Annotated in this window: 41 protein-coding genes and 2 pseudogenes; 13 read left to right on the plus strand and 30 right to left on the minus strand. The window is 60.6% G+C overall.

The features are described from left to right. Nucleotides 1-221: pseudogene (locus QQS38_RS24895) on the plus strand (hypothetical protein); the annotation flags it as partial. Nucleotides 222-453: 232 nt separating this feature from the next. Here QQS38_RS24895 and QQS38_RS24900 read toward each other — a convergent pair. Then, nucleotides 454-900, minus strand: coding sequence for a BBE domain-containing protein (locus QQS38_RS24900; RefSeq protein ID WP_479648013.1), 447 nt, complete (start codon nucleotides 898-900; stop codon nucleotides 454-456). A gap of 573 nt (nucleotides 901-1473) precedes the next feature. Between QQS38_RS24900 and QQS38_RS24905 the strand changes: the two genes are divergently transcribed. From QQS38_RS24905 to QQS38_RS24940, 8 genes are read left to right on the plus strand one after another with little or no spacing between them, the layout of a single operon-like run. Beyond that, complete coding sequence (locus QQS38_RS24905; RefSeq protein WP_479648014.1) at nucleotides 1474-3825, plus strand: bifunctional salicylyl-CoA 5-hydroxylase/oxidoreductase; 2352 nt, start codon at nucleotides 1474-1476, stop codon at nucleotides 3823-3825. Beyond that, the gene (locus tag QQS38_RS24910; protein WP_479648015.1) at nucleotides 3822-4622 is read left to right on the plus strand and encodes an SDR family NAD(P)-dependent oxidoreductase; all 801 of its coding nucleotides are present in this window, start codon (nucleotides 3822-3824) and stop codon (nucleotides 4620-4622) included. Before QQS38_RS24905 ends, QQS38_RS24910 begins: the two co-directional genes overlap by 4 nt. Continuing rightward, a complete protein-coding gene (locus QQS38_RS24915; RefSeq protein ID WP_479648016.1) occupies nucleotides 4619-5158 on the plus strand; it encodes a MarR family winged helix-turn-helix transcriptional regulator in 540 nt (179 codons plus the stop codon). Before QQS38_RS24910 ends, QQS38_RS24915 begins: the two co-directional genes overlap by 4 nt. A 46-nt stretch (nucleotides 5159-5204) precedes the next feature. Continuing rightward, complete coding sequence (locus QQS38_RS24920) at nucleotides 5205-6062, plus strand: enoyl-CoA hydratase family protein (RefSeq protein WP_479648017.1); 858 nt, start codon at nucleotides 5205-5207, stop codon at nucleotides 6060-6062. A gap of 1 nt (nucleotide 6063) precedes the next feature. After that, the gene (locus tag QQS38_RS24925; protein WP_479648018.1) at nucleotides 6064-7308 is read left to right on the plus strand and encodes an acyl-CoA dehydrogenase family protein; all 1245 of its coding nucleotides are present in this window, start codon (nucleotides 6064-6066) and stop codon (nucleotides 7306-7308) included. After that, nucleotides 7305-7763 carry an acyl-CoA thioesterase gene (locus tag QQS38_RS24930; RefSeq protein WP_479648019.1) on the plus strand — a complete coding sequence of 153 codons (459 nt, stop codon included), beginning with the start codon at nucleotides 7305-7307 and terminating at the stop codon, nucleotides 7761-7763. The genes QQS38_RS24925 and QQS38_RS24930 overlap by 4 nt, the downstream gene beginning before the upstream one ends. Beyond that, nucleotides 7760-8155, plus strand: a complete 396-nt coding sequence (locus QQS38_RS24935) for a RidA family protein (RefSeq protein ID WP_479648020.1) — start codon at nucleotides 7760-7762, stop codon at nucleotides 8153-8155. Before QQS38_RS24930 ends, QQS38_RS24935 begins: the two co-directional genes overlap by 4 nt. A gap of 13 nt (nucleotides 8156-8168) precedes the next feature. Then, nucleotides 8169-9806, plus strand: coding sequence for an AMP-binding protein (locus QQS38_RS24940; protein WP_479648021.1), 1638 nt, complete (start codon nucleotides 8169-8171; stop codon nucleotides 9804-9806). A 5-nt stretch (nucleotides 9807-9811) separates the two neighbouring features. Here the strand turns inward: QQS38_RS24940 and QQS38_RS24945 are convergent, their stop codons facing one another. The 7 genes from QQS38_RS24945 to QQS38_RS24975 form a co-directional block, all read right to left on the minus strand. Next, nucleotides 9812-10540 carry a LytR/AlgR family response regulator transcription factor gene (locus QQS38_RS24945; protein WP_479648022.1) on the minus strand — a complete coding sequence of 243 codons (729 nt, stop codon included), beginning with the start codon at nucleotides 10538-10540 and terminating at the stop codon, nucleotides 9812-9814. 13 nt (nucleotides 10541-10553) lie between these two features. Further along, entirely contained in the window at nucleotides 10554-11615 is a 1062-nt protein-coding gene (locus QQS38_RS24950; protein ID WP_479648050.1) for a sensor histidine kinase, read from the minus strand. Nucleotides 11616-11641: 26 nt separating this feature from the next. After that, entirely contained in the window at nucleotides 11642-12820 is a 1179-nt protein-coding gene (locus QQS38_RS24955; RefSeq protein ID WP_479648023.1) for an ABC transporter permease, read from the minus strand. After that, a complete protein-coding gene (locus tag QQS38_RS24960; RefSeq protein WP_479648024.1) occupies nucleotides 12817-13962 on the minus strand; it encodes an ABC transporter permease in 1146 nt (381 codons plus the stop codon). Before QQS38_RS24960 ends, QQS38_RS24955 begins: the two co-directional genes overlap by 4 nt. Nucleotides 13963-13978: 16 nt before the next feature. After that, nucleotides 13979-14674, minus strand: a complete 696-nt coding sequence (locus QQS38_RS24965) for an ABC transporter ATP-binding protein (protein WP_479648025.1) — start codon at nucleotides 14672-14674, stop codon at nucleotides 13979-13981. A gap of 59 nt (nucleotides 14675-14733) precedes the next feature. Beyond that, the gene (locus tag QQS38_RS24970; protein WP_479648026.1) at nucleotides 14734-15990 is read right to left on the minus strand and encodes an efflux RND transporter periplasmic adaptor subunit; all 1257 of its coding nucleotides are present in this window, start codon (nucleotides 15988-15990) and stop codon (nucleotides 14734-14736) included. A 61-nt stretch (nucleotides 15991-16051) separates the two neighbouring features. Further along, complete coding sequence (locus tag QQS38_RS24975; protein WP_479648027.1) at nucleotides 16052-17587, minus strand: efflux transporter outer membrane subunit; 1536 nt, start codon at nucleotides 17585-17587, stop codon at nucleotides 16052-16054. 416 nt (nucleotides 17588-18003) lie between these two features. On the opposite strand from QQS38_RS24975, the gene QQS38_RS24980 reads away from it, so the two are divergent. Further along, nucleotides 18004-18522: a hypothetical protein gene (locus tag QQS38_RS24980; protein ID WP_479648028.1), complete on the plus strand. Its 519-nt coding sequence runs from the start codon at nucleotides 18004-18006 to the stop codon at nucleotides 18520-18522. 348 nt (nucleotides 18523-18870) lie between these two features. Continuing rightward, nucleotides 18871-20262, plus strand: coding sequence for a hybrid sensor histidine kinase/response regulator (locus tag QQS38_RS24985; RefSeq protein ID WP_479648029.1), 1392 nt, complete (start codon nucleotides 18871-18873; stop codon nucleotides 20260-20262). 51 nt (nucleotides 20263-20313) lie between these two features. Here QQS38_RS24985 and QQS38_RS24990 read toward each other — a convergent pair whose 3' ends face one another. From QQS38_RS24990 to QQS38_RS25050, 13 genes are all read right to left on the minus strand, one after another. After that, the gene (locus QQS38_RS24990) at nucleotides 20314-20916 is read right to left on the minus strand and encodes a helix-turn-helix domain-containing protein (protein WP_479648051.1); all 603 of its coding nucleotides are present in this window, start codon (nucleotides 20914-20916) and stop codon (nucleotides 20314-20316) included. An 8-nt stretch (nucleotides 20917-20924) separates the two neighbouring features. Continuing rightward, nucleotides 20925-24092, minus strand: coding sequence for a multidrug efflux RND transporter permease subunit (locus QQS38_RS24995; protein WP_479648030.1), 3168 nt, complete (start codon nucleotides 24090-24092; stop codon nucleotides 20925-20927). A gap of 36 nt (nucleotides 24093-24128) precedes the next feature. Further along, the gene (locus QQS38_RS25000; protein ID WP_479648031.1) at nucleotides 24129-25766 is read right to left on the minus strand and encodes an ABC transporter ATP-binding protein; all 1638 of its coding nucleotides are present in this window, start codon (nucleotides 25764-25766) and stop codon (nucleotides 24129-24131) included. Beyond that, nucleotides 25766-26875, minus strand: a complete 1110-nt coding sequence (locus QQS38_RS25005; RefSeq protein ID WP_479648032.1) for an ABC transporter permease — start codon at nucleotides 26873-26875, stop codon at nucleotides 25766-25768. The genes QQS38_RS25000 and QQS38_RS25005 overlap by 1 nt, the downstream gene beginning before the upstream one ends. Then, nucleotides 26829-27887 carry a microcin C ABC transporter permease YejB gene (locus QQS38_RS25010; RefSeq protein WP_479648033.1) on the minus strand — a complete coding sequence of 353 codons (1059 nt, stop codon included), beginning with the start codon at nucleotides 27885-27887 and terminating at the stop codon, nucleotides 26829-26831. The genes QQS38_RS25005 and QQS38_RS25010 overlap by 47 nt, the downstream gene beginning before the upstream one ends. 31 nt (nucleotides 27888-27918) lie before the next feature. Then, nucleotides 27919-29781 (minus strand): extracellular solute-binding protein, encoded by a 1863-nt coding sequence (locus tag QQS38_RS25015; protein ID WP_479648034.1) that lies wholly within the window; start codon nucleotides 29779-29781, stop codon nucleotides 27919-27921. 137 nt (nucleotides 29782-29918) lie between these two features. Continuing rightward, the gene (locus QQS38_RS25020) at nucleotides 29919-31127 is read right to left on the minus strand and encodes a tetratricopeptide repeat protein (protein WP_479648035.1); all 1209 of its coding nucleotides are present in this window, start codon (nucleotides 31125-31127) and stop codon (nucleotides 29919-29921) included. A 10-nt stretch (nucleotides 31128-31137) separates the two neighbouring features. Next, nucleotides 31138-31569 carry an ExbD/TolR family protein gene (locus tag QQS38_RS25025; protein ID WP_479648036.1) on the minus strand — a complete coding sequence of 144 codons (432 nt, stop codon included), beginning with the start codon at nucleotides 31567-31569 and terminating at the stop codon, nucleotides 31138-31140. Nucleotides 31570-31596: 27 nt separating this feature from the next. Beyond that, on the minus strand, nucleotides 31597-32019 hold the full coding sequence (locus QQS38_RS25030; RefSeq protein WP_479648037.1) for an ExbD/TolR family protein: 423 nt from the start codon (nucleotides 32017-32019) through the stop codon (nucleotides 31597-31599). Nucleotides 32020-32046: 27 nt separating this feature from the next. After that, the gene (locus QQS38_RS25035) at nucleotides 32047-32958 is read right to left on the minus strand and encodes a MotA/TolQ/ExbB proton channel family protein (protein WP_479648038.1); all 912 of its coding nucleotides are present in this window, start codon (nucleotides 32956-32958) and stop codon (nucleotides 32047-32049) included. A 99-nt stretch (nucleotides 32959-33057) separates the two neighbouring features. Beyond that, entirely contained in the window at nucleotides 33058-33753 is a 696-nt protein-coding gene (locus QQS38_RS25040) for an energy transducer TonB (RefSeq protein WP_479648039.1), read from the minus strand. 216 nt (nucleotides 33754-33969) lie between these two features. Further along, the gene (locus QQS38_RS25045) at nucleotides 33970-36684 is read right to left on the minus strand and encodes a TonB-dependent receptor (RefSeq protein ID WP_479648040.1); all 2715 of its coding nucleotides are present in this window, start codon (nucleotides 36682-36684) and stop codon (nucleotides 33970-33972) included. Between the two features lie 361 nt (nucleotides 36685-37045). Next, nucleotides 37046-37621, minus strand: coding sequence for a cupin domain-containing protein (locus QQS38_RS25050; RefSeq protein WP_479648052.1), 576 nt, complete (start codon nucleotides 37619-37621; stop codon nucleotides 37046-37048). A 764-nt stretch (nucleotides 37622-38385) separates the two neighbouring features. Between QQS38_RS25050 and QQS38_RS25055 the strand changes: the two genes are divergently transcribed. Beyond that, on the plus strand, nucleotides 38386-39135 hold the full coding sequence (locus QQS38_RS25055) for a DNA/RNA non-specific endonuclease (RefSeq protein WP_479648053.1): 750 nt from the start codon (nucleotides 38386-38388) through the stop codon (nucleotides 39133-39135). Beyond that, nucleotides 39128-39394: a hypothetical protein gene (locus QQS38_RS25060; RefSeq protein ID WP_479648041.1), complete on the plus strand. Its 267-nt coding sequence runs from the start codon at nucleotides 39128-39130 to the stop codon at nucleotides 39392-39394. Before QQS38_RS25055 ends, QQS38_RS25060 begins: the two co-directional genes overlap by 8 nt. Nucleotides 39395-40170: 776 nt before the next feature. On the opposite strand, the gene QQS38_RS25065 is transcribed toward QQS38_RS25060, so the two are convergent. The 9 genes and pseudogenes from QQS38_RS25065 to QQS38_RS25105 all read right to left on the minus strand — a co-directional run. Continuing rightward, the gene (locus tag QQS38_RS25065) at nucleotides 40171-40581 is read right to left on the minus strand and encodes a hypothetical protein (RefSeq protein WP_479648042.1); all 411 of its coding nucleotides are present in this window, start codon (nucleotides 40579-40581) and stop codon (nucleotides 40171-40173) included. A 309-nt stretch (nucleotides 40582-40890) separates the two neighbouring features. Further along, a pseudogene (locus QQS38_RS25070) lies at nucleotides 40891-41012 on the minus strand (transposase); the annotation flags it as partial. Between the two features lie 6 nt (nucleotides 41013-41018). Continuing rightward, nucleotides 41019-41960: a hypothetical protein gene (locus QQS38_RS25075; RefSeq protein WP_479648043.1), complete on the minus strand. Its 942-nt coding sequence runs from the start codon at nucleotides 41958-41960 to the stop codon at nucleotides 41019-41021. Between the two features lie 59 nt (nucleotides 41961-42019). Continuing rightward, nucleotides 42020-42739, minus strand: a complete 720-nt coding sequence (locus QQS38_RS25080; protein WP_479648044.1) for a hypothetical protein — start codon at nucleotides 42737-42739, stop codon at nucleotides 42020-42022. A 177-nt stretch (nucleotides 42740-42916) separates the two neighbouring features. Beyond that, a complete protein-coding gene (locus QQS38_RS25085; protein WP_479648045.1) occupies nucleotides 42917-43621 on the minus strand; it encodes a hypothetical protein in 705 nt (234 codons plus the stop codon). Between the two features lie 270 nt (nucleotides 43622-43891). Next, entirely contained in the window at nucleotides 43892-44335 is a 444-nt protein-coding gene (locus tag QQS38_RS25090; protein WP_479648046.1) for a hypothetical protein, read from the minus strand. 294 nt (nucleotides 44336-44629) lie between these two features. Beyond that, nucleotides 44630-45397: a hypothetical protein gene (locus QQS38_RS25095; RefSeq protein WP_479648047.1), complete on the minus strand. Its 768-nt coding sequence runs from the start codon at nucleotides 45395-45397 to the stop codon at nucleotides 44630-44632. Continuing rightward, nucleotides 45394-46821 (minus strand): hypothetical protein, encoded by a 1428-nt coding sequence (locus tag QQS38_RS25100; protein ID WP_479648048.1) that lies wholly within the window; start codon nucleotides 46819-46821, stop codon nucleotides 45394-45396. The genes QQS38_RS25095 and QQS38_RS25100 overlap by 4 nt, the downstream gene beginning before the upstream one ends. Continuing rightward, nucleotides 46818-47169: DUF2345 domain-containing protein (locus QQS38_RS25105; RefSeq protein ID WP_479648049.1), on the minus strand; the 352-nt coding region annotated here is incomplete at its 5' end. The genes QQS38_RS25105 and QQS38_RS25100, both read right to left, overlap by 4 nt.

The following is a 47169-nucleotide window of genomic DNA, read 5'->3' on the forward strand; positions in this document are numbered from 1 at the left end:
TCGTTGCAGAACTTCATGTGTCGCGCGAAAACGGTGATCCAGATATGAAGGACGCGCTGAAACGTTGGATCGAAGACCCAACTTCATTGTGGACGAAACCCAGTGGCGAGCACCGCGTGGTTTTGTCCCACCCAGACGTCAAATTGCGTCTTCTCGACTTGGCCGATGATCAACAACCGCAGTTGCGTGCCCGGCTGCGAGAAGGGGGCATAGAGCTTTAGGTCTGGTTCCAGAGCGAATCTGTAACCCGGCGCAAGAAGGTCGGATTGTCAACGAACCAAGGGCTATTTGTTATTACCGAGTGGCTCATGATGGCCGAATCCAGTCTGGCGTAGAGCGGGCCGGGTGGTAGGCCACTGATCGGCCGTGTCGGGCAGAAGTCGACCCTCAGCCGTCTGCGGTCCGAATGGATGCCGCGCAACCGCTGTAACTCGTTGCACGAACATCCAAACGTCACGACTGCACCGGGGTGAAGCCGTCGGGACTCCAGTCCCCGCTCCCGACCCCGTGATGGACGAAAAGGAATCCCGCGGGGTCGTAGCGGCTCTTGATCGCTTTCAGCCGTGCATAATTCGCCCCCCAAAACGCTTCGCGCCAGTCTCCCCGGAAAAAATCTGTTTCCGAAAGATAGGAGCCGCTTTGCGGTGACAATGCTTTAATAACGCTCGCGGCTTTGGCCACACGCTCGGCTTGGCGATGAGCCTCTGTCATGTCAGGCAGTGTGATCGGGAGACCCGCAAACGGCGGCGGACCGCCCGCAGTCACGATCGCCAAGGCGAACGCGTCAGCAACTTTCGGATTCATCGCGCACTGACGTGCGCTTTCCTTCACCTCCGCGGGGGCGCCCGCGAGTCCCTTGTTGACATGCAGTTCCACGGCCTGAAATTGGGCGGCGGCCATGAGCGCTCCAGCAAATCGACTACGTTGGGTTGGTTCGAGAAGCGTCGCGCGCAGCCATTGCGACTCGTAGCTGTGCCAAAAGCAATCCCAACTTCGAAAGAGCCAAACAACTGCGAACAGATGCAGCAAGACGTGCATGTTCTGAACGGGTACGGGAGCCCGGTATATCACTGTCGAGCGACTAACTGCTTGGCTGTGCTCGACTCTCACCGGTAAGCAGCAACCCCGAAACCGAACGCGGTATATCGACCTCTTACAATGCCGTTCGCCCCGACCTTCCAGGCGTCTTGGATATGCACGCTGGGCCGATTCTGCGTTTCCCATCCACATGACAAACAGCGATGTGGCCGAGCCAAACGGCCGCGCCGGGCTCCCCCGTCTTCCTGCAACCTCCATGGTTAGCGCATATCCCAGCTTGCCAACGGTCAGTCCCCAAGACGAACTTTATTCTCCCAAGACGGACTTTATTACATAGGCTCACAGCAGCAACGCTCGTGAGCGACTCCCACCCGTTTACTTGACACCTAAACTATTTACACCTAAATTTCCCCCATCGACACGCGAGGAGGCACCATGCGCATCGTCTGCATCGGGGGCGGGCCCGCCGGGCTCTACTTCGGCTTATTGATGAAACTGCGCAATCCGGCGCACGAAGTCTCCGTCATCGAGCGGAATCGCCCCTACGACACCTTCGGCTGGGGCGTAGTCTTCTCCGACCAAACGCTAGAAAACCTGCGCACTGCCGACGCCGCGAGCGCCGAGATGGTCCTCGATGCGTTCAACCACTGGGACGACATCGACGTCCATTTCGGCGGACGCACCATTCGCTCCTCTGGCCACGGGTTCTGCGGCATCGGGCGCAAACGTCTGCTCAATATCCTGCAGGCACGCTGCGAAGCGCTGGGCGTCCAGCTCGTCTTCGAAACCAATGTGACGAATGACGAGGATTACGACGCCGATCTCATCATCGCCTGCGACGGCGCCAATAGCCCCATTCGCCAGAAATACGCCGCGACGTACCGCCCCGATGTCGACGTGCGCGATTGCCGTTTCGTCTGGCTAGGTACCCACAAGCTGTTCGATGCCTTCACCTTCGCCTTCGAAAAAACCGAGTGGGGCTGGTTTCAAGCGCACGCCTACCGTTTCGACCAAGACACCTCGACCTTCATCGTCGAAGCGCCCGAGCGCGTCTGGCGCGCGGCCGGCCTCGACGAAATGAGCAAAGAAGACGGCATCGCGTTCTGCGAACGACTATTCGCGAAGTACCTAGACGGACACCCGTTGATGTCGAACGCCGCGCACCTGCGCGGCTCCGCGCAATGGATTCGATTCCCGCGCGTGGTCAACCAACAGTGGGTGCATTACAGGCCGCGGGCGAACGGCGGCGCGACACCCGTCGTACTCATGGGCGACGCCGCCCATACGGCACATTTCTCGATCGGGTCCGGAACGAAGCTGGCGTTGGAAGATGCAATCGCACTCGCCGATAGCATCGATGCCCACCCTCACGATCTGCGCGCCGCCCTCGCCCACTATACGGAAACGCGCAGCGTCGACGTGCTGCGCATTCAAAACGCCGCGCGCAATTCGACGGAATGGTTCGAGCACGTCAGCCGCTACGCTTCGTTCGATCCGGAGCAGTTCGCCTACTCGCTGCTCACGCGCTCGCAACGCATCTCGCACGAAAACTTGCGTCAACGCGATCCGCACTATGTGCGCTCGTTTGAGCAATGGCTTGCTCAGAAAGCCGGCATCGAAGGGGCGCGCGATACGAAGCAATCCATTCCCCCCATGTTCACCCCGTTCTCGGTGCGCGACGTCAAGCTCAAGAATCGCGTCGTCGTTTCGCCAATGGCGCAATACTTGGCCGTGGGCGGCACGGTGGGCGATTACCACCTAACGCATCTCGGCGCGCGTGCGATGGGCGGGGCCGGACTCGTCATGACAGAAATGACCTGCGTTTCGCCGGAAGGGCGCATCACACCCGGCTGCCCCGGCATGTACACCGACGAGCATCTGCATGCTTGGCGCCGCATCGTCGAATTCGTCCATCGCATGAGCGATGCAAAAATCGGCATGCAACTGGGCCATGCCGGTGCGAAAGCATCGACGCGCGTCAGTTGGGAGGGCATCGATCAACCATTGCCCGATGGCAATTGGCCGATCGTTTCCGCTTCGCCGCAACAATATCTCGCCGGTATCAGCCAGTGGTCGCACGCGGCCACCCACGACGAGCTGCGCGAGATCGAAGCGCAATTCGTGCGCGCAGCCGAACGAGCCGAGGAAGCCGGCTTCGATTGGCTCGAACTGCACTGCGCGCATGGCTACTTTTTATCGGGCTTCATCTCGCCGCTCACGAACCACCGCACCGACGAATACGGCGGCTCGCTCGAAAACCGGCTGCGCTTTCCGCTACGAGTGTTCAACGCGATCCGGCAGGTTTGGCCTGAAGGCAAGCCGATCTCCGTGCGCATCTCGGCGAACGATTGGGTGGAGGGCGGAACGACGCCGGACGATGCCGTCGAAATCGCGCGCGCGTTCAAAGCAGCCGGCGCCGACATGATCGACGTGTCGTCAGGACAAGTCAGCAAAGCGGAAAAACCCGTCTACGGTCGCATGTTTCAGACGCCGTTCTCGGATCGTATCCGCAACGAAGCGGGCATCGCCACGATCGCGGTGGGCGCGATCTCCGAAGCCGATCACGTCAACAGCATCATCGCCGCAGGTCGCGCCGATCTTTGCGCCGTTGCCCGGCCCCACCTGGCCAATCCGGCCTGGACCCTCACCGAGGCCGCAAAAATCGGTTACTTCGATGTCGCGTGGCCGAAGCAATACGCGGCCGCAAAAGTCCAGCTCGAACGCAACTTCGAGCGCGAACGCGCGACCCAGGCCGCAGCTGCTACGCCTTCGGAGGTGGCCCAATGAATGCGAAAACGACGCTGCATTCGCTGGATGATCTACATGCAGTCGTCACGGGCGGCGGCAGCGGCATCGGCGCAGCAATCGCGCAAGCGCTCGTCGATGCGGGTGCACGCGTGACCCTCATGGGCCGGGATTCGGCGAAGCTCGAAGCACAACGCACGGCGCTCGGCGCACTCGGTGCATCGCGGGCGATCCACTGCGCCACCGTGGATGTCACGGACCCCGACGCCGTGGACGATGCCTTCACATCGGCGCGCAATGCACTCGGTCCGGTCGATGTGCTGGTCAACAATGCCGGGCAGGCGCAAGCTGCACCGTTCGCCAAGACCGACCTCGGGTTGTGGCAACGCATGCTCGAGGTCAACTTGACCGGCGTATTCCTCTGCACACGAGCCGCATTGCCCTCCATGATCGAGCACGGCTTCGGCCGAGTCGTGAATGTTGCGAGCACCGCGGGGCAAATCGGCTACCCCTACGTGACGGCCTATTGCGCCGCGAAGCACGGCGTCATCGGGTTCACCAAAGCGCTCGCACTCGAAACGGCCACGACGGGGGTCACCGTCAACGCCGTCTGCCCTGGCTACACCGAAACACCGTTGTTACAGACCTCGCTCGATCGGGTCGTCGCCAAAACCGGCCGAAGCGCAAGCGAAGCACGCACGGCGCTGCAACGCGCCAACCCGCAACGGCGCTTCATCGCTCCAGCCGAAGTCGCTCATGCGGTGCTGTGGCTCGTCATGCCCGAATCGTCCTCGGTGACGGGCCAATCGATTTCCATCTCTGGCGGAGAAGTAATGTGAGCGACGCCGTTCGCGCCTCGACAAAGAAGAAAGCCGCACCGCGCGAAGCGCGGGCGGTGAACGTCGTCGACCTCGAAATGAGCACAGGCGCCGACAGCCACACGAGCCTGCGGCTGTGGCTGCGCCTTTTGACGACGACCAACCTCGTGCAGACCGAATTGCGCCGCCGCTTGCGCACGGAATTCGACACGACGCTGCCGCGCTTCGACTTCATGGCGCAACTGGAACGCCACCCCGAAGGGCTGAAGATGAGCGAGATTTCCCGACGCCTGATGGTGACGGGCGGCAATGTGACAGGGCTGACCGATCAGTTGGAAAAGGAAGGCCTCGTCGCGCGCGACGCCGATCCCACCGATCGCCGCGCCTTCACGGTACGGCTCACGCCCGCGGGCCGCACGCTGTTCGACAAAATGGCCCAAGCGCACGAGCGTTGGGTTGTCGAATTGTTCGGCGGCCTGTCGATCGACGATAAATCGAAGATGCAGCAGCGTCTGGGCAAGCTGAAACAGCACCTGCTCGATTGCGTCAAGAGCTGAAGCGGGCGAGCCGCTGAGCGATGCCAAAGGATAGGAGAACTAAGCAATGACGGATGCCTCGATGAACGCCGATGCGCTGCGCGCTGGAAATCGCACGACACTTGCACAGTATCGCTCGCGTCACTTCGGTTGGCGCGTAACGGGCAGTGTCGGCACGGTCGTGCTCGATCGCCCGGAGCGCAAGAATCCGTTGACGTTCGATTCCTATGCAGAGCTGCGCGACCTGTTCCGCAGCCTCGCTTATGCAACGGACGTCAAAGCCGTCGTCATTCATGGTGCAGGCGAAAACTTCTGCTCGGGCGGCGACGTTCACGAAATCATCGGTCCGCTGATCGGCCTGCCGATGCCGGAGCTTTTGATGTTCACGCGCATGACGGGCGATCTCGTCAAAGCCATGCGCCACTGCCCGCAGCCGATCGTCGCCGCCGTCGACGGCGTCTGCGCGGGAGCCGGCGCGATCATTGCGATGGCCGCCGATATGCGGCTCGCCACGGCGCGCAGCAAGTTGGCGTTCTTGTTCACACGAGTCGGCCTAGCCGGATGCGACATGGGTGCATGCTCGATCCTGCCGCGCATCATCGGCCAGGGGCGCGCGTCCGAGTTGCTGTTCACGGGGCGCTCGGCCAGCGGCGAAGAAGGTTTCGCCTGGGGCTTCTATAACCGTCTGAGCGCACCTGACCAGCTGATAGCGGATGCCGAAGAACTCGCTCGATCGATTGCGTCGGGTCCGACATTCGCGCACGGCATCACGAAGAAGATGCTGCACCAAGAGTGGAACATGAGCGTGGACGAAGCGATCGAATCGGAAGCGCAGGCCCAAGCGATCTGCATGGCGACGCGGGACTTCGAGCGCGCGTATCGCGCGTTCTCGGCCAGGACGCGTCCCGTCTTCGAAGGAGACTGACATGGCAAGCGCCCAGTGGCCGGACATGCTCGATTGGCCTTTCTTCGAGGAACGGCATCGCAAGCTGGCCGTCGACCTGCAGGCATGGTGCGATGCGCACGGCTCGCTCCTGACGCACCGGGAGCCCATGCAAAGCGGCCCGAACGGCAGAGCGAACGTCGACGAATACTGCCGCCGCCTCGTGCGCAAGCTCGGAGAAGACGGTTGGCTGCGCTATGGCATAGGCGGCGCCGCATACGGCGGCCATGGCGATACGATCGATACGCGCGCCGTCTGTATCTTGCGCGAAACGCTAGCACGCCATTCGGGTCTGGCCGATTTTGCGCTTGCCATGCAGGGGCTCGGTTCGGGCGCCATCTCGCTCGCGGGCACCGACGAGCAAAAGCGCCGCTATTTGCCGCGCGTTGCGAGCGGGCAAGCCATTGCGGCATTTGCCCTGTCGGAGCCCGATGCCGGCTCGGACGTCGCGGCGCTTTCGCTCGCAGCGCGAGAGGACGGCGATCACTATGTGCTCGATGGCGAAAAGACGTGGATCTCGAACGGCGGCATCGCCAATTTCTATGTCGTCTTCGCACGCACCGGCGAGGCGCCGGGTGCGCGCGGCATCAGCGCATTCGTCGTCGATGCGGACACGCCCGGCTTCACGATCGCGGAGCGCATCGACGTCATCGCGCCGCATCCGTTGGCGCGGCTGCGCTTCGAGGGCGCGCGCGTGGCGAAAGCGCAGCGACTAGGGGCTGCCGGCGAAGGATTCAAGCTCGCGATGCGCACGCTCGACATCTTTCGCACGTCGGTGGCCGCCGCATCGCTCGGCTTCGCGCGGCATGCGCTGGCGCAGGGGCTGCATCGCGCAGCGACGCGCCGTATGTTCGGGCAGACGCTCGGCGATTTTCAGCTGACGCAAGCGAAGCTCGCGGAGATGGCGCTCACGATCGACTCCGCAGCCCTGCTCGTCTACCGCGCGGCATGGATGCGCGACCAAGGCAAACGCGTCACGCGCGAAGCCGCCATGGCGAAGTGGCACGCGAGCGAGGGCGCGCAGCGCGTGATCGACGCGGCCGTCCAATTGTGGGGCGGCCAAGGCGTTTGCAGCGGCACGCCCGTCGAGACGCTCTATCGCGAGATTCGTGCGCTGCGTATCTATGAAGGCGCAACGGAAGTGCAACAGTTGATCATCGGCCGCGACCTGCTCAAAGAGCATGCGCAAAGAGGGGACACGGCGCACGGTCATGGAGCGAGCCAATGAGCGAGCAAGCGCCCATCGTCTTCGAACGCCCCGTGCGCATCCGCTTCGCGCACTGCGACCCGGCGGGCATCGTTTTCTTTCCGCAGTATCTGACGCTGACGAACGCGCTCGTCGAAGACTGGTTCACCGATGCACTCGGCATCGACTACGCCGATATGATTGCGCGCCGCCGCGTGGGCCTACCCATCGTCAAACTCGAATGCGAATTTGCGCGGCCGAGCCGCATGGGCGAGACGGTTTCGCTCGAGCTTTCGTTGACTAAGCTCGGTCAGCGCTCGATAGGCATCGATATTGTCGGCCGAGGCAACGACGGCGTTCGATTCGTCGCGCACCAAGTGCTCGTCACGACGTCGCTCGACACCGGGCAATCGATCGACATGCCCAACGATATCCGCGCGGCGCTGCAACGAGCGGCCGCTTCTTCATCCCCGAACGCTCACGAGGCCCTTAGATGAAACGTCCCCTGTTACCGGCCGGTTGGTCCAAGCCGCGCGGTTATGCCAACGGCGTCGCCGCGCACGGCACGCAAGTGTTCGTCGCCGGACAAATCGGCTGGGACCACACGGAGCAATTCCGCTCCGATTCATTCGCCGAGCAAGCACGGCAAGCGCTCGAAAACATCGTCGCCATATTGAAAGAAGCAGGGGCACGGCCCGAGCACCTCGTACGCATGACCTGGTACGTGACCGATAAACGCGAATATCTCGCGGCGGCGCGCGAGGTCGGTCAAGCGTTTCGCGAGTTGATCGGCGATTACGACATCGCCATGAGCGCAGTGCAAGTGGCCGCGCTCATCGAAGAACGCGCCAAAGTGGAAATCGAAGCCACCGCCGTGATACCCGACTGACCCGGAGCGAGCCATGGAACCGTCAGCCCATGTCGATACGTTTGCGCGAGACCATTTGCCGCCGCAAGATCATTGGCCGGTCTTACTGCTCGACCACCCCGATCTCGCCTACCCCAAGCGTTTCAACTGCGCGACGGAGCTGCTCGACGCCACCATCGCGGCCGGGCACGCAGATCGCGTAGCGATCTGGTCGGAAGTCGACGATACGCCGCGCGGCACGACCTACCGCGAGCTCCGCGAGATGGTCGATCGTTGGGCGCATGTGCTCGTCGAGGAAATGTCGCTCGCGCCCGGCAACCGCGTGCTGCTGCGCGGACCCAATACGTTGCAGATGGCAGCCGCGTTCCTGGCGAGCTTGAAAGCGGGGTTGGTGGTCGTGCCGACGATGCCGCTGCTGCGAGCAAAGGAACTGAAGCAGATCGTCGACAAAGCGCAGATCCGCACAGCCCTTTGCGATGCGCGTTTGATAGAAGAGCTCGACCGATGCTGCGACGAGAATGACGAGTTCTATTGCGCCGATCTCGTCGACGTACGCGTGTTTCATAGCGATGCGCCTGGTTCCATCGAGTCGTTGGCCGCAACGAAACCCGCGCAGTTCACGGCGTGCGATACGGCGGCGGACGACGTCTGTCTGATCGCATTTACAAGCGGCACCACCGGAGCGCCGAAAGGCTGCATGCATTTCCATCGCGACGTGCTCGCGATGTGCGATCTGTTTCCGCGTCACATTCTCAAGCCGACTTGCGTCGATGTGTTTTGCGGGACGCCGCCGCTTGCTTTCACATTTGGTCTTGGCGGCTTGCTGTGCTTTCCGATGCGCGTGGGCGCATCGACCGTGCTGATCGAGCGGCTCACACCCGAAACGCTGCTGCGCACCGTCGAACGCTTTCATGCCACGACGATGTTCACCGCGCCGACGTTCTATCGGCAGATGGCGCCGCTCGTACCACGCTTCGATATCGCGAGCTTGAAGAAAACCGTATCGGCGGGCGAGGCGCTGCCCGACGCTACACGCTCGCTTTGGCGCAAGGCGACGGGGATCGAGATGATCGATGGCATCGGCGGCACGGAGATGATCCATATTTTCATTTCGTCGTCCGGCGACGAGGTGCGCCCCGGAGCCATCGGCAAAGCCGTGCCGGGCTATGTGATCGAGGTGGTCGACGACGAAATGCATCCCGTCCCCGCCGGCACGGTCGGCAAGCTCGCCGTGCGCGGGCCGACTGGTTGCCGCTATTTGGCCGACGAGCGCCAAAAGAAGTTCGTGCGTGACGGCTGGAATCTGCCCGGCGATGCGGTCTATGTCGATGCGGACGGCTACGTCTTCTATCAAGCGCGCGCCGACGACATGATCGTATCCGCGGGTTACAACATCTCGGGACCCGAGGTCGAAAGCGTCTTGATGCAGCATGAGGCCGTGGCCGAGTGCGGCGTGATCGGTGCGCCCGACGACGAGCGCGGGCAAATCGTGAAAGCGTTCGTGGTCGTCAAACCGGGCTACGTGGCCGACGATGCGCTCGTCGCCACCGTGCAGGCGTTCGTCAAACAGACGGTCGCGCCGTACAAGTACCCGCGCGTGATTCAGTTCATCGATGCATTGCCGCGCACGGAGACGGGCAAGCTCAAGCGGTTCGCGCTGCGCAGCCTGTGAGCGCTCTACATCTGCTTGAACAAACCCGCATACGCTCTACTGACGGGCAGCACTGCGTCATGATCGAGCAGGTGAATGCGTAGTCTGCCCAGCAAGTCACGTTCGATTCGATCGACCGCCGCATAGGCCACTATCACGCCGCGATGCACTTGGGCGAAGCGGTCGCCGTCCAAGCGCGGCAGTAGCTCTTTGAGCGGCGTGCGAATCAAATGCCGCCGATCGCGTGTGACCGCCTCGGTGTACTTATCGGTCGCCTGAAAGAACAAGACGTCTTCGATCGATACGAGCTTCGTGGTGTCTTTGACCCCGACCGTCAACCATCGAATCGGCGCCGCTTCCCTCGACTGCCCTAGCTCGTCGGCCGTTGCCCCGCGCTCCGGTGCGCCGCTGTGCTGCAAACGCGCGATACAGCGCAAGAGGCGCTCGTCCGTTACCGGCTTGAGCAAATAGTCCGTCGCGGCGGCGTCGAACGCTTCCACCGCATGGGCATCGAACGCGGTTACGAACACCACGCGCACAGGCGCGGCCAGTTGCGCGACCTTCAGGCCATCGATGCCCGGCATGCGAATATCGAGGAAGGCGAAGTCGGGGCGCTTCTCGTTCAACTGCGCCAGCGCCTCCACCCCGTCCCGCGGCATCGAGACGATCTGCAGTTCGGGCCAAAAGCGCGCTAGGCGCGCAGCGAGTTCGGCCGAAAGATTCGGCTCGTCGTCGGCAATCAGAGCGGACGGCATGAGCGACGGCCCCCTAGCGAAGCGGAGAAATCGGAATGCACAGGCTGGACGTGACACCGCGCGCGCCTCCGGTGTTCGCGACGACAGACACGCTCGCGCGCGGACCATACACGCTATTCAACCGAGCACGTACATTTGCGAGCCCTACGCCGCCATGCAACTTCGTGCCGTGTCCGAGCCCAACGCCTGTGTCGATGACATCGAGCGTCAACATATCGTGTTCGATTCGCCCTGCGATGCGAATCTCGCCCCCGTCGATCGACGGCTCGATTCCGTGCAGCAAGGCATTTTCCACGAGCGGCTGCATCAGCAACGGCGCGAGCGGCACTTGCCGCATCGGCTCGCCCACGTGGATCGAATAGCGCAACCGGTCGCCGAGGCGAATCGAGGCGATGTCGAGCAGCGCTTGCACGAGTTCGAGCTCGTCCTTGAGCGTCGAGGCCGCATCGCGTGTGCGTTTCAAGCTGGCACGCAAGTATCGATTGAGGCTATCGAGCATCGACGCCGCACGCTTCGGGTCACGCTCGATCAAACTCTGGACATTCGCCAGCGTATTGAACAGGAAATGCGGTTCGATCTGCGCTTGCAACAGGGCGAGTCGCGCCGCCGTCTCGGCTTGCCGCAATTCGGCTGCCTCGCGCCGTTGGGTTTCCAACGATGCGCGCATCCGCATCGCTTGCGCAGATACGGCGCCGAACGCACACGCTACGCCCGCAATGACGAACGACGTACCGTAGTGAAGCCACGCGTCGAGGCTCGAACGACCCAGCAAATGAGGCACGCCGCCGACCGTGTAGGCAGCGATTTCAACGCCCGCCACCACGCTCAACGGCGCAATCAGCAGCACCCTTGGTAAGAGGCCGAAGCGCCCCGCGCCGCGCGCGCCGGTCAACCTCCCAAGCGCCGAGGCGCTCAAGCCGATGCCATTTCCGACCACGAGATACCGCAGCAAGGGCTCGTCGCGATGCGCCGTCCAAAAACCCGCGCTGACGATGCTGCAAAACGCGACGAGCCATAAGAGCGAGACGACGCCGTGCGCGAGCGGCGCCGGACGGCGCGGACCGTCACCGAGCAGCCATAAGCGGCCAGGCAGAGAGCGCTTCAACTTGCCCGCAGCGCCGTTGCGATCGGCAATCGCGCCGCACGCACCGCCGGTAGCAAGCCCCCGAGCATACCGATCGTGCAGGCAACGAACACCCCCGAGACGAGCAACGAGGCGGTGACCGTCAAATGAAACACGACCTGGGTGAACCCCGCGCCGAGGGTGTTGACGGTGTTGCCGTTAAAGAACAGCCATGCCGCACCGGAGCCGATCGCACTGCCGATGATGGAAAGCAGCAGCGACTCGACCAACACCGAAATCACGATCGGCATGCCGGAGAAGCCGATCGCGCGCAGCGTCGCGATTTCACGGCTGCGTGTGGACACCGCCGTGTACATCGTGTTGAGCGCACCGAAGCACGCCCCTAGCGCCATGATGCCGCCCACGAAATACGCAAGCAGATTCAAAAGCTTCGACAAATTGCGCGATTGCGCCGCGTAATAATCGGCCTCGCGCTGGACGCCCACCTTGAGCGTCGGGTCGGTCGTCAACGCACTCTTGAATCGATCGAACGCAGCCGCCGAATCGAGCATGACCGTCACGGATTGGAACACATTGCGCCGATACGCGGAAAGCACGGTCTCGGCATCGCCGTGCAACTCCGACTCGTGTGCATCGCCGCCACTTTCGAAAATACCGACGACGGTCCATTCGGAGTCGCGAAAGGCGATGCGGCTGCCGAGATCGAGCCCCTTGAACTGCGCCACGGCCGATTTGCCGACGATCAATTCGCGCACGGCGGGGCGAAACATCCGTCCGGCAATCAAGTGCATTTCAGGCCGCAGCTTCGCCGCGTTTGCCCCGACCCCGCGCAACGTGACGTTCGCGTCGGCCCCATCCTTCTTTTGCGGCAAGGCGACGATCACGACCGCTTCGGCCGAAGCAACCGGCCGTCCGGCTTCGTCTTTGCGCGCACCGGGCGCATCCATGATCGTCTGCGCGTTTTCTCGATCGATGGTGCTCTCGAGCTCGGCCTGCGAGCCCGCGCGCAGCACGATGGCCCGGTCGGCGCGTGCCGTGCCCTTCAACGTGCGTTGAAAACCCGCGGCCATCGCCAATACCGAAACCATGACCGCCACAGTCACGGCAATACCGATCACGATGACCCACGCCGTACCGATGCGCTGCGGCAAACTGCGCAGGTTCATCGACGTCACGGCAACGATTTGCTTGATCATGAGCGCAGTGCCTCCACGATGACGAGCCGCTTGGCGCGCCAAGCCGGAACGATGCCTGTCGCCACAGCGAGCAGCGCGGCCATCAGCACGCCTTCGGCGATGACGGTCACGGGCATTTCGACCACGCCGAGCGTGCCGCGCAGCATCGGAAAGAGCAGATCGGCTATGGCAAGCCCGAGCAGCGCTGCAAAAACGCACAGCGCCAGCGATTGCACGAGAACGAGCACGAGCATGCGCGTATCGGAAAAGCCGAGTGTCTTGAGCACGGCCAATTCGGGCACTTGCTCACGCACGGCCTGCATGACGGTGCTTCCGACCGCGAACAACAGCGCGAAGAAAACGGCGAAGAGGATATAGGTGACGATGAGATTGATGTCGCCGATCTGCTTCATGAACGACTGTTGGAACTCCTTCTCCGTTTGCGTCTTGGTTTCGTCGGGCGAATTGGCGAAGCGGCGGTCGATCTCTGCCGCGATCTGCGCCGATTGGCTGGGGTCTTTCACCTGCACGATGTACCAGCCCACCTTGCCCTTCGCGAAGCTGCGCGCTTCGTCGAAGTACTTGTAGTTGAAGAACATGGCGTCTTCGCGCGAACGTTCGCTCGGCACTTCATAGATGCCGACGATCGTGAAATCCCAATCGGAATTACCGTCCGAGGCTTTCACCCAAATCGTGGAGTGCAGCGGAATGCGATCGCCGATCTTCCATCCGTACTTTTTCGCCAAGCCCGCGCCGATGATCGCGCCGTCGCGCGTGTGCTCGAGTGCGGAAAGTTGGTCCTTGGCGACGATCATCTCCGGGTGTGCCGGAAACTCGCGCTCGGGCTCGACCGGAAACGCGGCGATAAAGTTTTTCGGATCCTGGTAATAAGGCCCGAACCACGATTCGTGCGAGACGCGCTGCACGCCTGGGATCGTTTCGAGCTGGTTCATGTAGGCGTACGGCAGGCTTTCTGTGATCGAGATCTTGTTCGTCACCACGAGGCGATTGACGTTCGAACGTTCGATGGTTTGCTTGAACGCCGAGTTCACGCCTTGCAGCATGCCGAACAGCAGAAATGCGATCACGATGGAGAGCAGCGTCAGCGAAGTTCGCACCTTCTTGCGCCAAAGCATCGCCCATATCAGCGGGATGAATTTCATCGTCTACGCCCTCGCGTTAGGCTTCCGTCTTTTGCCGCTCTTCGACGAATCGGCCCTTGTCGAGATGCAGCGTATGCGTTGCATAGTCGGCCGCCTTTTGATCGTGCGTGACCATGACGATCGTCTTGCCGTACTCGCGGTTGAGCACCTGCAGCAAGTGCAAGATTTCGTCCGCCGTGGTGCGGTCGAGATCGCCCGTCGGCTCGTCGCATACGAGCAACTGCGGATCGGACACGAGCGCGCGGGCAATCGCCACGCGCTGCGCTTGCCCGCCCGACAACTCCGACGGTTTGTGCTTGGCGCGATCCTCCAAGCCGACGATCGCGAGCGCCGCATGCACGCGCTTGCCGCGCTCGCCTTTAGACAGCGAAGTGAGCAGCAACGGCAGTTCGACGTTGCGCTCTGCCGTGAGCATCGGCATCAAGTTGTAGAACTGAAACACGAAGCCGACGTTGTTCGAACGCCAACGCGCAAGGCCGCCGCCGCGCAATTGATCGATGCGCTCGCCCGCGACCACGATTTCCCCGCTCGTCGGCTGATCGATGCCCCCGATCAAATTGAGCACCGTTGTCTTGCCCGATCCGGACGGCCCCATCAGAGCGACGAAGTCGCCGTCGGCAATTTGCATGTCGAGATGGTGCAGCACTTCGACTGTTTGCTTGCCGCGCGTGTACGTCTTGACGACGTCCTTCAGAGACACCATGGCAGTCATTTCGCTTTGCTCCTTCGATCTCGATTCTGGATTCTGGGTTCGAGGGTTGCGTTGCCGATTTATCGATCGACGACCTTCACGTGCGCGCCGTCGGCCAATTTCGTGAAATCGCCTACCGCCACGCGCTCGCCCGCAGACAGCCCGGCGAGCACCGTTTGCGCCTCGGCGTCGCGCGCGCCCAGCTTCACTTCGCGGCGCTCCACCGTGTCGTCGTGCAACACATAGACCGTGCCGGTCGCCGAACCGGTGCTCGCCTGCACCGCATCGGCCGGCAACGTGACCGCGCCGGCGCTCGCCGCGCCGTTCGCGTCGTTTCGCGCACGGCTTAGGAACGAGACGCGCGCCCCCATCTCCGGCAAGATGCGTGGGTCGCGCGACTTGAAGCCCACGCGCACCTTGACCGTCGCCTTGCTGCGATCGGCCGTGGGCACCACCGCAATCACGTAGGCCGGGATGCTCCAGTCGGGATAGGCGTTCAGCTTGAGCGTCGCGGGTTCGTCCGCGCGCACGCGGCTGATGAAGTTTTCGCTGACGTCGACTTCGACCTCGAGCGAATCCATATCGACGAGCGTGCAAATGCCGCTACGTGTGAAACCGCCCCCCGCCGAAAGCGGCGAAACGATTTCCCCCGGTTGCGCGTTCTTGCTCGTCACGACACCCGTGAACGGCGCGCGTACGGTCGTATCGTCGAGATCGCGCTGCGCCACTTCGAGCGCCGCCCGGCGCACGGCCAGATTGCCTTCCGCGACGGCCACATCCGTCTGCTTCGCATCGTAATTCGCCTTGCTCTGATCGAGCGCGGTGGTGCTGATCACGCCCGCGGCGGCAAGCTTGCGATCGCGCGCGTAGATCGGCGCGATATCGGCCGCCGCGGCCTTCGCCTGCAGCAGCGTGCTTTGCGCCTGCGTCACGCCTGCCTTCGCTTGCAGCAGCGTGGCCGTTGCGTTGCGATCGTCGAGCTTGGCAACGACGTCGCCCTCTTTCACGTGCATGCCTTCCTCGATGAACAACTGTGAAAGCTTGCCCGTGATCTTCGCCGACACCGTAGCTTGACGACGCGCCACGACGTACCCCGACGCATCGAGAATCGATGCTCCGCCTTGCGCGCCGGAGCCCGTCGCTACGGGCCGAGCGACGGCCACTTTCACCGCCGGCGCGGCGGAATGCAAACCAAAGAAAGCAGCCGCCCCGAGCGCGATCAGCAAAGCGATCAGCGCCGCCAGCCACCACCACAGGCGCCGCGACGAGGTGCTCTCCGTGGGCCGTGCGTCGCGATCGATCCGCAACTGCCGCAACAACTCCGATTTATCGGTCATGTAATCGACTTCCGCGATATGTATTGGATGATCCTGCCACCGCTACCCTGCCCGCTGCCCGCTATCGATCGGCCTGCGCGCTTTCGCCCGCCCGCTTCCAATCGCCGCCCAATGCGAGGAACAGCGCAGCCGTGTCTTGGTAACGCGCCGCCAACGCCTGCACATAAGCGACGCGCGCGCGCTGATACTGCTGCTGCGCGATGAGCAGTTCGAGGTGATTCGCGCCACCGAGGCCAAAACGCTGTTCGATCAAATGCAAGCTGTCGGCCGCGGCCGTTTGCGCGCGATATTGCGCCGCCAGCGTTTGGGCATCGGCGTCCAATGCATGCAGCGCATCGGCCACGTTCTTGAACGCGAGCAGTACGGTTTGCCGGTATTGCGCGAGCGATTGATCGTAAGTGGCGATCGCCGCACGCCGCTTGGCGCTCAGCGTGCCGCCTTGAAACAACGGCGCCGTCACGTTCGCACCCAGCGAAAATACCGTGCTGTTGAACAACGACCGGAAAGAAGACGTCGATTCGCCATAGCTGCCCGTAATGCCGATCTGGGGCAGCATGTTCGCCGTCGCGACGCCGATCTGCGCGCTCGCTTCGTGCAACTGGGCTTCGGCTCGTCGGATATCGGGCCTTTGGCGCACGATTTCGGAGGGCACCATCAGCGGAATATCGAGCGGCAATTTCAGCGCGGCAAGGTCGAACGCGGCTTCGCCGTACTCGCTCGGCGGCTTGCCCAGATAAACGGCGAGTTGGCTGCGCGCAGCCGCAAGCTGCTGCCGTAGCGGCGGCAACGTCGCTTGCACGGTCGCCAAATTCGATTCGGCCGACAAAACATCGGAACGAGCCGCACCGCCTAGCTCGAACTCGCGACGACTCAAATCGACCTCATGCTGCGCCGAGGCAACGAGCTCTTCCGTCGCGGTAATTTGCGCGCGCAGCGAAGCTTCGAGCACCGCGGCCGTCACGACGTTGGCCGCGAGCGTCTGGTAAGTCGCTTGCAGTTCCTCGCGCTGCGCGTCGCGGCCGGCTTTTTGGGCCTCGATGCCGCGCCGCACGCCGCCGAACACGTCGAAGTTGTACGACAAGCTCACCGACGCGTTGTAAAGCGTGAATAGAAAATCCCCGAACCCCGGAAAGCCTTGAGCGGCGCCGTTCAGCTTTTCTCGCGTGGCGCCCGCGCTGCCGCCGATCGACGGAAACAACCCGCCGCGCTGCGCGTTCACCTGTTCTTGCGCAACACGCAACGCGGCTTGCGCCGAAGCGATCGTCGGACTATTGGCCAACGCAGTTGCGACGAGCCCATCGAGTTGGGCCGATCCGTACGAAGTCCACCACTGCGACGAAAGCTGAGCCGCGGGATCGAAGCGTTGCGCGGCGCCGCCCTCGATCGGCGTGGCTTGCGTTTGCGCAGGCAGCGGCTCGCGTGTCAGGCTGGCCGTGGCGGGCGCCGCCGGCGGTTTGAAATCGGGACCGACGGCGCAACCGCCGCAGGCAAGCAACGCGGCGCACGAGAACAACACCGCCGCAACGCCGCCACGCCGCGTGCGCGCATGGCATTCGGGGCTTACTCGACGCAATTGGCCACGCTCTTTGTTTTCCATATACCGAATTGGGGCTATTCGACTCAATTCCCCCGATCTGGCGACGGAGGTAAAAATGAAGCGGGCTATCGGGAGATCAAATGCGGCACAGAGTATAGCGCCCGCTTTCTTTTATCGATAGTCGCATCGCCGAAGCGACGCCCGCGCCCGCATCGATAGCCCCGCTCGACTCGCTCAAGGAGTCCGGCATAGCCTTGCGCTCGCCCCAAAGTCTCTTCACTACGAGACTCAGGAGTCGATACGGCCCGTATGAGTGCGCTATTTCCCGTTAACCGGCGCTAGCGGCATTTCGTCGGCGCTTCATGCGATTCGTCGCACGAAGCCCCAAGCGTATCGGAGCGCCAATACACTGGACTTCGTTCGCGCGTAAAGGCGCCGCATCGAAGACTCGTCATAAAAAAGCAAGGAGCGATTCCATGCATTTCATTCCGACTTACGTTTATTTTTTGCTCGCGGCACTCGTCTATGTGGGGGTGCGCCGGTGTTTTCCGCGCACAATGCGCCCGGAGCGCCTGCTCGTATTCCCGCTCGGCTTCCTGGCCCTCGGGGCAGCGAGCCTCGAGCGGGCATTCCCGGGCGCCGATCTCTCGATGAATGTCGTGTCGCTCGCAATGCTGGCCCTTGGCGCGGGCCTCGGTTGGATGCACGCGAGCCGTTGGCGGCTGCAGTTCAATGTCACGGATAAGCGCATCAAGGTGCGGATACCGGGCGATCCGAGCTTGCTCGTAACGCTTCTGCTCTCCTTTGCCTGCAAATTCGTCCAGCACTACGCGGTGGCCGCCCATGCGTCATGGAGCACCTCCATTTCTTTCGAATTCATCACATTTTCCGTATGGGGCCTCTTGGCCGGCCTGCCGCTCGGGCGCGCGCTCAACGTGGTGGTTCGATCGATGGAGGCCAGAAGCCGCGATGCGGGCGTTCCTAGCTTCGAATGAAGCGAGCGCATCGAAGCGTCCGCCCCTAGGGGATGGAACGACAATTGCTTTCCCGTGACAACGCCCGTTGGCACGTCGTCCCCGCTTAACGCCCGTTGCCTCAAGGAACGCAACGCTTTGCCGCTGCGTTCGGGCGCATACGCTCCTCGAGCCCGACAAAGGGCTGGACCCTCGCGCGATATGCAAGTGGTTGCGTATCATATACACCGAGGCAGCCCCCAAACGAAGCGAAAGGCCGCGTGCCGGTGCGAATCATGCCGGGTTGCCGGCGAGTCCATCGCGAACCACCCGTCGCGAGGCGCCGGCGCCGCCGGTGCCAGCTCACTCCATTTGTGCATAACAATCGCTATGTCTGATCACAGCCGAGGACGTTCGCCCGAAAGCCGTGACGTCCCCTCGAACGGCGCCAAAGAGCGGTTCGAGGCGGCGCACGCGAGCGCCGCGCTTCATGGCGAAGGGCATACCGACGATGCGGGCCAGCCCCTCATCTCCCAACTCGAACACGAGTTGCGGCGCACGCGCGAGCAACTGCAGGCGGCAAACGAAGCGCTGCGGATCGTCAAAGCCGAGCTCAGCGCCAAGGCCGCGGAGACAAGCAAGATCAACGGCGAAGTGGAGCGGCGGCGCGACGAGTTCCTGGCGGTCGTATCCCACGAACTGAAGCATCCACTGAACCTGATCAGCGCGAATACGGAGCTCATCGCGCGCTCGCCCGAGGCGCATGCAAACGCCGCGATTGCCAGAGCGGCCGATACGATACGCCGTACGGTCATCGGGCAAGCACAGATCATCGACGATTTGCTCGACATGTCGCGTCTGCGCACCGGCAAACTGTCGATCACGCGGCGGCCCGTCGACCTCAAAGAAGTCGTGCAACGCATCTGTCACACGATGCACGACGAAGCACAGCGCAAGGATGTCGATTTCCGGCTTTCGGTGCCGAGCGAGCCGGTATCGGTGAACGCCGACCTGACACGGGTCGAGCAGATCGTCTGGAATCTCGTCAGCAATGCGCTCAAGTTCACCGAGGGCGACGGCAAAATCGCCGTGCAGCTTTCGATCGACGAACATGACGCGGTCCTGAGCGTGTCCGACAACGGCGTCGGCATCGATCCGGCTACGCTGCCGCATATCTTCGAGATGTACCGGCAAAGCCGTGTCACCGCTGCGGCCGTGCGCGGCGGCCTCGGTATCGGGCTATCGCTCGTCAAAGAGCTGGTCGCGATCCATGGCGGCCAAGTACACGCCCATTCCGAGGGTATCGGGCGCGGTGCGACCTTCACGGTCAAGCTGCCGCGCATCGTCGAGACGGTCCCCCATGCGGCCGGCGGCCCGAACTCGACCACCTTCTTGAGAGGTGAACGCGTGTTGATCGTCGACGACGACGAGGACACGCTCGAGGCCTTCAAACTGCTGCTCGAAATGGAAGGCGCAGCGGTGACGATCGCAACGAGCGGCGAGGAAGCGCTCGAATCGCTCGCCAAGCTGACGCCATCGGTGATCTTGTCGGATCTCGGCATGCCCGGCATGAGCGGGTTGGAGTTGATTCAGGCCGTGCGCCGGCGGCCCGAGTTCGAATCGATCAAGGCCATCGCGCTCAGTGGCTTCGGCAGAACATCCGATGTCGAAGAGGCCGAGCGGGCCGGGTTCGATGCGCACTTGACCAAGCCCGTGATGCTCGATGCGTTGTTGAGCGCCATCGCGCAGGTGCGGACAAAACCGCGCTCAGCAGCGCCGTAACCGCCTCGGCTATTCGCTTTCGGCGCTTGCCTCGCTTGCGCCCCGTGCCCCCTATAAAAGGTTGGGCGTGCCGACCCACATGAGCAAGGCCTCCTGCTCGCCCGTGTTTTCCCAATGATGCGCATCGGTCGAATCGTAATGCGCCGAATCACCGTTGCGGAAAACGTAGGTCTTGCCTTCGAGCGTCAACGTCACGGTGCCCGAGAGCACATACCAGAACTGCTCGCCCGCGCGCGCGGTAAGGTCGTCGAGCTTGCGCCCGGCGGGGATGCGCACGAGCAGCGCTTCCATGCGCCCGCCCGCCATGACCTGCGTGAGCCGCGCGAAACGCTTGTCGGCATCGGCGAAACCGAAAAACGTCAGCTGATCGCCGCGCGCGACGTATCGCTCTTCACGCGGCGCATCGAGCAAATACTGCACTTCGACGCCCAGCACGCGGGCGATCGCCACTAGGGTCGCGACCGAAGGCCGCGCCCGACCGCGCTCGATCTGCGACAAGAACGGCGTGGAGATGCCCGCGCGCGTGGCAGTCTCGTCGAGCGTCAGCGCCAAGCGCTGGCGCAAGGAACGAATTTTCGACCCGAGCACGGTGGAATGCGCCCGGTCGCCCTCGATCCACGTGCCCTGCTCGCAAGTCTTTCGGTGGCGCCTCATGCCGTCTTTCATGACGACTCCCTTTCGGGATCCGTTACGCTGTCGGAACTCGCTTGCTCGTTCTGCGCTATGCCCTCGCTGACCGATGAAGCGCGCCGCAGCGTTGCACGCATGACGACATGGAACGCAACGGGCGTGAACACTAGGCCGAGGACCGTCGCTGCGATGACGCCGCCGAACACACCGGTGCCGATCGAATGACGGCTTTCCGCGCCGCCGCCGCTCGAAAATACCAGCGGCACGACGCCTAGCAAGAACGCCGCCGAAGTCATCACAATGGGCCTGAAACGCATCGCGCAAGCTTGCACGATCGCTTCGACCAGTGCGACGCCATGAGCGCGCGCATCGCGTGCGAATTGCACGATCAAGATCGCGTTCTTCCCGGCCAGCCCGATGACGGTAACCAACCCGATCTTGAAGTAGATGTCGTTGGGCAGACCCCGCAGGAGCATCGCCGCGACCGAGCCGATCATGCCGAGCGGCACGACGATCAGCACCGAAAGCGGAATCGACCAGCTTTCATAGAGCGCGGCGAGCGCCATGAAAACAGCGAGCAACGATAGGCCGATGAGAAGCGGCGTTTGCCGCGCAGCCTGCGTTTCTGCTAGCGCCGCGTCGGCCCAATCGTAGGCCGTCCCTTGCGGCAGTTGCGCAGCCAGCCGCTCCATTTCCGCCATCGCCGCACCGGAGCTGTCGCCCTGCGCCGCACGGCCCGTCACGTCGAGCGACGGGTAGCCGTTGTAGCGCGCCAGCACGGTCGGGCCGCGCGACCACTTCAACGACGCAAAGGAAGAGAACGGCACCATTTTGCCGGCCGAATTGCGCACGGCCAGACTCAGCAAATCGGCATCGGTCATGCGTGCTTGGGAATCGGCCGCTACCAGCACGCGCAACATGCGGCCCGCAGCCGGGTAATCGTCGATATACGACACGCCGAACGTGTTGCCGAGCACGTCTTCGATCGCGTCGAACGATACGTTCATCGCGTACGCTTTTGCCCGATCGATCTCGAGCACGACGCGCGGCGCATCGGGCAGCGTCTCGGAATGGACGTCGGCCAGCACGGCGCTCTTGCGCGCCAATTCGAGCAAACGCTCGCGGGCCGCTTCCAAGCCGGCACTGCCCATGCCACCGCGGTCCTCGAGATGAAACGTGAAGCCTTCCGCGTGTCCCATTCCCGGAACCGAAGGCGGCAACTGCGCGATCACCTCGCCATCGCCGATCTTGTCGAACGATCGATTCAAGCGGTCGCGCAACGCCAACGCATCGATGTTGCGCCGCGACCAATCCTTGAGGGCGACGAACGCCATGCCAACGCTCTGACCGCTGCCCGCAAAGCTCCAACCGATCACGCTCGTCACATTCTCGACCGCACTTTGCCGATGAAGCTCGTCCTCGACCTGGCGAATCACCGCGTAGGTGCGCTGCTGCGATGCCCCCGGCGGCAATTGCACCATCACCTGAAGCTGGCCTTGGTCCTCGGTCGGCAAAAAACCGCTCGGCAACGACGCGTACAACACCGCGCCGATACCAATCATGACGAGATGCGCGGCGAAGAAACGCTTGGGAGAGCGAAGCAACTTCGCGACGAGCCCACGATAGCGGACCGACGCGCGTTCAAACCACAGAAGAAACCGCCCGGCTGTCACGCCGTGGCGCATCACGTCCTCATTGCGCCGCGGCTTGAGCAAGTTCGCGCACAGTGCGGGGGCCAGCGAGAGCGCCATGAAAGCGGAAACGAGGATCGCCGCAATCATGGCGATCGAGAATTGACGATAGATGCCACCGACGCCGCCGTCGAAGAACGCCATCGGCACGAATACCGCCGTCAAAACGGCCGTGACGCCCACGATCGCCCCACCGATCTGCGCCATCGCCTTTCGCGTCGCTTCACGCGGCGCAAGCCCTTCGTCGCGCATGATGCGCTCGATGTTCTCGACGACGACGATCGCGTCGTCCACCAGAATCCCGATTGCCAGCACCAGCCCGAACAAGGTGAACACGTTGATCGACAGCCCGAACGCGTACATGGCCGCGAATGCGCCCATCAGCGCGACCGGAATCACGACCGTGGGCACGAGCGTATAGCGTAGATCGCGCAGAAAGAGCCACATCACGCAAAACACGAGCACGATCGCTTCGATCAGGGTGAGCAGGACCTCGCTAATCGCAATCTTGACGAAGTGCGCGCCGTCATACGGTATCTCGACGGCGATCCCGGGCGGCAGGGTTTTCGACAGTTCCGCCACGCGCCGGTGGATCGCGTTCGATGTTTCGAGCGCGTTGCCCAGCGGCCCGAGTTGGATGCCGACCGTCGCGGCCGGCTTGCCGTTCAAGCGCGACCAGAAAGTGTAGGTATCGCGCCCGAGTTCGACACGCGCGACATCGCCAAGCCTCACGACCGAGCCGTCGGGCCGCGCCTTGAGCACGATGGCGGCGAACTCCTGCGCCGTGCGCAACTGGCCGCGCACAGTGACCGAGGCCGTCAACGCCTGCCCGTCGACGGCCGGCGCATCGCCTATCGCCCCCGCAGTGACCGTCGCGTTCTGCGCGCGAATCGCCGCCGACACATCGGCCGGGGAAAGCCCGTACTCGCGCAACTTCATGGGATCGAGCCATACCCGCATTGCGCGATCGGCGTCCCACAGTTGCGCCGCGCCCACGCCCGGCGTGCGCTTGAGCTCCCGCAGCAAGAACCGGTTCAAGTAGTCGCTCAGAGCTGCGGAATCGCGCGTTCCGTCCGTCGACACGAGCGTCACGAGCATCAGAAACGTATTCGCCGCCTTGAACACCGAAATGCCCTGCTGCACCACGGGCTGCGGCAACCGAGGCTCGATTTGCTTCAGGCGGTTCTGCACGTCGACCATCGCCAGATCGGGATTGATGCCGGCGGCGAACGTTGCGACGATTTCGACGTCGCCTAGCGCGTCGCTCGACGTCTCGTAGTACTGCAGGCCCTCCGCGCCGTCCAGGCTCTGCTCCATCAAGCTCGCGACGTTGCTATCGACCTGTTCCGCAGACGCGCCCGGATACTGCGCATCGATGATGACGCGCGGGGGCGCGAGCCGGGGATACTGCGCGACGGGCAGCATCGGCAAAGCCAGCGCACCCGCAACGATGATCGCGAGCGCTACGATCCATGCGAACACCGGACGGTCGATGAAAAATGACGGCACGTGCTTGCATCCTCCGTTGTTATCAACGCTGCCTCCTCACGCAACGGCCTTGCTCGCATCGGGCGCCGGCAGCTGCATCGATGCGGCCAACAACGATTGCGTATAGGGATGCGACGGCGCGCGCAGCACGTCGCGGGTCTCGCCGGCCTCGACGATGCGGCCGGATTTCATCACGACGACGCGGTGAGCCATGGCGCGCATGACGGCGAGATCGTGCGTGATGAACAGGTAACTGAGCCCATACTTCTTTTGCAGCCCCGTAAGCAACGCCAGGACTTGCTGCTGCACGGACACGTCCAGGGCGCTCGTAGGCTCGTCGAGCACCAGCAATTGCGGTTCGACGGCCAGCGCTCGCGCAATTGCAATGCGCTGGCGCTGGCCGCCCGAGAATTCGTGCGGATAGCGCAGCAGGGCATCGGCGGGCAGCCCCACTTCTTCGAGCAATTGGGCGACGCGCGCCGCGCGCTCCCGTACGTCCAGATCCGGCTTGTGAACTCGCAGCCCTTCGCCGACGATCTGCTCGATCGTCATGCGAGGCGAAAGCGAGCCGAACGGATCCTGAAAGACCACTTGCATCCGCGCACACAGCGCGCACCATTCGGCGTTCGATGCCCGGTAGCTGGCGAGCGGGCGCCCGCCGATCTTGATTTCCCCCTGAGCCGCGCGCTGCAACCCCAGCACCGTTGCGGCCAGCGTCGATTTGCCCGAGCCCGATTCGCCGACGATACCTACGGTTTCGCCCCGCCGCAACGTGAGGTCGACGTCCTGCACCGCTCGAAACGTCGCACTGCCGAATAACCCGCGCAGCCCCTTTGCACTCGTTCGATAGTCGACCGAAAGACCGGAGATTTCGAGCACGCGATTCGATTCGGGCGGGACCGGATCGACGCATCGATGCGGTTCGCTGTCGAGCAGGCGCTTTGTATACGGGTGCTGGGGATCGGCGAACAGCGCATCGGTCGTGTTCGTTTCCACGAGCACGCCCTTTTCCATCACGGCGACACGTTGCGCGAAGCGCCGCACGAGGTTCAAATCGTGCGTGATCAACAGCACCGCCATCCCGCGCTCGGCCGCCTCCTGTTCCTGCAAGTCGATCAGCAGATCGACGATCTGCTGGCGGACGGTGACGTCGAGCGCCGTCGTCGGTTCGTCGGCCAACAGCAGACGCGGGCGGCACGCGAGCGCCATCGCAATCATGGCGCGCTGGCGCTGGCCGCCGGAAAGCTGGTGCGGAAAACTATCGATACGGCGCTCGGGCTCGGGAATGCCGGTGCGGCGCAATAGTTCGATACCGCGTGCACGCGCCGCGTTCGGCCGCAGGCCCTCGTGCAGGCGCAAGCTTTCGGCGATCTGCTTGCCTACCGTATAAAGCGGATTGAGCGCCGTCATCGGTTCTTGAAACACCATGGCGATATCGGCGCCGCGCATGCCGCGCATCTGCTGCTCCGTTTTCGTCAGCAGATCCTCTCCTTCGAAGAGGATGCGGCCCGACACCGTCGCATCCCGCACGAGACGCAGAATGGACAGCGCCGTCAGGCTCTTGCCGGACCCCGATTCGCCGACGAGCGCAACGCGCTCCCCCCGCGCAATCGAGAGGGTCAATGTGCGCACGCATTGTTTCTCGCCGAAGCCGATCGACAGATCTTCGATGCTGAGCAAAGGACCGGTGCGCATCACTTCGCTCCCCCGAAAGCGGCGCCGCGATTGCGCGTATCGAGCGCGTTGCGCAGCGCGTCCCCCATGAACGTCAATAGCAGCAGGGTCACGACGAGCGCAGCGAATGCGGAAATGGAAATCCACCAGGCGTCGAGATTATTCTTGCCTTCCTGCAACAGCTCGCCAAGGCTGGGGGTGGGCGGCGGCACGCCTAGGCCGAGAAAATCGAGGCTCGTGAGCGAGAGAATCGCGGCACTCATGCGAAACGGCAAGAACGTGATGACAGGCGTCAAACTATTGGGCAGCACGTGACGCCAGATGATCTGCCAGTTCGAGAGCCCCATCGTGCGCGCGGCCTTCACATAATCGAGCGACCGGTTGCGCAGAAATTCGGCGCGCACGTAGTCGGACAGCACTAGCCATCCGAACATCGACAGCAGAATGAACAGCAGCCACAGCGTGGGCTCGAAGATCGAGGCGAAGATGATGAGCAGATAGAGATCGGGCATCGACGCCCAGATCTCGATCAATCGTTGCCCGATCAAATCGGTGCGGCCGCCGTAAAACCCTTGCAGCGCCCCGGTGAGGACGCCAAAGAAAACCCCCGACGCGGTCAGCGCCAACGCCATCAGCACGGACACGCGAAAACCATACAACAGACGCGAAAGCACGTCGCGTCCGAACTGATCGGTCCCGAGCCAATTGGCCGACGACGGCGGCGCGGGGAAGGGGCGCACGGCGAAATAATCGATCGTGTCGTAGTAGTTATGGTTCGGCGGATAGATCGCGAAATTGCCGTTCGATTCGATCCGCGACCGAATGTACGGATCGAGGAAGTTGGTTTTCGCTGGGAAATCGCCGCCGAACTGCGTTTCCGGATAAGTCTTCACGATCGGAAAGTAGTAATGGCCGTCATAGCGCACGACGAGCGGCTTGTCGTTGCACAGCACCTCGCCCATGAGGCTAATGACGAACAGCGCCGCGAAAATCAGCAGGCTCCAATAGCCGAGCCGCTGCTGCTTGAAACGAAGCCACGTGCGCCGCCATGGCGACGGCGACGCTACCGGGCCGCCGGCCGCCTTAGCGGTCCATGCGGTCGAATTGGATACGGGGGTCGACGAGGACATAGCAGACATCAGCGATGAGTTTGGTGACGAGACCGATCAAGGTGAACAAAAACAACGAGCCGAGCACGACGGGGTAGTCGCGGCGGATCACCGAGTCGTACGAAAGCTGGCCCATGCCGTCGAGCGAGAACAGCGTCTCGATCAGCAGGTTGCCGTTCAAAAAGGCGCCGACGAACGCGGCGGGCAGGCCCGTCAGCAGCGGAATGGCGGCGTTGCGCAGCACATGCTTCCACAGCACGTCGCGCTCCGGCGCCCCCTTGGCGCGAGCCGTGAGCACGTATTGCCGGCCGATTTCTTCGAGGAACGTGTTCTTCGTGAGAATCGTCACGATGGCGAAGTTGCCGACGACCGATGCCGTGACGGGCAACACCATATGCCATAGGTAGTCGAGCACTTTGCCGAACGTCGTGAGATCGGCGAAGTTGTCGGAGGTCAGGCCGCGCATCGGAAACACCTGCCAAAACGTGCCCCCGCCGAACAGCATCAACAGCAACACGCCCAGCACGAAGCCGGGTATCGCATACCCGACCAACACGAGCACGCTCGTTACCGCGTCGAATCGAGACCCGTTGCGCACGGCCTTCGCAATGCCGAGCGGCACCGAAATCGCATACGTGAGCACGATCGTCCACAAGCCCAGCGAAATGGATACGGGCAACTTGTTGCGAATCACGCGCCATACGCTCGCATGCTGAAAGTACGACTGCCCGAGATCGAACGTGGCGTAGTGCTCGAGCATCAAGAAATAGCGCGTGAGCGGCGGCTTGTTGAAACCGAACTGCTTTTTGATTTGTTCGATCTGCTGCGGGTCGACGCCCTGGCTCGCGTGATACCCGCCGCCGCCACCGCCCCCGCCGTCACCGCCGTGGTTGGCTTGGCCGTGGCGCAGTTGAGTCACCATCTGCTCCACCGGGCCGCCGGGCACGAACTGCGTGACGACGAAAGTCAGCGTGACTACGCCGATCAGCGTCGGAATCATCAGTAGCAAACGTCGAAAAATGTAGGCGAACATGGCCGTTGGGAATCCTCAGTATCTCGATGTCTCAGTGCGCAGCGCCCTGAGCGTTCGCGCGGGTTGCCGATGCCTGCAAGCGCGCTGGGCCTTTCTTCGCCGGAAACCAGTAATCGATGATCCAATCCTCGGACTGATACGAATCGGGCACGACGCGCGGGTGGTCGATCGTGGTCTTGTAGCCGATGCGCACATCGCGCTCGTAATACTGCGGCACCACGTAATACTCGTTGATCAGCACACGATCGAGCGCGCGCGTCGCCGCCTCGAGATCGTCGAGATTAGTGGCCGCGATTGCGGCATGCACGAGCGCGTCGACCGCCTTGGAGCGGATGCCCGAGTAGTTCTCCGAGCCGATTTGCGCTGCCGCTCGGCTGCTGAAGCGGCGCTCGAGCTCGATGCCCGGGATCGTCACGGGCGGGTAGATGTAGGTGGTCACATCGAACTGAAAGCTATCGATCCGCTTCTGATAAAGCGCGCTGTCGATCTCGCGCATATGCGCATCGATGCCGAGCGTTTGCAACGCCTGCATGTAGGGAATCAATAAACGATCGAAGCCGGGCTCGTCGTCCATGATTTCGACCCTCATCGGCGTTCCTGCCGCGTTGCGCAGCGCGCCCTCGCGATAGTGCCAACCGGCCCGCGCCAACAGCTCACGTGCTTGCCGAAGGTTGGCCCGCAGCGAGCCCGGCGGCTTCGTGCTCGGCTGCTGCACCATCGGCCCGAAAACCTCGGGTGGCAAGTCCGCGCGGAACGGTTCGAGCAGCTTCAATTCCTTTTCGCTCGGCATGCCCGTAGCGCCGAACGGGCTGGCGTCCCAGAAGCTGTTGAGCCGCGTGTATTGCCCGTAGAACATCATGCGGTTCATCCAGTCGTAGTCGAACGCAAGCGCGAGCGCGTGACGCACGCGTCGATCCTCGAATTCGGGCTTGCGCGTGTTGATCATGAAGCCCTGCATCTGCGCGGGACCGTCCGGAAACGTCTCCTTCTCGAGCAATCCCGAATCGAAATTCTTGCCGATATACTTGCGCGCCCATTGCGTGGCGCTGTATTCGCGATCTACATCGTCGTTGCCCGCCTTGAATGCTTCGAGCTTGGTGTATTGATCGAGGTAGAGCCTGAAGACGATCCGATCGAAATGAAACATGCCGCGGCGCGAAGGCAAGTTCGCCGCCCAGTAGTTCGGGTCGCGCCGATAGACGATTTCCTTGTCGTTCTTACGCGCCTCGACGAGATAGGGGCCGCTCGCGATAGGCGGCTCCACGGAGATTTGATCGAACGGCAAGTGGGTTCCGTCCGGCAGCGCACCCCACTTCGGCGAAAACACGGGAATATCCCCTGCAATCAGCGGCGCAGCGCGCGAGTTGTCGATGAAATCGAACCGCACCGTCGAGCGATCCACCACTGTCGCGCGCTTGATTTCCGAGAACTGCGACGAAATCATCGGCGACGCCTGGGCGCTCTTGAGCATATCGAATGAATACTTCACGTCGCTCGCAGTGATTGGATCGCCGTTCGAAAAGTGCGCTCTCGGATCGATATGGAACGTGGCCGACAGCCCGTCCGGCGCGACCTCCACATCGTCGGCGATGAGCGGATATTCGGACGCGAGCTCGTCCCAGCTGCGCTGCATCAGCGTGTCGAACATCAGGTTGCGCACGTCCGGTGCGAACAAGCCACGCACGATGAACGGATTGAGCGAATCGTAGCTCTGCGATTGGTCGTAATTCTGAAAATGCAACGTTCCCGTATTGGGCGCGTCGATATCCGCATAATCGAAGTGCGTGAAATTCGGCGGATATTTTGGATCGCCGAATTGCACAATGGCCGGCTTGGCCTGAGCGCCGATCGCGCACGCCAGCCCCAGCGCCATCGCGAATGCTAGGCGAAACATGGAAGGTCTCATTCTTTCAATGCGTGTGGACGCACGCCGGAGCAGCCCGGCGCACCATTCATCGGAGCGATCGGAGGCAATCGAAATGCCGTCGCGCGTCATGTCCCCACGCGCGACGGCTGCCCCCTAGCGCCGCCTCACTTCGACGCTACCAGCAACCAGAGTCGCGCCAAATCGCTCGAACCGTCCGTGCCCTTCACCGCGCGGAACGCTTGAACGGCGCGGGCCTTTTGTCCGGCGACGTAATAAGCCACGCCTAGATGCAACTGCGCTTGAGCGGGATATTGCAACTTTGCGCCCGCCATCGCCGCGTCCATCATCGCAATGCCCTCTTTCGCCTGCCCCGCGAAAACGAGGTTCAAGCCCTCATCCACCGCAGCGGGCGGATTCGCCTTGTCGGCGCCGGCCGCTGCGCGCTTGGCAGCCAGCGCTTGCAGCCGCTTTTCGCGATCGGCAGTCTTCGGATCGCGGCCGAGCACGCCAGAAGCAAACCCTTGATCGATGACTTGCTCGGCTTCCGCGTTGCTGCCGGCGACGAGCGCCAGTTGCGTCATCTCCATGTAGTCGTCCGCGCTCGTCAGTGCGTTCGTCGCGCGGCGCAAGCGATAAGTGTCGAGATCGAGGCGCGACGAGTACCCTGGCTTATTGCGAATCGCCGCCAGCAAATCATCCCAGTAAGACTGCTTCGGATGGTATGCGACGAGCGCCTCCAGCGCGCCGCGATAGGCCGCGTCGTTCTTCGTGCGCTGCGCGCAAGTGCCGAGCAATTGCAACTGCGATTCGTCGGGCGCGCGGCCGGCCTTCGTCTGCGCATCGATGCTCGGCTTGAGCAAATTCACGACGCTCGCGCAATCGTTCGACAGGTAGTAGGACTGCACGAGCATCGTGCGCATCTGCGGATCGCCGCCACCGGCCTTCAAGTAGCGCTGAGCGGTCACGATCGCCCGGGGATAGTTGCGCTCCTGAAAATAGATGCCCGCCAGCGTCGCCGTCACGCGCTGCTCGTCTTCGCCTTGCAGCTTGCCGCCATTGAGCAGGGATTCGTACGCTTGCGCGGCCAAGCCCGTATCGCCCGCCGCAACGGCCGCCGCGCCGCGCATTTCCTCGACCATGAAGTTTTCATACGGCGTCTTGCCTGGCACGGCAGCGGCCTGCGCGATCTTGGCCAGCGCTTCTTTATACTTGTGCGCCCGGTAGAGCGTTTGCGCATCGTTCAAAGGCTTGCCCACCTCGGGGCGCAGCGTGTCCGCCGCGTACGTCGCGGCCGGTGCGGCTGCCAGCGCGAGGAACGCGCCACACGCGGCGACGAGCGCGGCGTGCTTGAACCGTCGTCGAATCGTTAGCATTGCCACTTCCTTATTGCATGTATTGCTCGTTGCCGATCAAGCCGATCTTGGTCGCGCCCACCCGCTGCGCCGCCGCCATCACCGCTGCCACGTCCTTGTAGGGCACGAGCTTGTTCGGCCGCAGGTGTATCTCGTCTTGCACCGGTTCCGCCGCCACTTGCGCGAGCTTCGATTCGAGCGTGGCCTTGTCGGGAATCGGCGTGCCGTTCCACGTCATCGTGCCGTCGAAGTCGATATCGATCTGCACGACTTGCGGCTGCACCGCCGGTGGCGGCGGATTGCCGACCGGCAGATTCATCTTCACGGCATGCATCTGAATCGGAATCGTGATGATCAACATGATGAGCAGCACGAGCATCACGTCGATCAGCGGCGTCGTGTTGATATCGACCATCACTTCCGGTTCGCCGCCACCGCCACCCGAGGGTACGTTCATTCCCATATTTGACTCCTTGCCGATCGGGCCGAACTAGCCCCCGCGCGCGGGCGGCTCAGTGATAAATGACACCTTGGCGATGCCGGCGCGCTCGCAATCGGTGATGACTCGGCCGATGAACTCGTAGCGCGTGTTCTGATCGCCGCGCACGTGGACCTCCGGCTGTGGAGCCATCGCCGATACCGATTTGAGCTTCTCGAGCAGAGTCGGGCCATCGACATGCGTCTCGTTCCAAAAGAAATCGCCGTCTTTATTGACCGCGATCTCGATGCTCTTGGGCGTCGTCTGCAGCGGATGCACCGTTTCATGGGGCAACTGCAACGGCACCGTATGCGTGACGACCGGAATGGTGATCAAGAAAATGATCAACAACACGAGCATCACGTCGACGAGCGGCGTAGTGTTGATCGCGGCGATGACTTCGTCATCGTCCTCGCCGCCAACGCTCATAGCCATGAGAGACCTCGCTTATCGGAACGGGGGTTACTGAACGAGCGAGGCCGGTCGATTGGCCGCACGTACCGCGCGCTTTCCGCCCGCGAGCAAGACAGTGTGCAGTTGCGCCCCGAACGCGCGCACCCGCTCCATCACCGACTTGTTGCGACGCACGAGGAAGTTGTAGCCGAGCACCGCGGGCACGGCCACCGCAAGGCCGATCGCCGTCATGATCAGCGCCTCGCCCACAGGCCCCGCGACCTTGTCGATCGACGCTTGGCCGGCAATGCCGATGGCCGTCAGCGCGTGATAGATGCCCCACACCGTGCCGAACAGGCCGACGAACGGCGCCGTCGATCCGACGGTGGCGAGGAAAGCGAGGCCGTCTTGAAGACGGTTGGATACGCTCGTAATGGCGCGCTCGACCGAGACATCGATCCACGTGTTGCGATCGACCGCTTCGAGCAACGCCTCGTCATGATGCTCGCCCGCCTCGATCGCCGTTTCCGCGATGAAACGGAACGGCGAGGTTTCGTCCAGTTGCTTCGCCCCTTCCGCCAGCGAAGGCGCGGTCCACAGCTGTTCATCGGCGGCCTTCGCGCGGCGGTTCGCGCGAAACTGCTCGAAGAACTTGGTGATCATGATGTACCAGCTACCCATCGACATGACGACGAGCAGGATCAGCACGAAGCGCGCGACGAAGTCGCCGTTTTTCCAGAGCGCGCCGAGGCCGTAGGGATTATCGACCGTCTCGGTCGCGGCAGGTGCGGGCGGGGGCGCCGGTTGGTCCGCTGCGGGGGCTGCGGTCTGGGGGGCCGCTGCGGTGTTCGATGCCGTTGTCGCTGCCGTTGCAGCCGTATCGCTCGCTTGCGCGTAGGCGACGCTCGGCAGGACGAGATTGGCCGTTGCGACGGCGATCAAGGTGGTGCTAGCCAATGCGGCGAGGGAACGCTTCTTCATAATCTGCTCCAGTTCGGTTCAATCGTTGAACTCGTGAAACCTGTTGTACCTATGTCGCTCGAATGCCGAGGTGCCTCGTTGCTCGATGCTCAACCGCGCTCAGTTGAGGTTGAACGAGAACGGCACCTGCACGCGAACGGCTTGACCTTGTGCGATGCAATTGAAGCGCTTGACCGCTTTGAATGCCGCGTCGTCGAGGCTGTCGTGATCCGACGATTTCGCCACGCGTTCATTGGTGACATGGCCTTGCGGATCAACCGTGAACTCGATCGTCACATCGCCCGTATCGCCGTTTTCCTGCGCTTCCTTCGGATACGCGATCGATCCGCGGATCTGATCCGAATTCGGGCATACGACTCCCACTTCCGTATGCACGACGGGCTTGACCGGCGCCGGCGCAGGCGGCGCAACGACGGGCGCCGACTGCACCGGCGTTGCTTGATGCGTGATCGTCGCTTGCGGCGGCGCCTGCACGGGCACCTCGGGCGGCGGCACGAACGGAGGTGGCGGCGGCGCGAACTTCGGCGGCGGCAGTTGCACGGGCGGCAACGGCGGCGGCGGCGGCGGCTTCACCGGCTCGATGATTTTGGTTTCGATCGGATGCTGAATGACGTGCACGACCTTCGTTGCGAAGCCGTTCAACAGTGCGTAGACCAGCACGACGTGCAAACCGATGACGATCGCGATACCGCCGAAGCGGCGCGCGGGATTTTGCTGCTTTCGCCCATACTCTCGTGGGCGACCTGACCATGCCATCCCGGATGCTGCCCCGGGCGAGTGTCCTTCGAGTTTCATACCCACCTTCGATCCTCCCGGCGTGAATCGCCTTGTTCCGTGATTGCGGCGCTCGTCATGCAACGAACCGCGGGATGAGGCCGATCACAAGGGACTTCTTGCAACTGCTTCAAAACAGGTCCGCCGCCTTTGCGGGCTTGGCCTCGCCTGCGAGGCCAAGCGTTGCTCGGGTGCGAAGGCGGCAGACCGACTAGCTATCTCGAGACGCCTTGTTTTTTAGAACTTGTAGGTCGCGCCGATCTGCGCGAAACGACCGATGTAGGTGTAGATCGATTGGTCGTAGCCGTTCAGGTCGAGCGTGCCTTCCGCAAAGATCGGATCGTACGGAGGCGTGCGATTGAAGATGTTGTCGATGCCGCCGTAGATCGTCCAATGCTTGAAGCCCGTGTACGAGACCATCAGGTTGAACTGGCTGTACGAGCCGACCTTGGCTGGCGCGGGCGCCGGCAACAAGTTTTGCGCGTAGGGGCCCGTGAACTGCCAGGTCAGCGCGGCATCGAACTTGTGATAGGTCCAATCCAACGTCGTGTTGCCGCGCCAGCGCGGGAAGCTACCGCCGAACGGCTGCGTGATCGTGTAGTTGTTGCCCGCGCCGTTAACCGGAGCGCGTCCCGGAGAGCCGATCTTGAATTGGTTCACGTAAGCCCAGTCGCCCAACAGCGTGAACGTGCCCAAGTGAGTCGGCAGTGCTTGACGGAACGTACCCTCGAACCCGTTCGTGTCGAGATAGCCCAAGTTCTGATAAGGAATGAACTTGTAGAGCACCGCGCCCGTCGTCGGATCGGTGACGATTTGCGACGGACGGCCTTGGCCGATCACGTTATCGACGCGAATCTTGTACCACTCGAAGCCGATATCGGTCGTACGCGTGGGCGACGCTTGGAAGCCGATATTCAGATTGCGCGTGCGCTCGGGCGCCAGATTCGGATTACCCACCGTGATCGACGTGTAGTTCAGACCCGTATTCGGATCCACCTGAATACCCATCGTTTGCGACCGGCTGTCCTCGACGAACGTCGGAGCACGGAAGCCGCGGTTGTACGACGTATACATCGTCAGCGCCTGAACCGGCTGATAGCGCAACGCGAAGCGCGGCGAGAACGCCCCGCCCACGTCGCTGTAGTGGTCGTAGCGGCCCGATTGGCTGAACGTCAGGTTGCGGATGATAGGCACGTCGATCTGATAGTAGGCGGCGCCAACGTTACGTTGGCCTTGCACTGTCTGCAGATTCGGATTGAGCACCTCGCCGCTCGAGAACTCGGAGCCCGGCATGAGCAAAACGCTCTGGTGCGTGAACTGAGCGCCGAAGCCGATACCTACGTCACCTGTCGGCAGGTGGAACAGATTCGGCGTGGAGATCGTCGCATCGATCGTATCGAGCTTCGAAATGCCGAGATTGCCTGCGTTCTGGTACAAGCCATTGAGCCCGTTGGGCGTGGCCGCGGGATTGGCAAAATTGAATGTGCCGTTCTGATAAATGTTGTTCAGCGCGGCAACGTTCAGCTGATTCGTATAGGTGTTCGAGACCACGCTCTGGGAGTGGCTGACCGAGGTGGCCCAATCCCAATCACCGTACGGCAGCGTGAACGAGCCCTTCACACCCGTTGATGCGCGCCAGTAGGTCGCGTCCGTTTTTTCGGCAATCGTATTCGGGAACGAGTACGTAAGCGCCGTGGGGACGCCGAACGGGTTGTACGGATTGCTGGCTGGCACCACCGTGTTGAATGGGGCGAGCTGCTGCGTCTGCGGATTCCATAAGAGGGCCGGGTTCTGCGGATTGCCGACCGTATTACCCCAGATACCGTCGTTGGTCGTCGTCTGGTTGCGGCTCACGAGGAAGTCAGCGAATGCCGTGGTCTTATCGTCGACCTTGAAATCCGCGTGGATCTTTGCGTTCAGACGCTGCGTTTGCGGCAGGATCGACATGCCGCTGGCCGTGTTGATGCCGCATAGCGTGCCTGCCATTCCGGGCGTCAACGAGTTGGTCGCAGCCGGGTGGACCGAGCCGCCGTATGCACACGAACTCAACGCTTGGGCGCTGCCGTCGGGCATATTCCAGAACGACGGTGCGAGAACCGACAAGCCGCCCGGCTTGCCCGTCCAATCCTCATTGCGGGTCGAGTCGCGATCGGCGAGCGTGAAGCCGCTCGATTGATAAACGCTTGCTGCGGCCGTGACGTTGAAACGATCGCTGTTCAAATTGCCGAAGCCGGCGAGAATGCCGAACTTCGTGGTGCCATCGCCGTTACCGCCGTTGATCGCACTGCCGTAGCTACCGTCGAGCTGGACGCCGTGGAAGTTGTGCTTCGTGATGATGTTGACGACCCCGCCGATCGCGTCGGAGCCGTATTGCGACACGGCGCCCGTCTTGACGATTTCGATGCGCTCGATATCGTTCAGCGGCAGGGTGTTCAAGTCGAAGAAGGAATCGACCGTGTTGGAGAAAGCCGCGAACGGCGCGACGCGCTGCCCGTCGACCAACACCAGCGTGTACTTCTCGCTTAGGCCGCGCAGCGCCATGCCGGCGGCGCCCGCCGCGAAGTTGCCGGTTTGACCTTCGCTCCAGCTGTTGGCCGAATTGGCCGTCGTATTGCGCAGAAAGTCCGCAACCGACGATGCGCCGCTTTGCTCGATTTCCTTGGCCGTCACCGTTTGGACTTGGTTGAAACCGACTTTGTCGGAGCTTCGAATCAGCGAGCCCGTCACTTCGAAGCGCTGCAACTTCTGAACGTTGCCCGACGCGTCCGCCGCCGGGGTAGCCGCAGCCGTGCCCGATGCAGCGGCGCTGGCCGCCGCCGCGGCCGGCGCAGGCGTGCCCTGTGCCGCGGGCTTGCTTTGGGCGAAGGCCACCGACGTCCCCAGCGCCGCCGTCAATGCCACTTCAGCCCAAACGATGGTTCGTATGGCCGATCCTAAAGCCGTCAGTTTCATTTTTCCCCTTCTCTCGTCAGTAACGCCAAGTTGTTCTGCGCGAAGGCCTGGCTCGCCCTCTCGCTTGCGGCGCCCCAGCACCGCCCCTGTTGACTGCCCCGTTCTCGCACTGCGTCATAAATCGTTCAACGGCCATCGCGCACGCTCGTCTAAAGACGAACGTGCTGATTCGCGTAGTTAGTAGTCCTAACTGAGCGAATATGGATTGCGCCCGCTTACCGGATCTCGGCATGCAAGCGTGCGATCTCGGCCGCAAATGGGCGGCGAGATTCGCTCGGCTACCGTTCCCGCGTCTTGGTTAGTTAGGATTCCTAACCGACATGCGAAAACCGGAAACCGCAGGAAAACGAACAGCGGCTAATCAAAACAACCTTGGCGTACCGACCCACACCAGCACCGTCTCATCGCTGGCGGTGTTGGCCCATCCGTGCGGAACCGTGGATTCATAGTGCGCGCTGTCGCCAGCGTGCAATACGAACGTCGCGCCCTCGAGGCTTAGTGTTATCTCACCGCGCAACACATACAGGAATTCTTCTCCCGCATGCGTTGTCACTTCCGACGGCGGCTGCCCCGCCGGCAGCCTGACGAGGATCGCGTCGAGCTGCCGATCGCCCCGCACATTCGTGAGCCGGGCGAACAGGTTGGCCGAATCGGCAAAGCTAAAGAACTGCAATTCGTCCGCACGCCGAACAGACTTCCCTTCCGTCGGCGTATCGACGAAAAACTGCACCGTTACCCCTAGCGCTCGCGCAATGCCGACCAATGACGTTATGGACGGCGTTGCCAGCCCTCGCTCTACTTGCGACAGAAACGGCTTTGAGATGCCGGCCACCGTTGCCGTTTCCTCGAGTGTGCGTTGGAGCCTTTTGCGCAGCGCTCTTATTTTGCTGCCCAGCGCAAAGGCAGCGGTTGTCTTATCTTCAGTGTGCGGAACCATATCAGGCCAGAAACCGGTCGTCAAAAATTGTTTGATATAACTAAATTAGGTTTACCTGATCCCAGTTCTTTGCACAATGCACCGCTTGGGTGCCAATGCTGCGAGAGCGTTCTTTCAAGGGCGAGGGCATCGCTTTGAGATTTTCGGTGTGGGCTCGCGAAAGGTGCAACCACTCCTTTGCCCTCGTGGAAGTCATCCGACTCCTTTGGCATAAGGTTGGGTGGCAGTTCACATGATGTAATTCGCTTTACGCGTACCGTTCTGTATAGCAACCTCATCGCAACCGCTTATGAGGCGTTGCAACCCGCACCAATGATAGGCGTGCCTTGTGTTTAATCACCAATAGCTACATGAAATTGGCAACCTACCCATTGCGCTTTAGAGTAGTTCATCTAACTTTGTTAACTACAATAATTTCATTTTCCTTTCTAGTTTCTTCCTATTTCATCTCATGAGAAGCGCTGAGTTAGGGAGCCGATTACGCGGGCGTGCGTTTTGGAAGTGGTCGCGGGCACATTGGGCTATCCGAGGCAGCGTCGCGATCGGCAGCGCGGTGACGATGCACATGAGATGACCCTCCTCTAGCCAGCGGCATATTCAAGCCGCCTGCGCCGGGGATGATTTGCGCAAGGCTCGACCGGTAGGGCGCACTAACGAGCAGGATTTTCCGGTAGGCGGGACGGCCCGCATTGTTCTGCGGCGGGGCGGGCACCGCTATACTTGCGTCCCGCTGAACATCGAACATGAAAGAACTCGTTGCTCCCATGAAGAAGCTGCTTGCCACGCTATTGATTGCGCTGAGCGCACACGCCGTTGCCGCGCCCGAATGCCCGCAATTCGCCCCGAATGGGCAATTCCCCGTCCTGGCCAACGCCAAGATGGCGCCGAAGAGCCGCCTGCTCTGCTACTCCGACTTCGCCGTCTTGCATTCCGGGGTGACTCACGGGCCGCTTTGGTCTGCCGAGCATTTGACGCGCGAGCACCTAGGAGAGGCGCGCGAGCAGGTGCGCACGAACAAGTTCTTCGAAGATCCGGCGCTACCGCCGGGCGAAGGCGCAACATTGGCCGACTACAAGCGCAGCGGCTTCGATCGTGGACACATGAGCCCGGCCGGCGACCGCTGGAACGGCGAGGCGATGGCTCAATCGTTTACGCTTGCCAACATCGTGCCTCAGGATCGCGACAACAATCAGCATTTGTGGGCGCATATCGAAACGGCCGTGCGCAAGATCGCCCTTCGTTACGGCGAGGCTTACGTCCTGACGGGGCCGCTCTTCACCGGACAAACGCTGCGCACGATCGGCGCGTCGCGTGTTTTCGTGCCTACGCAGTTGTTCAAGGTTGTATATGTGCCTGCGGCGAAGGAAGCGTTTGCGATCGTTGTCGATAACGTTGCCACGAATCGCTACGAGATGAAGACCGTGCACGAACTCGAAGGGATTAGCGGCATGCGTTTTCCCGGGATTCCGGAGGCGCTGAAGGACCAACGAATCGGAGGACTCAAAGGTGTCTGACTTTCATGCATTTGCTAACGACGACGAAGTGCTGAGCATCGAAGGCGATGCGCTGACTGTTTCGAACGGTACGACCTGCGTGTCGTTGGCGGGCTCGCTCGAGATCCGTAAGGACAAAAGGGGACTCAAAGCGGCGTTCGCGCTGAAGCAGGCGATCGATGCGATCGTCACGGCGCTGCAGGCGGAGAAGGCGTTGCCGGATAAAGCGAAAGACGAGCCGCCGGCGGCTACGGGGAGCGTCGGGAATCCGTTTGTTTGAGGCGGGGCTGGTATGCGGCCTGGGCTGGTAGGCCAAGTGACCTGGGCAGCAGTAATCGCGCTTACTGTATGAACCCGGTTCCGTCTCTGCGGCTTCGGCCACATCTACCAGCATTCCGCCCGTAGCCGCTTCGAGAACGCCATCTGATTACCCAACTGCCAGCGCGCTCAATGCATATTGGCGAATGCCCGCAGAAAGCGATCTCCCGGACCACCTTTCCGCACAATCAGGCGATCATCATATGGAATCCTTGGCAGCAAAAAACGGAAGTCGACTCTTTTTGTTTGCCGCAGTCCACGTACCAATGTATGCACCATCACGGACAACAGCCGAGAATTGCCCGGTGGCGTCGACGGAATCTGACGCAGGGTGCTCGTCCAATCGAAGTCTGTTCTCTTGCAACGTGCCAGTTAAGCTCAAGAGGCCTGTCTTTCCCTCATAGCGATAGGATCCGCTCACCTGCCCATTCTTGATATCGCGCGTTAAGCGAATCGGGTATGTTCCGATGCCCCCGAGAAGCCACTCTCTCGCCCGAACGTCATTTGACTCGCATCCTGAAAAGCACGCGATACTTTCTGGAGTCGCACCCAGCTTTTCGACATATACATACGTGCGCCGTCCCGCGGGGCGCCCGTTAGAATCGTGAATGGTGATCGCCACCGCGGGAAACCCGTTTTGAATCGGCGCACTGTCAGTCGAGCTTGCTGCGTTTGCGAGCCGGTCTTGACGTTGAAAGATGTCATCCCAAGAAAAACCGGCAATCGGCTCCGCCTTTGTCAACGTGATCTCGTCACCTCCCATTTCGCGCGACCGTCAGCCGACGATTTTTGCATCGCGAGCGAAAAATAGAGGATACGTCGAAATCCAACCTCACTCCCACTCACATCGAGGGGAACGATGATGAATGATTTATCGTTACCATAGCTTTCACGCACGAGGTAATATTTATCTGCCCGCGACATGACGTACTCACTGTAGGGCTGGGCCTCATCCCCGCTCCCGGTAAATATTGCGATCGGCGCGGCAGATTTTGGCTCAACACGCATCAGATCGCCATGCATATTTAAGTAAAACTCGCACGCAGTAGAATCTGGGCACTCTTTCGCTTGAGCGGCAAACGACAGGACCGCAAAAGCAAGAGCAAAAATCGAATTTTTGTTAAACATATCAAGAATCGTCTGTTTCACTCAGCAAGAGCTTAGATTTTTCCGCGTACTCAGTAAAATATGTCTGCCCTATCAAATCCGCTTATAATTTTCCGCGCCGAACGGTAATCGGCCCCGAGCACCTGATCCCACCACCACAACTCCTCGATCCGGTCGAACTCTGCCTGCCAAATATACCTGCGCTCCTTCGTCAACGAAGAAAGCGATTCCCACTTGCTGCGGTCGCCGCCCCACTCCCTCTCATAGCACCGCCAGATGCGGCATCGTCTTCACGACCCACCGCACGCGCTTCGCCCGTCCGCGTTCCTGCGCACTCCCCTTTACATCATTGCGAATCTTTAGATCGTTGAATACCTTGTCCGAAACTTGGCACCCTCGGTGTTTTCGATCCACAGCCCGAGAATAACGCTTGTGCTGTCTGGAGGAACACCCCGCGCAAGGTCAACGGCCTTCGTCGCTCACGGCAATGACGGGCTTGCCACGTGTACGTTCCAACATTCTGGGTAAACGCACCATTGCAATGTATTGGCGCGTTGCGATACCTGCGATCCATTGGGAAACGGAAACAGAATCAATGCGCCTAGTAGAATCGGGCCGTGCGGGCCAAATACCGGCGTTAGAAGCCGTCCGCTCACGAGCGACAAGGGCCCGATTAGCAGCACCATATACATGTACCCCTTTGAAAAGGGGCTACGCGAACTCAAGACTGCTTCCAGCTTTGCCATGTTTTGCAGCCGATACTGCAAGACACTGCCGGTGTCCTCAAACGCGTCCTCGACGAAGCGCGAGGTTGCCAGCGCCCTGTTGACATCGCGAGCTGTGATCGCCATCCAGTAGCCAGTCATTGCGAGCCCGAGCGCGAGTCCGCCCACATGCATATATGTAGGCATTGGGGCAAACAGGAAGTAGAAAAAGAAGGGAACGACACCGCAGAAGAAATAAAACGCCGCAGCCATGAACAGGTTGGAAAATCCGAGAGCAACGAGACGCGATTTCCCGCGGTCCATCAGAACGATGATACCCGGCCCCACGACAGCAAGTATCGACATTCTCGCAGCGAGCCAAAATGGCATCAACGACACACGAAACGCGATTTGATAAAAAGCGTAGGCGATAGCAATCGATACAGCGTTAACAAATATGGTCAAAGGGATTGTCTTTTTCACCACATCCCAGAGACAATTTCTTGCACTTTTGATGGCAGTGATCATGATGACATGAACATTAGCAGGTAACCGCTTTAATCGTTCGAGTGGCGCTGCTCCAGAGCTTGCGCTGCGTGCAGGTAGCTTATTCGTGATGTCGAACTCGTTACTAACCAGATAAATCGCGTGTCCTGCAAGCACGGCTATGTCGATCAAAGCGATGGCAGCTTCGCATACGGCCGCGCCAACAATCATAGTTGTGGACGGTTGCCATGTGGTCAGCCCCAGTCACGACGGCGAGCCACAACGGCCCCTCACGCTACCACGACAACGCGCTTATGTTTCTCTCTTTCAATTCTCACCGGAAGCGTCACCATCACGAAATATACGCGTACGAAGAGGCCGGCAAACCACAATGACACGGGCATGCCCAGGGCAGCGGCGAAAACCAACACACCGTCGCCACCGAAATTAGCGGACAAAATTCTATTCACCACTAGCCCGAAAGGAGCGATGCCGTACACAAAATACATAAGCACCTTTGGAAATGGCGATTTGTCCCGACATAACGCTTCAAATGTTCGCATGCCATCTTTCAAGCAATAAGTCACATCACCACCGCTTTCGACGAACATTTTATGCACGAACGGCGTCGCTGCAATTGTCTGCCGCACGTTTCGGCACGCAAGCCAAACCCACCAAACCGTAAGCCCTCCACCACAGATCAAACCCACCCACTTAAAGTACGCGCTTATCGATGAAAATACAAAGAAATAGAAGTACGCAAATACACCAAAGAAATAATAAATTGCCAAAACACTAATCGACAACATAAGGCCACAAGCCATCAACGCATTGGTGCCATGGTATTTTGCGCAAATAAGAAGAAGCAAAAAGCAGCAAGCAACAGCCACCACAATTCCGATCTGCCATGATAATTCTGATACCCCTCCCATGCCGCCATAAGCGAGGTACGAAATTCCAGCACCAAGCAGCGGAAACATCAAGCATACGGGGATTGCCTTTTTCACCATATCTGAAACGTGATCGGTGCTGAATCTCGGCGTTGTACGCACGACTCCCCCAGATAAGCTCGCCTTGCTTAATTTAGCCCACAAACAGTCGTGAATATTACCGTGGTCCCGTAGTTTACGCGGAGGCTTCCGTCCCGTTCGCAATGGTATTGTCGCCATGAAGTATCAGATAACGCCTCATAACTCGTCGCTCACGGCAATGACGGGTTTGCCGCGCGTACGCTCCAACATTCTGGGTAAACGCACCATCGCGATGTATTGGCGCGTTGCGATGCCTGCGATCCATTGGGAAACGGGAAACAGAATCAATGCGCCGAGTAGAATCGGGCCGTGCGGACCAAATACCGGCGCCAGGAGCCGTCCGATCACGAGCGACAGCGGCCCGATCAGCAGCACCATATACATGTGCACCTTTGCAAAGGGGCTGCGCGAACTCAAGACTGCCTCCAGCTTTGCCATATTTTTCAGCCGATACTGCAAGACACTGCCGGTGTCCTCACACGCGTCCTGAACGAAGCGCGACGTTGCCAGCGCCCTGTTGACATCGCGGGCTGTGAATGCCATCCAGTAGCCAGTCATTGCGAGCCCGAGCGCGACTCCACCCACATGCACATATGTAGGCATTGGGGCAAACAGGAAGTAGAAAAAGAAGCTGACGACACCAAAAAAGAAATATATCGCCACTAGTGTAATCAGATTGGAAAAACCGAGGGCGACAAGGCGTGATTTCCCGCCGTCAATCAGAGCGATTATGCTTGGCCCCGTAACAGTCAACATCAATACAACCACCGCCATCCGAAAAGGCACCAGCGATACACGAAAAGCGATTTCATAGAAACTGTATGCAATCGCCATTGCAACAGCATTAACAATCAATAGCATTGGAAATGATTTCCTAACCACACCCCATAGACAATTCTTTGAGTGACTCATGACTTATTCTTGAGGACATAAACCTAGAAGGGACTCACGTACCTTCATATCGTTGCGGGGACTATGCGCCTATTGCGGGACGACGGTGACGCCGACACTTCTGTACGACGACATGAGTTCTAGTCACTCCGCGGCGAGCAAGTAGTGAAAGGGGCACTGCAATTCTGATGCATGGCATCGGCACAAACGCATGATCTTCTGCCACCGTTCATAAGGGCGTCAGCCTTCGACGAAACGTTCACTTTTGTCATTTTCGGGTTTATCCACCTTGTTAAACAAGGACTCACATCCATCTTGTCGCTTAATATTTTTCTTTAAGATTAGGTCCCATACCCCAGGGTATGCTTCCGCTCGGCAATCCATCGATCCATCGGCGCTAACGTACCGACCACCCTGTGATATGCGACCCGGGGTCGACTCGATATAGCCAAAGGCTTCCTCCTTGATTTTTTGCCCCCCCTTTTCTTCACTAAAGATCCCTGGGGCATTTAAGATCGAGCGAATCTCTCCCAGCTTCGCCACCGTAGCCGTAAATGCCATCGGTGAAACGCCAACTAGATCGAGCGCTAGATAAATTTTACGCTTTGGATTAACATCAACGACAAACCCCACCTTCCCAGGTATATGCGACGGCTCAACCCGACCATCAGCAAGCGCGAACATCACTCACACTTAAGAAATCTACATTTGTCAATATATAACACTCTTATTCCAATTCAGTCGCGGTGCAACATGCGTCAGTCGCCTAGCTAGCACACATCGTTTCGCACGAGAATCACCACCATTAATAGTGACGGAATTAGCCGACAGATCAAACCTAACAGAATCGACCTCATCGGCAAGAGCCCGAGGTGCAATAAAATGCAAAAACACAAGAAGATATTTTTTAATATTCAATTTATCATCTTTAAGAAATCAATCAAGGCAAGATATTTCTTCTAATATTTTTCGTGACTTTCACGATTCTCCACCCACAACGATAACAGGCTTACCTTTTAAGCGCTCCAGCTTTTTGGGCAAACGCACCATAACAATATATTGCCGGATCCCGATCCCAGCAATCCATTGTGAAACTGGAAATAGAACTAAGGCACTCAACAGAACTGGGCCGTGCGCACCAAACACCGGGCTCACCATCCGCCCGATCATTAGTGACAGCGGAGCAATCAGCAACACCAGATACATGTGTAGCTTTCCAGAGGGACTGCGTGAACTCAGGACTGCCTCCAGCTTCGCGATATTTTTCAGGCGATATATCAAAACACTGCCCGCATCTTCAAATGCATCCTGCACGAAGGGTGAAGTTGCCAACGCATTGTTCACATCCCGGGCTGTGAATATTATCCAGTGGCCCGTCATCACGATGCCAAGCGCCAGCCCCCCGGCGTGCACATACGAAGGTATCGGCGCGAATAGAAAGTAGAAGAAGAAGGGGACAACACCGCAGAAAAAATAAAACGCCGCCACCATGAACAGGTTGGCAAATCCGAGAGCGGCAAGGCGCGATTTCCCGCCGTCCATCAGAACGATGATACCCGGCCCCACAATAGCAAGTATCGACATGCCCGTAGTGAGCCAAAACGGTATCAATGATACGTGAAATGCCATTTGATAAAAACCATAGGCAATAGCAACCGATACAACATTAACAAATAGAGTTAACGGAATTGTTTTCCTCACCACGTCCAATAGACAATTCCGTCTGGCTTTGATAGCGATGTTCATGATGGCATAAATATTAAAGGATAACCGCTATAATCTTTCGAGTGACGCAGTTCCAGAATTTTCGCCGCTTCACGCAATCCATCCGCCATCCGCTTGGTAATGTGGAATTCATTATCCGTCATATTAATCAAATATCCGACGGCCACGGCCGCACCGAACACTAGGGCAGCGACTGCCCATACGGACGCCCCGGCAATCAGCCCTGAAGCCAACAACCCGGTAGTTAACGCGCCCACCACTGCAGTCGAAATAGCTGCGGCAATTCCTGCAGCCGCGAGATCGACGCCAACTTTGGCAAAAAGATCAAACAAATCCCTTGAGGGCTTTCCATTCTTGTCCGCCTTCGAGTAGTCCCGATACCACTCTGCTCCGTCGAGTGCGATGGTGAGCACCAGCGCAACTCCCGTAGCACGCTCGAACGCGCCTTTACTGGCGCCCCACGCTGCGGCCGTCGCTGATTCGAAGGTACCTGCTCCTGCCGTGATCGCTAAAATTTTCGAACTCTTCGCACTATACCGAGTGCCAGTAATTACCGTCCTCAGTCCGGCATTGCCGCGGAATACGACGTAGGTCTTGGCTCCAGCTTTTGGGTGCACTATCTGCATCAGCCTGAAGCTACGGTTCCACAGATCCCGCAACTCCTCGAAATTATCCTTAACAAACGACGTTCCGCCGGCGAATTGCCCTATCAGCCAATTTCGCGTGACGATCTTGTTCGTATCAAGCGCCGTATCTTCGCCCCCGTTCGCCGCAAGCGCTACGACCGCTGCAGGCGCGTTGGCAAGGCTCACTTCAAAAACATGAACAACCGACTCTTCTTCCGCGCGCGAATGCGAGGAAGCCGACATCGCTGCCGCCGTGCTGACACCCGTCTGCAACCCGAAGTCCAAAGGAATCATCCCGCCCCACCACGCCGAGCCGGGCAATTCGCCGTCGGTGTTGCGACAAATTAGCGGAGCGGGTTTCGCAAAGAGACTGAGGCTCGGTTGCGGAACAGCGGTCGACCGGAGTTCGCCCTGTGAACCGAGCTGACTCCCGAGCGTCAGAATTAGCGGAGCCGGCTTGACCTTGGGGTCGCTACTTTCACCATGTACATTTAAAGCCGCAAGTGAATAGCGATGAAGTACCGAGCCATTCATGCTCAGGACCAACTCACCCTTGAAATCTCGCCCCACCCACAGGTGGTACCTCTCACCGTCCTGGAACTGCGCCTTTTGTACGCGCTTCTTCCGCTTAACGTCGTACATCCAATCCTGCGTCGCCTCAACTGAATACTTCGCACCCTTCTTTAGCTCGATATCAAAAATCACATCCCGATGCTTACGAAGCAGGACCGTGACATCTGTTTCCGCCCAACACTCGACTGGCTCTCCGGGAAGATCGATGCATACTTGATGCCCCATCATGGCGCGGCCGCTCATCATTGTTCTCCAATCCGTTTGACCTGGTGTGCAACAAATCGCCCGAAATCGACGTTCCTCAATTCTCCGATGCCTTTCTCGTCAAGCGTGAGGTGATGGGTCGCTCCATCTTCCGATACCAGCTTGATGGGTTCTCCTTCGGGTACGTTGCCGTCCGCGTCGACGTAACGGACGCGCAAATTCCCCTTCTTCCCTTCGGACTTGTACCGTTCGTAGAGACTCGTCGGCCCCGCAAAAACCCGCTTCGCCCCCTTCACGTCGATGGTCCCCGGCGCATGGATCTCGATGTTGCCGTCCTTGATGCGAATATATGCGCCACCGGACGTCAGCAGGATCTCTTTCTTGCCGGCC

This window comes from Trinickia sp. Z7 (genome assembly GCF_056498045.1).

Bases quoted from the DNA above. Each gene is read 5' to 3' on its own strand.
- QQS38_RS24900 (WP_479648013.1), bottom strand. From the start codon at position 900: ATGGCCGCCGCCCAATTTCAGGCCGTGGAACTGCATGTCAACAAGGGA.
- QQS38_RS24905 (WP_479648014.1), top strand. From the start codon at position 1,474: ATGCGCATCGTCTGCATCGGGGGCGGGCCCGCCGGGCTCTACTTCGGC.
- QQS38_RS24910 (WP_479648015.1), top strand. From the start codon at position 3,822: ATGAATGCGAAAACGACGCTGCATTCGCTGGATGATCTACATGCAGTC.
- QQS38_RS24920 (WP_479648017.1), top strand. From the start codon at position 5,205: ATGACGGATGCCTCGATGAACGCCGATGCGCTGCGCGCTGGAAATCGC.
- QQS38_RS24925 (WP_479648018.1), top strand. From the start codon at position 6,064: ATGGCAAGCGCCCAGTGGCCGGACATGCTCGATTGGCCTTTCTTCGAG.
- QQS38_RS24930 (WP_479648019.1), top strand. From the start codon at position 7,305: ATGAGCGAGCAAGCGCCCATCGTCTTCGAACGCCCCGTGCGCATCCGC.
- QQS38_RS24935 (WP_479648020.1), top strand. From the start codon at position 7,760: ATGAAACGTCCCCTGTTACCGGCCGGTTGGTCCAAGCCGCGCGGTTAT.
- QQS38_RS24940 (WP_479648021.1), top strand. From the start codon at position 8,169: ATGGAACCGTCAGCCCATGTCGATACGTTTGCGCGAGACCATTTGCCG.
- QQS38_RS24945 (WP_479648022.1), bottom strand. From the start codon at position 10,540: ATGCCGTCCGCTCTGATTGCCGACGACGAGCCGAATCTTTCGGCCGAA.
- QQS38_RS24955 (WP_479648023.1), bottom strand. From the start codon at position 12,820: ATGATCAAGCAAATCGTTGCCGTGACGTCGATGAACCTGCGCAGTTTG.
- QQS38_RS24960 (WP_479648024.1), bottom strand. From the start codon at position 13,962: ATGAAATTCATCCCGCTGATATGGGCGATGCTTTGGCGCAAGAAGGTG.
- QQS38_RS24965 (WP_479648025.1), bottom strand. From the start codon at position 14,674: ATGACTGCCATGGTGTCTCTGAAGGACGTCGTCAAGACGTACACGCGC.
- QQS38_RS24970 (WP_479648026.1), bottom strand. From the start codon at position 15,990: ATGACCGATAAATCGGAGTTGTTGCGGCAGTTGCGGATCGATCGCGAC.
- QQS38_RS24975 (WP_479648027.1), bottom strand. From the start codon at position 17,587: ATGGAAAACAAAGAGCGTGGCCAATTGCGTCGAGTAAGCCCCGAATGC.
- QQS38_RS24980 (WP_479648028.1), top strand. From the start codon at position 18,004: ATGCATTTCATTCCGACTTACGTTTATTTTTTGCTCGCGGCACTCGTC.
- QQS38_RS24985 (WP_479648029.1), top strand. From the start codon at position 18,871: ATGTCTGATCACAGCCGAGGACGTTCGCCCGAAAGCCGTGACGTCCCC.
- QQS38_RS24990 (WP_479648051.1), bottom strand. From the start codon at position 20,916: ATGAGGCGCCACCGAAAGACTTGCGAGCAGGGCACGTGGATCGAGGGC.
- QQS38_RS25000 (WP_479648031.1), bottom strand. From the start codon at position 25,766: ATGCGCACCGGTCCTTTGCTCAGCATCGAAGATCTGTCGATCGGCTTC.
- QQS38_RS25005 (WP_479648032.1), bottom strand. From the start codon at position 26,875: ATGTCCTCGTCGACCCCCGTATCCAATTCGACCGCATGGACCGCTAAG.
- QQS38_RS25010 (WP_479648033.1), bottom strand. From the start codon at position 27,887: ATGTTCGCCTACATTTTTCGACGTTTGCTACTGATGATTCCGACGCTG.
- QQS38_RS25015 (WP_479648034.1), bottom strand. From the start codon at position 29,781: ATGTTTCGCCTAGCATTCGCGATGGCGCTGGGGCTGGCGTGCGCGATC.
- QQS38_RS25020 (WP_479648035.1), bottom strand. From the start codon at position 31,127: ATGCTAACGATTCGACGACGGTTCAAGCACGCCGCGCTCGTCGCCGCG.
- QQS38_RS25025 (WP_479648036.1), bottom strand. From the start codon at position 31,569: ATGGGAATGAACGTACCCTCGGGTGGCGGTGGCGGCGAACCGGAAGTG.
- QQS38_RS25030 (WP_479648037.1), bottom strand. From the start codon at position 32,019: ATGGCTATGAGCGTTGGCGGCGAGGACGATGACGAAGTCATCGCCGCG.
- QQS38_RS25035 (WP_479648038.1), bottom strand. From the start codon at position 32,958: ATGAAGAAGCGTTCCCTCGCCGCATTGGCTAGCACCACCTTGATCGCC.
- QQS38_RS25040 (WP_479648039.1), bottom strand. From the start codon at position 33,753: ATGAAACTCGAAGGACACTCGCCCGGGGCAGCATCCGGGATGGCATGG.
- QQS38_RS25045 (WP_479648040.1), bottom strand. From the start codon at position 36,684: ATGAAACTGACGGCTTTAGGATCGGCCATACGAACCATCGTTTGGGCT.
- QQS38_RS25050 (WP_479648052.1), bottom strand. From the start codon at position 37,621: ATGGTTCCGCACACTGAAGATAAGACAACCGCTGCCTTTGCGCTGGGC.
- QQS38_RS25055 (WP_479648053.1), top strand. From the start codon at position 38,386: ATGAAGAAGCTGCTTGCCACGCTATTGATTGCGCTGAGCGCACACGCC.
- QQS38_RS25075 (WP_479648043.1), bottom strand. From the start codon at position 41,960: ATGATTGTTGGCGCGGCCGTATGCGAAGCTGCCATCGCTTTGATCGAC.
- QQS38_RS25080 (WP_479648044.1), bottom strand. From the start codon at position 42,739: ATGGTGAAAAAGGCAATCCCCGTATGCTTGATGTTTCCGCTGCTTGGT.
- QQS38_RS25085 (WP_479648045.1), bottom strand. From the start codon at position 43,621: ATGCTATTGATTGTTAATGCTGTTGCAATGGCGATTGCATACAGTTTC.
- QQS38_RS25090 (WP_479648046.1), bottom strand. From the start codon at position 44,335: ATGTTCGCGCTTGCTGATGGTCGGGTTGAGCCGTCGCATATACCTGGG.
- QQS38_RS25095 (WP_479648047.1), bottom strand. From the start codon at position 45,397: ATGAACATCGCTATCAAAGCCAGACGGAATTGTCTATTGGACGTGGTG.
- QQS38_RS25100 (WP_479648048.1), bottom strand. From the start codon at position 46,821: ATGATGAGCGGCCGCGCCATGATGGGGCATCAAGTATGCATCGATCTT.